Below are 57,671 nucleotides of genomic sequence, written 5' to 3'. Positions count from 1 at the left end.
AAAGTGGGCCATATCATGAATTACGGCGACGGATGGTACGGGGGTGTTTACATCGGCGCGATATACAGCCTGGCTTTCGTTTCAGATGATATCAACTACCTTGTAAATGAGGCGCTGAAGAGCATTCCACAAAAAAGCACGTTTTATCAATGTATTTCTGATGTGATCCAATGGCATAAAAAATATCCGAACGACTGGAAACAGACTTGGTTTGAACTGCAGAAAAAATGGAGTTCCGAAAACGGTTGTCCCGAGGGGATCTTCGCCCCACTTAATATTGACGCAAAGGTAAATTCGGCTTATGTGGTGATAGGTTTACTATATGGAGGCGGAGACTTTGCCAAATCAATGGAGATTGCCACTCGCTGCGGTCAGGATTCGGACTGTAACCCTTCCTCCGTTGGAGGGATCTTAGGAACCATACTGGGTTACAGTAAGATTCCAGAATACTGGAAGAACGGCCTTTTAGGGGCTGAAGATATGAACTTTAAGTACACCAGCATGTCGCTAAACAACGTTTATGAACTGGGTTATCAGCATGCGCTAAAGTCTGTGGTAAAAAATGGAGGCAAGGTAAATGCGCAGGATGTGGTGATCGTCGCACAAAAGATACGCCCGGTAAAGCTAGAGCAAGGGTTTGAAGGTGTATATGCTATAGATAAAGTGGTCCTAAACAAAACAATGGGTGTTACCTACGAATTTGATTTCGAAGGAACGGGCTTTTCTTTGCGCGGTGCGGCGAACAAGAACCAAAGAGAACTTCCCGAATTTAGTTATGATGCAAAAGTGTATGTTGACGGCAAGTTGATAGAAGTCGCACACCTGTCTACATCGTTCAGATACAGGCGGCATGAGCTTACCTGGAAGTATGGATTGTTAGAGGGGAAGCATCATGTTAAAATAGAGCTAACCAATCCGGATAACAATTACCACATCCGTCTTGCAGATTGCTTGGTTTATGGATCGAAAAAGCGCGATGGTATAAAAGCCCACGTGAAATAAAAGGAGGCAATGACGATCGCTGTGCTATATGACTCCCCATTGTAATCTTGTTATTCTTTTGCCTCCCAATTTAAAAAGGCTTGGAAGCAGTTGACTGGGACATAACAGGAGATAGAACGATAAAAGGATCGTCTGGACCCAAAAACAGCATTTATGAAATTAAGGCATTTATGAAATGTTTTGGGTGATGACCGGGCCGCCTTCCGCGCATATAGAAAGGATTCTTGAAGAAAAGAATTTTGGAATTGTGATTGCAGATTTCGCTTCCAAATTGTTAAAGGCTAATAGAATATTGAATCACCGTTCTGCATCCAGATAACCTGTGAAAATAACCTCATCGTCAAATACCGCATGCTCGAAGATACCTATGCAGTCTCACATTCTTTTAAGATTACTATTAAATACCTATGTTTAAAAAATTGAGTCAATACTAATTTGAAAAACGCATGACGGATATAGTTTTTGAAACGAAAAGATTATTGGTTAGAGAAATTGAAAGGAATGATTTTGAACAGCTTAACAGGATATGCAGTGACCCTGAACTGATGAAGTTTGTAGGTGATTCAAATCCTTTACCACCAGAGCAGACATTGAAATGGATAGAGATAACGATCTGTAATTATATGGAGAAGGGATTTGGCAATTATGCCGTTATTGAAAAAGCGGGCAATGCTTTTATCGGTTATTGTGGACTGGTATATTCTGAATCAATTAAACAGATAGAATTAATTTATGCTTTGAAAAAAGAGTATTGGAATAAAGGATTGGCGACTGAAGTAGCAATAGCCATGTTGGACTTTGGACACTCCAGGAAAAAAATTGAAACTATCTATGCTTCAATTGACCCGTTAAATGCAGCCTCGAAAAAGGTTTTAGGGAAAATCGGGTTTAAATATGCTTTTCTAAAAAATGATGAATTTGGTTTGCCCTCAGTTTATTACTCAAGTTATAACCCAAAAAAATAAAATGTAAATTTATCTTAAGCGCAGTCGTATCAATTCATACAGCCTCCTAAGAGTCCATAAAAGATACGCTAAGTTTTTTGACTGGGGATATTATGCACGTTTTAGCCATATTGCACAATTAGAAGACTTCCTTCCTGAGACATTCACCAACCACAGTCCATATCAGGTTGCCCGGACGGTTAAGTGTGTTGTGATATCTGATGGAAGAAAAACCGAACAAAGTATGCTGAAAAGTAAGGTTTTGCTTTAAAGCTGAAGGAGGATGTTAAATACCCGATGTGAATTTTTTTTATGCGGGTAAAACAACAGAGCTGCTCAAAACGTATTAATTACTGAGAGCGTTATTTTACATGACGGGGAACGATCGGTATGATTCTTCTCCGTTTTTTTTGCCTTTACCGGGGCGGGATGTTTTAGGGTTTGATGTCGTCTGGCTTCTGGTCCAGGTACTTTTCTGCTTTTTCCTGCCATTGATGCTGTTGGTCGACTGGATCAGAGGTGTTTTTAACGGGTCTGGATTCCAGGAGTTCGATCAGGGCCTTTGCGGTGGGTCCTGCTGAAAGTGGGTTTTGTCCGGTGACCAGGAGTCCGTCTGTTTCGACATGAGAAAGAAAGGGTACGATGGCTGTTTTTACTTTTGCTCCCAAATCTTCCAGTTTGGTTTGAAGTAGGTAAGGTACGTTGTGGCTGCGTCCCACCAGGGTTTCTTCAGCATTGCTGAAGGCGGAGATAACTTTTCCATTTAAAAAGCCGGGTCTTTGCTGTTCTGCGCTGATCAATGCGGCGGGGCCGTGACATACTGCTGCTACTGGTTTCCCTGAGTCCAGAAAATCATGGATCAGAATCCCGCTGTTGTTGTCGCGTGCCAGATCCCAAATGGGGCCATGTCCGCCGGGATAAAATACAGCATCAAACGCGGTATGTTTGATCTGGTCCAGTACGGTTGTTTGACTGAAATCGGCTTTTGCCTGCTCATCATCTTGAAACCTGCGGTTTGAACCGGTAATGTTTTCAGTGAGTTCGCTCATAGGATCAACTGGTGGTCTGCCGCCTTTGGGGCTGGTCAGGGTTATGGTATATCCTGCATCTATAAATTCATAGTAGGGATCGGTGAATTCGCCGAGCCAAACTCCTGTTTTGCTGTCGGTATTTTCCATCTCGCTGTGTGAGGTCAGTACCATTAGAATGTTTTTCATATTGTTTTATTTGATGTCATCCGGACCGACTTCATTGCCTTCCTCGTCTATTTGCTGGTGTTTGTCCCAGTTGGTATTTTCGGTGTCGTTTGATTGCGGTTTCTTTGTTTCCTCACTGGTACCTTGTGCCTGCTCGTCTTTTTCTTCAGGGTCAATCATAATATTGAAGTTTAATTTCTCATGGATAACAAACCTGAGGGCCAATGGTTCAGGGAAGTTGTCTTTTTAGGCTAGATCCTTGTATAATAATCGCCCCACTATTTAGAAGTCTTTTCGACAGATGATGCTTAGGGGTCTAAACTGTAAAGGGTTAGACTCATGGATTTCTAAAGTTAAGTTCTTCTACTGCTGAACTACGTAGATTTGCAAACGGCCAAAGTTAGATCTGAAATCGATAAAAAATGCTTTCGATCTAGCTTGGAGTAATTGACCAGTGGAGAGGAATGTAAATAAACTTAAAACTTTAAAGCGGTAATGTGTGGGAGATGCTCACTGGGTCTTTTGGGAAAAAACTTCCAATGAGTTATTTGTCCCACATGGGAAGTATCATGGTTTCAGCTTAGGAATTTTGTATCAACAAATTCAAAAGATATGAACAGAGAAACTATGGTACTGGAATTCTTCCCCGTTTTAGAAGCTGGGTACGAACCTAAAAATTATTCTTACTACAAAGAAGATGTGCCATTGGGCAATTACAAAGCAACACTGGATTTTATGCTTTGGTCAAAATCTTATAGGTGATCGTGGGGATTGTCGGTAACATTATCGGCGGACCGGTAACAGGGAGTACAGCGAAAAAGCTAAGTGAGAATTTTGGCAAGATCGTCCAGGATAAGGAAAGCAAGAGCATCAACAGCAGTGATATTTCGATTTCCAGGTCTACCCAGATGGATTATGCGATTCCAGCCAGTAAGATTGCTGCTTTATCTTCTGGTGAGTTTGTGGGCATGGTAGCCGATAATCCTGATCAGAAGATCGCTTTGAAAATGTTTCATTGTGAGATTCAGAATGAACATCAGGCCATTGCGGAGGAAGAATCAACCTCGAAAGATATTTCCGGTGATCACTCCGGTATCTTTCGAGGTTGTCACTGAAAACTACAATATGATCAAAACAGAGATTGAGTCCCTAGTGAAGCAGGAGTGTGAAAGGATTAAATTTAAGATCTACAGATGGGAATAAGGCGATCGATAAGAAAGAACTCGATGCTACGGAACAGACGGTGAAGATGTAACAAACAAAGTGTAAAAAGCTGAGCGATTACCCATTCGTCCTTCTGAAAATGTAAAAACCTACCAATGTCTTTCCATCAAGGGCACCAAACTTCGTCTGGGCTTCCACTTGTTTGGTAATATTGGTAAAAACCACGTCTATAGGTAACTGGCTGTCAGCTATGCTCTCATTAAATTGCAAACTTATCTTTCGCGCTATTTCAGTTAAGACCACAATTTGACGTGCAACCATTTTCCGTATATTTCGTCTTTATAGGAAAGTCAGCATCATGAAACAAAACTTAACGCTCTTATTGCTCTTCATTGCATTTGCCATTAGCGCATCGGCACAAACCATCAACAATCCGAGGCTGAATAAATCGATGAACAGCACCGCATTAAAAAGCGAAGACCTGGACAAATACCTGGGCATTTACAGCAGCACACGACTACAACTCAAAATAACGATCAGTAAAAATGATACGACGCTACTGGGACAGGCTACCGGGCAGAGCACATTTCCATTGGAAGTCTCCGCTAAAGATAGGTTCATTTATCATCAGACAGGTATTGAGTTGGTATTTGATACTTCAAGAAATAAAATGACGCTTAACCAAGGCGGTGAAACCTACTGGTTTACCAGGAATAATTCAACAAATAAGACGCTAAAACAATCTATAATTTATCAGCCTGAAGCCATGCAGGCAGATCTCGAAAAATTTAAAAATGCACTTATCAAAACATTTCCAGGACTTTATACCAATCAATCTCCTGAAGAATTTGAGAAAATGACGGACAATCTGATGTTAGAGACTTCCAAACCCTTGGAAGCAACGTCTTTTTACAAAGTGCTACGCAAAATGCATATTTATGACGATCACGCGGGTTTTTATCCTGTTAACGAGCTCGCGAGTATCCTGTCAAATCAAAAATTACTTCCTTTCGACGTATACATCAAAGATGAGCGCATCTTTATTGTGAAAAACATGAGTAGCCTGCCAGTTCCGGATGGATCTGAGGTCCTGGCGATAGATGATCGCTTAAGCAATGATATTATACTCGAAATTTTTAAGTATTATTCCACCGATGGAAAAAGTCATGCTGGTTTGCAGTATAATTTGGGGCTACCTGGCAGATTTAGTTATTTATATTCACAGATAATTGGAGAAAGGCCATCATATAGCGTTTCTTATCGGGATTATAAGTCAAAACAAATTGTAACTGTTCAGGTAGAACCGGCTTCAAGCGAATTATTTTATACCAACAGAGCTAAAAAATATTCGGATGAAAAAAAAACTGCAGGAGGTGCGTTTAATTTTGAACTGAATAAGCCCGAAAACTATGCTATTATAAAGATCAATAGTTTTGTTAAGGATAGTTTTCAAGACCCTGAAAATACCTATCCCGATTTTTATAAAAAATGCTTCCGGGAAATTTCTGCTAACAACATTAAAAACCTGATCATTGATTTAAGAGATAATGGTGGCGGTGATGCCAAAAACGCCGGTTATCTGCTTCAGTATGTCATAAACAAACCTGTTACCTTGGCTAAAGAAACAACTACATTAGGAGATAATGAATATTTTTTGAAAACAACAGGTGATCGGCTGGAATTAGATGAGAAATACGGCTTGGTCATGCAAGATGATCGAACTTATAAGGTGACAAAATTTGATATTCTGCGTGAATTGGCACCTTTTAACCCGATTGAAGAATATCATTTTAAAGGGAAACTGGTGGTGCTGATTAATGGCAACATGTTTTCTGCAGCAGGTACCGCGGCAGGACTACTAAAAGAATATACAAACGCCATATTGGTGGGAAGTGAAACGTCCGGTTATGCCGGCATGAGCAATGGGGTGCAAAAGATAACGGTAAGAGGCAACTATACTGAAACCGCCCTAACTATACCGCTTTTACATACCGTGTATACAGTAAATCCGGTTATACGGAAAAGGGGGGCTATTCCTGATTATGACGTTTCAAATACTTTACAGGATGTATTGAAAAACAGGGATGCGGTTCTGGAATTTGTGTTTAGAAATCTGTTGCGGAAGAATGCTAAACAAAATTAGCTCTGGTGCGCATTGTTTTTACTTTTGTTTATCTTCCTGGGAGTTTATTTGGTTCAAATCATAAGCCGTGTTGTTTGTGTGCCTGGTGACCTGATGCAGGAGACCAACATCAATAGTCCGCCGGTTTGGGAATAGCTGTTAGAGGAATTTAATAGTTGTATTAATTGCCCTAATGGAGTAAATTTGATAATACCGTCAACAATTACTGACATTAAAAAAAGATGCTCGAATCTATACAGGCAAAACTAGAAGCTTCACGTAAGGAATTATTAGATCTTGGTTTAAAAAATCCATTGCTCAATTATAGAACGCCAAAAGGAAAAGGACTGAAGATTGTACAGGAAAAATCTGAGTTTGTTTTTGACATTCTTGCCAAACAAAATAAGGCCATGACTTTTTTGGGCATTCAGGATAAAAAAGATGATCACAAGCTGAATGAGGATAGTGAAGAAGATACCGATCTACCGGAGTTAGGGCAACCCACAGATGAATCTTATCAGGATACCAAGTTACAGACCAGTGAAGCTGAACAGAAATTACAGACCCGGTTACTGAATACTTACTATTTTGCCCGCACGAGCATTGAAGAGCAAGGCGTTAACATACTCTACCTGGCACTCGGAATGCTCAAATGGTTCGAAACAGGGAATACAGAAACTCCTCGTTATGCCCCGCTCTTACTTATTCCTGTTGAGCTGGAGCGATCCAGTGCTCAGGAACGTTTCAGGTTAAAATACTCGGGAAGCGATATTGGAGCCAACTTATCCTTACAGGCTAAGATGAAGGCTGATTTCAATCTGTCTATTCCGGACCTGCCTGAATCCGAGGACATGAATGTACCTTTATACTTCAATTTAATTCGGGAACACATCGCCAAGCAGGAACTTTGGTCTGTTGAAGGTGATGAGATTGAGCTGGGCTTCTTTTCGTTTGGGAAATTCATGATCTATAATGATCTTGATGCTTCCAAATGGCCCTCTGAAAGTCAACCCGGCTTACATGAAAATATCCTGGCACTGTTTGAGACAGGTTTTCAATCCACTTATCAGGCCGATGACGAGGATCAGAAAGATCTTGATGAAGAAACAAATGCAAATACACTGTTTAAAGTTGTAGATGCGGATAGTTCGCAGATGCAGGCCATCTTAGCAGCTAACGAAGGACATAATCTAGTCATTCAGGGCCCTCCAGGTACAGGGAAATCACAGACTATAACCAATATCATTGCCAATAGTATCGGACAAGGTAAAAAAGTACTGTTTGTTGCCGAGAAAATGGCCGCTCTGGAAGTAGTTAAGCGAAGGTTGGATGCGATCCAGTTAGGCGAATCATGTTTGGAACTACACAGTCATAAAGCCAACAAGCGCGATTTACTTAGCGAGTTAAAGCGGGTAATGGAACTTGGAAGACCTACTGTCAGCCAGCTTGAGCAGGATATCCAGCAACTTGCTTCATCCCGGGATGAATTGAACCGCTATTGCAATGCGGTGAATTCCAGCATAGCTGGAAGTGGGCTGAGTGCCAATCAGGTGATCGGGTTTTTATTACAAATTGATACCGAAGTCGGTCAAGAACGTGTGATAAAGGTAGCGATTCCAGATATTGAACATTGGAACGGAGATAAAATTCGGGAAGCATCCGCTACCTGTGACCGCCTTCAAGCCAGGTTGAGAGACATTGGCGTTCCGGAAAAACAATTGTTTTGGGGTAGCGGCTTAACCGTTTTATTGCCGCATGAAAAGAGCGCAGTTTTAGAACAGATCAATCGTGCCGGATACGCGATCACAGAATTGCTTGACCTGTCCGAAAAAGTAGCGGCTTCAACAGGGCTGGTACAAGTGGAGGACAATCCTTCATTGGATTTTTTAGTATCAGAGCTAGAACTGGCTGCTAAAGCGCCTGATCTGAGTGATCTTGAAATCGACAATGATATCTGGTTGCTGAAAAAACAGGATATCAGTGATCTGATCGCCACAGGTCAGGAATTGGACACCTTGTATAAGGTCTATAAAGAAAAACTCATCCCGGAAGCCTGGGCGCAGGATATATTGGACATACGCCAGAATCTTGTAGCGCACGGCAATAAGTGGTATAAGTTTTTAATCGGTGGTTATCGTCGCGCTAACCAGCGTCTGGCCTCTTTTCTTAAGATTGGCTTACCGGATGAAGTTTCCGAAAGGCTGAAAATTGTGGATGCGATATCTGAAGCCAGGCGCTTAGAAAATGAAATGTCTGCCATAGAACCCTTGGCTGCTTCAATATTTGGAAAGCGATGGTTAAAGCATAGATCTGAATGGGCCGCATTGAGCCGCGCGGCTGAATATCTTGCCGGAGTTCATCAACTTTTTGCTGAAAATCGCGTGAGTAGTCAGTTGTTTGAATATCTGAAACAAAGCAACACAGCAACAACTGCCGCTGGTTTTGCAGCTGAGCTGAAACAAAACGCTGAGCAAGTTAAATCACAGCGCGAGGCTGCGTTTCATGCTTTAAAGCTGGATGCAACTGATCCCAGGCAGTCAGAGATTGCTGCAATGAACTTTCGTGCACAATCCGCTTTCTGGTTGCAACGAGCAGAAAGGTTTGCTGAACTGCAACTGGTAATTGACTGGAACAATCTTGCACAGGCAGCAGACCTGGCCGGTTTTGGCTTTCTGGTTAACTTAGCTGCAAGTTGGGAATCTGCTTCGGAGCTGCTGAAAACTGCATTATTGAAAACCTGGTATGAGTATTTGATCGAACAGGCCTTTAAGTTAAATCCGGCCCTCAGCCATTTTGAGCGTGTAAGCCATGAGACCCTCATTGATCAGTTCAGAAAACTTGATCAGCTGAACCTGGTCTATAACCGCGCAAGAGTTGCGTTAAAACACTGGAAAAATATTCCAAAACAACACGCAGGAGGACAGGTGAACGTTTTAAGGACGGAGTTCAATAAGCGCGCCCGCCACATGGCCATACGCAGGCTTGTAGAGGAGGCCGGCGCAGCAATGCAGGCCATCAAACCTGTATGGATGATGAGTCCGATGTCTATTGCCAACTTCCTTCCACCGGGAAACATACAATTTGATCTTATTATTTTTGATGAAGCCAGTCAGGTCAGACCTGTAGACGCCTTGGGTGCCATCATGCGTGGCCAGCAATTGGTAGTTGTTGGTGACACCAAGCAGTTGCCCCCCACCAGCTTCTTTGACAGATTGAATACAGAGCTGGAAGATGAGGACAACCAAACCGCAGATATGCAAAGCATCCTGGGTATGTGCGATGGACAGGGTGCGCCGAGCAGTATGCTAAAATGGCATTATCGTAGTCGCCATGAGTCACTCATTACCTTATCAAATCATGAGTTTTATGAGGATAAACTTGTCATCTTTCCTAGTCCGGGCTCACTTCAAAGTCTAGGGTTACGTTTTCATCACCTCCCGGATGCCGTTTATGATCGGGGAAAGACGCGCACGAATCCAATTGAAGCAGAAAATGTTGCACAGGCGGTAATATTACACGCCAAGCAATCTCCTGAACTGAGTCTTGGAGTAGTGGCCTTCAGTAACTCCCAGATGCAGGCCATACAGGCCGCGCTTGAATTGCAGCGTCGCCAGCATCCGGAAGTGGAAACCTTTTTTAAGAGCCACCCGCACGAACCCTTTTTCATCAAGAATTTAGAGAACGTCCAGGGTGATGAACGTGATGTTATCTATATAAGTATTGGCTATGGTCGTATTGACAATGGCACAGTACCCATGAGTTTTGGACCACTGAACAATGAGGGAGGTGAGCGCAGGCTGAACGTACTGATCACAAGGGCGAAAATGCGCTGCGAGGTTTTTACCAATATCACTTCGGCAGATCTTCGGGTAGCAGAGAACGCTAAATTTGGCATACGCGCGCTGAAAAGCTTTTTGTATTTCGCACAGCACGCGAAATTTGAACAAAGCACCGAGCCAATAGTGACCGAACTAAGGCCTTTTGAAGAGGAAGTTGCCCGGCAGTTGGGTGCACTAGGCTACATCGTCAGAAACAAAGTGGGGTCGACGGGGTTTTATCTGGATCTTGCGGTGATTGATCAGGAGAATCCGGGGCGCTATATTCTGGGAATAGAATGTGACGGTCAGAATTATGCCAAAGCCCGGTCAGCTACGGACCGGGACCGGTTGCGTGAACAGGTATTGGAAATGTTTGGTTGGAACATATATCACGTATGGAGTACAGACTGGTACCGTAATCCGGACAGGGAACTGAAAAGATTGGTAGAGGCCGTTGAGAAGGCAAAGGCATTAACGGCAAGTATAGATCAGGAAACAAAGGTGTACGAGCAAGAACAGCATTTTGTAGAGCGTGAACAGCGGCAGGAGCAGGCTAGTGAAACGGTATTCTACCAACAGGCGGAATTGCCATCAGCTGTAGGTGCTCAGGAAATGCACTTGCATTCCTTTGGGGATTTAGCGTCCTGGATCGCCGATGTTGTGGAAATTGAGAGCCCGGTACACTTTGATGAAATGGCAAAACGGATGGTGGAAGCAGCTGGAATTTCCAAAGTCGGATCACGGATTAAATATACCCTTACTCAGGCTTCCCGTTTTAGTGAACAGAATGGATTAATTAAAATGAAAGGCGAATTTCTTTGGCACAAAGACATGAGTGACCCAGTAGTACGCGACCGTAGTCAACTTCCGGCAGCTTCCAAACGGTTGCAGATCATTGCTCCTGAAGAAATTAATATGGCCATTAGGCAAGTTGTTTCTGAGTCTATTGCCATCACGGATGAAGCGGCTGCCAATCTTGTGGCTAAGCTGTTCGGCTTCAGCCGTGTTACTGAGGATATGAAACAGCTGTTATTAGAGGCCATGAGAATCGCGGAGAATGACGGAATTGTCAAAAAAGAAAATGGCTTTCTGAAATTAGGCTAAGTTTTATTGAGCTGGACTTTTTATTTATTCTGAAAGGATTTCGATTTTAATGCTTATTTTTCCTTCTCATATATTTATAGTCTAATGTCTCTCATCGCCTATTTTAAGGAAATCACGATTGGCTGGAAATTGTCGCTTTTTATAATCGTGTTTTGTATATGGCCGATTTGTGCCTACTTGATTTTTCACTTTGAACCAGGTTTATTTACAAGCATTGATTTGTTTAAACTGATTTCTCTATCTTCAGCTATAGCATCGCCATTTATGATCCTGAATACGCTGGTAAGTTTCCTGTTAACTTATCCCAAAGATAAGGAATTGATGTCGGCTACCACACCAGACCAGCTTTTTTCAGGAACAGTCCTTGCTGGAGTAGGTTTGACTTTTTGGGTGTTGTTTTTCGGCGCAATCGCCGCATTACTTGAGTTTCCTTTATTGAATGTTAAACTGACTATACTGGGAATTGAACTGGCTGTAATCATTGTGATCGGGTGGTCTAAACTGTTAGAAGACAGGCGATTTAAGCGAAAGCGGTTAAAGGCTGCCAGTAAATAGCACTAGAAGACTAAGTGTGTATTTCGGAGCTAGTGGTTCTTCCCCATTTTTATAGAAATACACGCTATGGACTTTAAACGACAAAACCACTTTCTACGAAGTGGCTTTGCTAATAATATTTGCTACAGTGAGCATTGTGTTACCATTAACCTAATCAACAATCTTAATGCCAAATCTACCACCCCAGGGGTCGCCGACAGTTAACGCAGTCCACTTGTCCATTTCAACATTCTTTGATCCATTTCCCGTCCATTGCATGCCGCCCATAATTTCCATCTGCTCTTGTTTACTCAAAGTAGTTACATCCATGTTTTCTAACTTTTCGAATTTGTTTTCTTTGTTTTTCATAGCGCTAAAGTTTTTTTTCAGTTCATTTCAAATGAAATAGACAATTTTAATGCCAAATAGCTTAATAGGTTTTTTGCACCTTATTCAAAACTAACTATGTAGGGGCTTGCCCATTTTTCTGCTATTCTCTGAACCACCAGATATACCAGCTTTAATATTTGGAAGATTTCGACTATCACAATTTGTCCTCTACGTTTACCGACCGGCATCTGAAGATAGTCTGGTACAATTGTCTTCCTCATGTGTTCAAAGCGCTCGGAGAACTAATAAGTTCCATCAGTTTATTGGAAGACGAAGCGCAATAAGTACAAAGAAATGATTCGCCTTTGTTGCACCATAATCCAGGGTTGCCATCTTGTGAAATTTATAGGCCAGTCGCTGGCGGATATTCTCTAAGCCAGAATGAAATCCGGCATGACTTGGCCTTGGTGCAGCAAGATTATCTGTCTCGATGCGGAATATGCCATCTTTCAAAGAAATGCGTATCGTCGCGGGATGATCGGCTTTGCTTAAATCACCATGTTTTAACATGTTCTCGACAAGGGTAACTAACACAAGCGGTATAAAAGAAATTTCCTCAACCCCATCTTCTGCTATCAGGTTAATATAGGTCGGCTCGCGCTGTTTCAGTCGCCAAAGCTCAATGAGATTATTTGCCTGTTGAATTTCTCCCTCCAGTGGTCGTGTTCCGGAGTGCTCATCCTGTCCCATTGCGTAAGTCATAATTTCGGAAAGTAACACAATCGCTCTGGCAGCGGTGTCGTTGTTCTTGCGTACCTGGTTATAAAGGAAATTGAGTGTATTAAACAACAAATGTGGGTTGATCTAGCAAGTTCATGGACGAACACGAGCCTTTAAAGAAAGAGGCGATTCTTTATTTCAAGGAAATAGAATTAGGTAATCCCTGGTTTTTTGGGAAATTTTTTTTGGAGGTATTGGTGATGGGATTAGCCAGGACTAATCTGGGAAAACATGTATTGGACCTGGAGGGAATGCCCAAGGGATTAATTCACGAGTTCGAACTTAAGATTGGAGATTTGAAAAATAAGGAAAATCTTTCTGTGAATATGGATATCGTTCCAAAACCTTTTTACTGCCATGAAGAAGGCCAGGCCATTATTTTAGATTATAGCTTTTTTCAATATGCAATTGAACATGGCTTTTTTTATTCGTTTTATCAGCATATGCTACGAGCTGACTTAAGGTTTAAAAATTTCAATGTTTTCAAAGGTTACATCGGACTACACTTTTTTGAAAAATACCTGGTGGAAAAATACCTTACGGCGATATTTTACCGTCCCGAGCAAAAAATCATCGCTAATGACAAATATCAGGATTTTATCGTTCGGGCATCTTCGACGGACATTTTCGTCTTCGAAGTGAAAATGACTGATTTGAATCCTCGTACCCTTGAAACTCTGGATTTCGAAAAGTTTAAAACATATTTAAATGACAACTTTATAGCTGAAAAAGGTAAAACGGGTAAAAATAAGGGAGCAACACAGCTTATCAATCAAATTGATCATCTCTCTACCGAAGGGTCGGAACTCAGGACTTTACTGAAAGTCAAGTCGGCCAAAAGACTTAATATTTACCCAGTGATTCTCTGCTCAGATGTCAATGTTAACATTGGTGGTGTGCATGAATATATCAATGCAACATTTAACGATTTACTTAAGGGCCGCAGGACACATTTTGAAAGTGTCAAGCCTTTGATCATGATGCATGTCGATGTACTAATAGAGTATTTTGGGGCTTTAAAAAGAAATCCTTCCGCTCTTAAGGAGTGGATTAATGCTTTTTTGAAGCAAAGCGCAAATCTTCAAAAAAGGTATCAAAAGCACGGTGGCGTACATAATTACCTTGTCTCTAAACGTTCTTTTGGTACCTATCTGGCAGCAAAGAATAGAAACGACGCACTTTCTATAACTCTTACTGAAATGGCGAAGTCGTTCGATCTTAATATTACTGACTTTGGAAAAGGCAAAGATATCCACTAAATGAAAAGAAGCGGGGAATGGTCTATCCAACCTTCCCCGCAATCTAAATTTGCGCTCTTGGTGGATAATACGACCATAAAGCTAATCCAAAAAAGAAGGGAAGCGATACTGTATGGGCTACATGTATCGCTTTCAAAATTTAACGCTCTCATTGAAATTGTAAATGAAATTAACTGAATTGCAAAATACAATACGAAGAACGAGAAGCTAGGTGTATCTGCCCGTTCTTCGTATACTAAACGATATTGGATTGCAAAAATCCTTTCTCTTCAATTCTATCGATATATTTTGGGGATGCTTTTTATATAGCACTTTAATCACTCCAGCGTGATTATGTTTAGACGAGAAGATACAAATAACCATTTACATTCATCTCACGCAGACCAAACTTGCACCGGACGTTGCTCGACTTTTTGCAGTAAGGTTATTCCTTTTTATCGGCTAATCGCTTATAATCTGCCAGTGCGATCCTAATGCAGGATATCACCAGTAAGGGGTCATCTAAATGGACATAATGTCCTGCGCTGGAATTGAAAAATATCTTTCCAAAGGGAGAAGATCCGGTGATTTTAGCGAACCGCTCGAATGCTCGCACCTGGCGGGCGTGAAAATAAGTTTCATGATCAAATTCCTTTATCCGCAACTGAGGCGCTACACTAAATTTACCACCGATGATAAACTGTATCGGTATATTGGGCAATTTGGTATCCGTTATCTCTTTCCAGTCCGTCCAACGCAAATCCGCTAATACCTGTCTCTCTCTCACCGGTGCCGTGTCTGCCGGCAATGTAACCTTAGGGCGCTGTAGTCTGTTTTTCGTAAAACGCTCAATTTGTTCGGATGTTSKWMYWWKATCWTKAARSKYATCATTGTAGGCCGATCTCGTTTCCGTAAAATCTCCGGGGTCTAAAAAGATCAGGCCGGCCAGGTCTTCAGGATAATAGATTGCATACCCTCTTGCGTAAATGCCACCCATAGAATGTCCGATAAATAAATAAGGTGGTGCCACCTTCATGATGGTAAGCAGACGCTTTAACCGCTCCGAATTGTGTTTCAGCGTTGGCAATTGCCCGTCGTTTTCTGATTTGCCTATCCCTGTTCGATCATAAGCAACAAATGGGGTGATTTTTGCAACTTCTTCAAAAATATCATCGAAGTTATTGAGTGTTATACCCATACCATTTTCAAAGATCACAACGGGCTGACCAGGCTTTCGGGCTTCAAGCCCCTGGGTATAAACCGTCATTTTTTTACCATCAACGGTAATGGATTTGGTAGGACCACCTTTCGGTTCAGGCTGTGCAAATGCAGGAGATAGCAACGTGCATATCAAAGAAGCAAGCATTAAAGATTTCATGTTACCTTATGGTTTATATGTTGTTAAAAGCAAAGGTAATAGAAAACTTGAAAATTAACTAAATAATTAGTTGGTTGTATTCAATGATACCACTAAAGGCTGCTATACGATGCATGAGAAGCACGGCCACCGAACCTATTCTCAAAGGCTTTTTCTATTCACAAAAAAATAATATTCCAGGTTGCCAACTTCAGACCAACAACCTGGAATATAAGATATAGATGAGCCAGTTGAAATATTAGAAAACCTTCTTTAGTCTTTTTTATTTAGTATAGGGAAAGTTCCTGGATACTTTTCTCATCATCCGGTCGATAAGTTCGTCACTGGAACTAAAGACACCATCGTTCATGCTTTTAAAGAATCTCCACATAAGATCGCCACTGCCACCATCATTTATTGCCATCGTCAGTGCCCCCGAGCCGGTTTTGCTTCCCAGGCCACCGAACAATACGGTTGTCACAATTGCGCCAGCCTCAGATCTTGATTGCTCATTTTCATATTTTCCAGAGATTACCGCATCCACACCAAGTGCTTTTGCAATTTCATCTTTTGTGAATACATCCAGGGAATCAGTCAGGCCTTTTTTCTTAAGCAGGATATTGGTCTTTTCAACATCCTGAAATTCTACCGTGTAGTTTTGAGCTTTACGAAGAAGGAAGGTGTACATGCTCGATTGAATAGAACCAGCCATCGTTTTTTCTTTCTGCTTGTTTGCATCCGCATCAAAGTTTTTAGGCTGTTTTTTGTAAGATAGGTTAACTTGAAAAGGCAAAATCGCCACTAACTTGTGATTTTATGAAACTTCTCTGGCTAATCAGGGGGCAGAATATGCTTCGGTGGGCAGTGAGGAGGTAAAGAGTGTAGGTGAGGAAACCTATGGTGTAGAACTCTTTGTGCAGCAAAAGCTAGTTCGTAATTTTTTTTATGTGGCCAGTTACTCATATGTGGTCAGTAAATTTTCTGGATTGAATCAGAAACTGATTTCTTCGTCATGGGATAACCGACACTTATTGTCAYWYACKWYRSKCTWYMRRTYKWAGCNTAANTGGSRTWTAGGKYNGAWMNTMCCGCWWWGCGGKAKKNTCRMNCCTAWAYSCCAKTTRMKYTWCARNCNTCWKMGCNAAAACTATTTGACACTGGGCACAGGAATAGCTGATTACAGCCGGTTAAATACGGAAAGGCTATCAGCAGCATTCAGTCAGTTGGATTTTCGTGTGGATAAACGGATAAATTTCAGGAAAACAGCATTGAATTTATATGTTGATATCCAAAATATCCTGAAAAATGAAAATGAGAGTTTTCCAAAATATACTTTTAAAAGAACAGAAGACAATAGCAGTTTTTTAACGACTGACGGGCAGCCTTTACAAACCAATGGTTCAAATGGGATTCCGTTTATCTTAAATACTAAATCAGGAAACCTGATCCCTTCTTTTGGTGTTATACTTGAGTTCTAGTATGGATAGGAAATATGTTGCAGAAATTAAATAAAAAACTATGAAAAAGACGCTTGCTTTAGCCAATGGGATAGCCTTAATCATCACGATTTTCGTTAATTATCTTTCCAATACCGGAGCCTTAAATGGTAATACCATGAAAACGGTGTCAGATAAATATTTCAATTATTTTACTCCTGCCGGTTTTGCTTTTTCAATCTGGGGGCTAATCTATGTTGGACTAATTGTGTTTGTATTTTATAACGGACTTCAGGCTTTTAAAAAGGACGATAAAGATCCGGTACTTATGAAAATTGGTTGGTGGTTTGTGCTTTCATGTTGTGCAAATTCGCTTTGGGTTGTTTCCTGGTTATATGACTATACTGTGTTGTCGGTGTTTATGATGCTTGTTATTCTTTTTTCTTTAGGGAAAATTGTTGTTAACACCAGGATGGAGTTGGATAGCCATCCTTTTAAAAGCTACCTTTTTATTTTTTGGCCATTCGCTATATACTTTGGATGGATCTCTGTCGCACTTATTGCCAATGTAGCTGCTTTGCTGACAAAAGTTGGGTGGAGTGGATGGGGGATTTCTAATGTCGCCTGGACAATTATTATGATTTGCATAGCAGGCCTGGTCAATATTGTCATGGTTAGGATACGAAATCTGCGAGAATACGCAATGGTAGGTATTTGGGCGTTAATAGCTATTTCCGTTTCAAATACGAACAATAATGGACCTAAATCAATCATTTATACCTGTTATGTAGTCGCAGCTATCCTATTTATTTTTATCATAATCAATGCCTCAAAAAATCGTCATCGGTCTTTTGAAAAGATGTAGGATAGCTTTACCACGCGAAAAATGGTTTTTTATGCGGTCCGATACTTTCTTTGGAACTGGATATGTGCTTGGCTTTATTTCGGATGATGAAATGGTCCTAAGTGTTTAATCATTTGGACCGAATAACATGATCAAAAAAATATAAATTATTAGCGGATAACCAAAGAACAATTTTCTTAATTGATGGTCTGGTGGCATTGTTGACGGTATTTTTGTTGTTTGTAATATTGGGTAAATTCAATGAATATTTTGGAATGCCTAAAACAATATTGATCTGCCTTTGAGCATAGCAATTTGTTTTTGTACGTATTCCATTGCTTGTTTTTTATTTTTAAAAGAAGGTTTTCCAACATTTATTAAAACGATTGGCATTGCAAATTTTCTTTATCGTGTGTTAACAACCGGGCTTTTGCTTAGCTATCAGGGGATAAATTCATCAAGAATTTTCTAATAAAATAATCTTTTCATTTTTTATTATAAACCTCTCTAATAATAGCTAAAATCACTTTTAAGTGTTCTAATGGACTCAATGATACCCCGACAAGCGGGAACCTTAAAGAAAAGTCACATGGTTGCTGTACAAAGATCAGTCCTTTTTTATGTGCGCTATGCATGCCATATACCTACAAGGTGCAAGTCCCGTGCGAACCTGCCAACAGGAATCGTTAGCTTAAGGCAAGGTTGTAGGGGGCACCCCTAAATCTAAAGGAATGATAAACTAGATCACTAAGAAATTTTTGCTCATATATTTTGCATATCTGGGAGATCGGTGTTTAAGTTATCGTCATTTTCGTTTGCAATACGCCGATTGCTGACAGAAATGCTGCGAAGCCATCCATTGCTCCCTGCTTGGAGGTCGTGATCACTTCATAGATGCCCGTGTCCGAGGTTAGGGTGTATTGTGAATATGCGCAGATCGGTAGCCTCCGGTTACTGTTGAATCGACGATCGGGACCACCGCTTTTATTAACGTAACGCCAGGTATGATCAACCACTTGCGCGTCCCGAGGTACGATTTGATCTTCTATAAACCGGGTGATGTGACCGCTGATTTTTAAGTTTTTATAAAATACTGCAGCGAAGGTGTTGCCGCGCTTTATCAGCAGTCTTTCGGGCAGAAAGTAAAATGCCAGGTTGTTTAACTTAATGCAGGGTATGGATACATTCGTTTGAAAATAGGGTAGAGGTGCCTGGTTGGAAGAAACCTGTCTGATTGGTGACCTTTTAATGAGTTGACCGGCGCCTGCATTGCGTTTGAAATCGCTGACCTGATGTGTTTGAAGATATTGCCATACTCTTGATGAGCTGGCAAATGCCGCAAAATGTATATTGAATTGGTTGTATACTTCCTGAAACTTTTCATCCATGTTGTAATGTAGTTCCATAGAAAACCGTTCCCTGTCCTTTTTTTTGAGCCAAATGATTAATACAGTAAATCCGGGGATGCATAGCGCAAATATATAGCCTGCATAGGGATTGGCCAGTATGACTTGATCCTGAATAACTGGCTCGTGCGTGACATGCTCGACTGCAGCGAAGCGCCGGCTGATGTAGCCGATATTATCGGCCAACTGGACCTTCAGCCATTTTTGATCGGTAGAATCTACTAAGGGAAAGGTCTGTCCATAATCTGCTGAACGCAATATTGTAGATTTTGCATTCGGAGACTGCCTTACATTCACACCGATGGTTGAGGTGATATTTACTAGCAAACTGTCGGTCGCTGGTTGCAAGGTCACAGGTTTGGAGTCAAATGAGGTAAAAGCCATCACAGCAATAAATGCGATCAATGGATATATTCCAAACCAATTGACATAAGAATACTGGCCCGCTTTTTCCGTAAGCTCGGCAATGAAGGCTGTCGAGTCACTGTCGCTAAGTTGTTCAATCTCGGCAGACATAATGTTGTGGCCTGTGGGTTCGGAGCGTAAAGAGGAATAGGGCAGAGGCTCATTAGCAGGAGCATTGGTATTTATTTTTTTGCGATAACTGATGCCGTTGGCGCTTAAATTAACATAGGTTCCCCGTGGACCAACATTGATGCGTGCTCCTTTAACGCCTACGGAGTAACTGACGCCAGTTTTTGAGAAATTAATCCGGAACGGCCCGGAGCCAAATGATTTACGATATGACCAGCCCATAATAAAAATGTGTTGAGGTTAATTTTTGTTTAGATTTCCTTGTTATCATGGATAACCTGTCGATGTTAACCATGAAGGTTTCAGGCGTATAGAAGTACAGCTACTTTTCCCAGGTACATAAGGTTTTTCCGGCTTTTTCAGCCTCTGCCTGAGTGGTTTTGATTATTTTATAGGTACAGCGACTGAATCCCCGGCAATCTTTGCGGTAATGGTATTTCTTGATATTTGGTGCCTTACAGACGTAGACGGTGGTTGGTTTCGGTTTTTGAATAACCAGTATTAAGAGCAATAGACATATAAATTTCATCGTTTGATTGTTTTATAACTCAAAATTACCACATGAATATCGGTTATTTTTACGGGAAACCGTACAGAGAGCAGTAAGGAGAATATATCCTTACTGCTGGAAAATTTACTGGGTGTGACAGCTTGGCGAACAGGTTAGACATCCATTAGCTGTTGAGTAGCTCTTCCTGGCTTCACTTACCGCATCCCTGCAATTAGAAAAGCTGCCCAGATACATTCGATTTTCGATGGTGGGCAGATACCGGCAGGTTTCCTCATGCACCTCGTGATCTCCGTTGCTTTGAGCAAGTTTGTTGACGTAATAATTCATGATGTATAAATTAATTTATGATTACTTCAAATGTAACTGACCGTCTCAGGAGTTTTTTACGGGAACACGTAGCTGTGGCAAGTGTCAATCGTCAGATAATCTTGCGGTCTTTACAATAGGCAATAAGTTGCGTGTTCGTGGTGAAATCGCAGGCTTCCTTAATTAAATTAAGACGCTTTTCGACACTGCTCAGACTGGATGCTTTTGCACCCCGCTGCTCTAAATATGCCGGGATGTCCTTTAGCTTTGTGCCCAGGGCAAGTTGAGAGATGATCATCGTGTCAAATTCATCGAAATCATAGCTGTTCTTCTTTCGAACCGCATTTCGAAATTCCAGCGGTACATATTTCTTGTGGTCTGCGATCATTAAGATGGCACTGTTTAATTCAATAGCGTCATGACGGCCTTTACACACATAACCATCGATAGTGAACCGGTCAAAAAGCTCCCGGATCACATCGGGATTGGATTCTGCTGAAAAGACAAGGACCTTAAGATCCGGCTGCAGGCTTTTGGCTTCTTTAATTAGTTGGCTGCCATCGGTAATTGCCTGTTGTTGGCCGTCATCGGTAAACGAAAGGTCGGTGATCAGCAGTTCAAAAGGCTTGTTCTCCTGGTTACTGCGTTTTAACCTGGAGACTGCGTCATCACAGTAATATACATATTGAAATTCTGAAATGCCTAAATTCTTCAAGGTTTGTTCGACAGTGAGCTTGATGCTCTGATGGTCTTCGGCGATAAGTACTTTATTAAACATAGATTAGGTGTTTATGCAAGGGGAAAAGTGATGTTGATCTCAAGGCCTTTCCCGGTATTGGTAACAAAGGTAAGCTCGCCGTCAATCGCTTTAATACGGTTTCCCGTATTCACCAGGCCATTGTTAAAAACGGTACTTTTTTGCATGCCAACCCCATCGTCGATATAGCTGATCAAACAACGGTTTGACTGTTTTTCAAACCGGATGACAACATCGGTCGCCTGACTGTGTTTTCGCATATTGACCATGAGTTCCTGGATAATATATTTAATCTCGGTCTTTACTGCGGCAGGCACTTTTAGCCACAGTTCGTGGCTGTTGCCGACAAGGATGACCCTGGTTGTGTCTGTGGCAAATGACTTTATCAGCACGGATAATTTCAACTCAAAATTTTCATTGTCATCAACAATATCGTAGGACAGGTCACGGGCCCGTTGATAGACATCATCCAGATTATCCATCAGCCAGTCAGGATCTTGTTCGGAACCGTATTGAACCGTTTTCATAATCCTGTACAAATCATTGGCCAGCGTGTCATGTACTTTCTTGGAGGCTTTGCGCTGGTTTTCCAGGATAGCTTCCTGTTTTTCCTGTTCAGTTCGCTTTTTTCGTATTTTATACCAACGCACCGCCAGAAAGAGGATCAACAGAAAGAGACCAAGCATGCCATAAAAACGGATGCGTTCCTGGATCAGTTCATATCGCTTTTCTGAATTTTCCTTTTGTAATTTTAAATTATCGGCCTTGCTCTTTTCAGTATGATAGCGGATCAGCGCGAATTGATTTTTTGCTGCATTTCTTGCTGTTTGCAGGCTGTCGTTTAGCTGTTCATACTGGATGAAGTACCCTTTTGCTTTTTCTGCCGGGCTTAACCTGATTAGTTTTTTCAGGGCATCCAATTTCGCATCAGGAAGATTCAGTTGGCGGGCAATCAGATACATTTTGTTTGCAAAATACAGACCCGAGTCAGGCTTGGACTTACTATAATAGTCTGCTAAATGTGTATAACTAGAATTCTGGCCACGAAGGTCTTTTGCGATTTGTCGTATCTGCAAAGCTTTAAATAACTCGGGCCCCGCGTTGTAACTGGGATTTTGTAGCCATTTTGTGCTGGCCATATTGTTGAGCAAACGGGCGTACTCCTTTCCTTCACGTTTCGTTTGCCCGAGTACCTGCTGGTAAAAGCGTAGTGCTTGTTTGTAATCTCCTTTCGAGCGAAAAGCATTCGCCTTATTGTTTAAGAAAATCAACCGGTAGGCTTCCTCGTCAGAAAATTTAATTGCCAGATCAAAATAGTCAACAGCACTGTCAAAATTTTCAAGTTTTGAACTGGTCATTCCGAGCTCATTGTAATCAGAGGCGAGACAATAACGATGTTCTTTTTTTTGTTCGTCCAGATAGGTTAGCGAAGTGGTCAGGCTTTCCTGGGCGCCATAGTAGTCTCCGGCATCCGATTGAATGGACGCCATGTAGTTGTAAGCCATTGCGGCCTCCAGGCTGTCTTTCGAACCGGTCGCCACTCTGTCAAAATAAGAGAATGCTGAATCAATTTTATGCTGGTGTAGAAATGCTTCTGCTTTCTTAAAGTCAGTGGATTCCGATAGCGGAGCAGGAATGTCTGGCTTCTGACAGCCAAACAAGCAGAATAGGGCTATTATCGAAATGAATTCTTTTTTCAACGCTAATTTTTTGACTTAAAGATAATAAATCAAACAGTAGTGGCTGAAATAAAAAAATAAGGCAAGAGTAATCTTGCCTTATAGTTAATGGACATACCTATGGTTTAGGTGGCTTTGGTGGAACGTGTCCATCGTCGCCGTCGGCAGGTGGATCGCCGTATGTGGTCACTGTGCCATTGGTATTGCCGTTGTTATTATTGTTGTTGTGCGCAGGGCATGCGAATGCCAGAAAGAGCGCGAAAAATAGCTCAAACATTTTCTAAAAAATTAAAGTGAATAAATCCTGCAGCTACCCGGAGACTATCTCCGGGCGACACTGCAAACCGCGTAAGAGGCGCCTCTCACATTTTTTTTGGAAAGTGCTGAGCATTGTTCGCGGAAGCCGGTAACCGCTTCCCAGACCAGCTATCAACCGCCGCGTCCTTTGCTCAGGTGAAACCGTTCGAATCGATTTCTGAAGCAAATGTATAGCAGTCTAAAGGCCCTTCTGGCAGCCGATTCCAGTATTTCCAGTCGTTCCACTGGAATTCCAGTACGGTTCCAGTTTTGCCACCGCGATTGCGAAAAATGTGTTAGATTTATCAGTAAATAATTTGAAAAATGTCTGAACGTGTGTACAAAGATTTGGTTCTTCAAGATTTTGACCGCAAGCTGGCGGCCAACCAATTGCGGCCAGAATTAGTCTCGCCAACTCGTCGCAGTCTGAAAGCGCATTGCGTTAAAATTTGCACAGAGCGGTTCGATCCAAAGGATGAATTATTGTTGCAATCCTTTTTTGGTGAGAAGGAGAATCAGGGGGCTTATATTAAAGCGATTGGAAATGGAACAGCAGATAAATTTCGGGCTTTGCATACTTTCTTATACGACAGGACAGTGAAGACTACCTTTAACAACATTTGCCTGCTGGCCTGGATGATTGATTTTGAACCCCGGCCATATCATCATGGTATGCAGCTCCCTGAACCGGAAGAAAGAAATATAGGTAGTTCCGGAAATGGAGAGCCACCAACCGGTGATAAAGAGAAACTCCTGGGGAAGAAAAAAATATCGAAACAGAAAATTGTAGGTTTTGCAATATTATTCGGGGGGATACTATTTGCAATATATTCGATCAATAAATTTAAAGTTGATGGTTTTACAGGAAATGAGCGATGCATGATTTGGAGCAATGATCATTACAGACCGGTCAATTGTGATGAAAAAAATATTAGTGAAACGATCTATCCGATAGACAGGGATTTGATTACTAACTTTAAAAAAATTACGCGCCCGGATACGCTCACTTTATACTCTGTCAAGAAAGTTTGGTATATCAACACGAGTGGCAGGGTTGAATTTTATACCGCTTCTGGTCTTTATCCTCTAGACACTGCCAGACGCTTGCTACCAATGACGGATCATATCCTTAAGAAGTACGTGTATCACATTACGGATTGATGTGTTATGTCATGACGAGTAGTTCGACCTGGAATTGCTCGTCGTTTTTTGGTGATCATACTGAAATGGAGATTTAACTGGTAATATTTGCAGGAAATAAATCTCCTGTCTCATATACCAACAAGTAACAATGTCTACTGCCAGGTCCCAAAACTTTTCTGAATTGAAATGGTTGTCGAATTTTTTAATGTAAGACAAGCAGATATAAAGCCGTTTTTATACCTTCGCGCCATGAGCAAAGGATACCTAACAGCAGAAGATTACGAAGCAGCATTTCACGGGATAGAATTACCACAAGGGCCAATTGAATTAGGTCAAGGTGCAACAGTTCCTGATGTACATGTATTCCTGGATAAACAGATAACAATACTTCGTACTGGAACACATGAACGCGTAAAGGAGCCGGTCCGATGGAGGCTGGATAGGTTGTTGGAAATTATTGAGGAAAGTAAATAGCCTTAAGTCTCATATCCATTCAATCCATCCTGCGTCTCGCAATCTGTCCAATATTGCGTCGCTATCATCACCAACATAACGTTCCTGATGTATACTCTTATCGGTAGGTTTAACCCAATGTACGATCGATTTACCCATCGCATGATGAATGCTTCCAATGAAGTAATAAAGGTTGTTTTCAGGTGTAATGTAAATGTGAATACCATTCAAGCTACCACTGACCTGGCTGATCAGCACCTCTCTTTCCTCATCACCATAAGCCGCTTTAAACTTCATTGATTTCATTCAATAAAATTGCTAATATTTTTAGCAATAATTTGAATTAAGCATATCTCGATCACGAAAAAGCAAAGATTCAATTATAAATTTAATAAATGAATAAATTAGAACAAATGTTCTAATTCTATAATTTTCTTTTATCTTTGATTCATATTGTAACTTATATAATATGAAAACTGAGAAACAAAGCTGGTTAAAACGTACTTGCCATTATCTAAGAAATACGATCGCTCCGTTAGATACGGGGGATTCTAAATTTGTGAGGTTTCAAAAGAATTTAGGTTTTGGGGTTTTTCTGGCACTACTGATATGCGGCACATTGGCAATTTTAGTCGCAGCTTCTTTCATGCACTAGTATTCAACGTTTTTGACCGGCTCTTCATTTGCTACTGGTTATGCTGGTTCTTTATCCGATTTTGTAGGGATGTGAACTACCATACAGGCTGGTTAAATAATTGGTTAACAGACTTTGTTTTTGTTCCTGCTGTGGTACACTTTTCATTAGTTTTAGGGAACATGTTAGTAGGCAGTACTCAGTTGAGGAAATATTCATTGTTGCAAATTTTAGGCTTTTCGCTTTACACGTCGGTGATATTTGAAGGTATTTTGCCACATCTTACGAATTATAATGTTGGGGATTGGGGTGATGTAATCGCTTACTTTTCCGGAGGATTTTTTTATTATTATCTTCATCAGAATTGGTCAATTAAAAATATGGAAATTCGTCACATCGAAATAAAGAATTAGTGCTTTAATGGATACAAAAGAGAAAATATTAGACGCAGCCATTCTATTGTACAATAGTAAAGGGATTAACATGACTACCCGTCATATTGCTGCACATATCGATATAAGTCCAGGAAATCTGCACTATCATTTTAAACATACAGATGATATTGTACTGGAACTTTATAACCGTCTTGCCAGTGAATTTGATCACCTCATAAAAGACTTTGAGCAATCTGGGTTCGTTGACCAGAAAAGCTTAAAGAGTTTTTATTTTCAATCATTTAGCATTGGATATAAGTATCGATTTATTCTGTTGAATTTTGTTGAGATTGGTAAAAGGGTTCCTTCTATTCAGCTTGCTTATCGCGAATTGGTGAAAAGAAGGAAAGCAGAGTTTGGTTTTATCTTTCGAAAATTGGTCTCAACAGGATATTTTCGATCTGATCTTCCTGATGAAATATGGGAGTCACTTGGAACAAGCTTTTTTATACTTGGAGATTTTTGGCTTTCCCATAACGAACTTATTGATAAATTTGACGAGCAGGAAGCTGCTCAGGCATATTCGAAATTAATGGAATATACCATGCTACCTTTTTTGTCTGATCCGAATAGGAATTAAGTTCTAACAAATGAAGAAACGGAATTATTTAAGCTTTAAATTTTTCCAATTTTTTTAAATAAAAATTAGTTTTTAGGCGCCATTTTAGTATCGTCAATGGTACTGTTTGATTAGTGAACAGATAGCTATTAGACTATGATGATAGTATTTCTGAAAAATATTTTGACGTGACTGGGCTAGGTGAACAAACTAGAAACGAAGATTCTCTGTAGGTTTTATCACTTTCTTTTGCAACCTATCTTTTGTATATGCGGTCGTAACCTGCAGTGATGCATGTCGGTTTTCTCCATGATAGAATAAAAACCAGCGCCATCTTCCAAATCGTAATGATTGGAGCTGTGTTTTAATGCATAGAATTTTAGATGTTTAGTCAGTCCATACGTTACTCTAAAATACCTGTACTTTTGCCCTAAACATTGATCGGAAGCTTGATCGTTTGCCAAATATATAATACTCTCCAGGAGCTTCTTTTACCAACATCCTAAATAGGTGGAACATTTCTTCATTTAGTGTGAATACAGCTTTATCTAATTAAAGCGTTTCTAAATTTTGGTTTTCGCCATTGCCAGGGTGGGATAGGGTTGGGGTCTTTCCATAGCCCTATTTTATTTTTCCTTGCTTGCAGCTCTAAACTGGCATAGATAGGATCAGTAGAATATTTTTTGAAATGCCATGCCATCCCTTGTCTGATCATTTCTTGATTGACAATCTGTTTTTTATTATTCCTAACAGTCGCAATCAACCTGTGGTATCGATCGTATTTCTCTCCGTAAACCACTACATCTTGTCCAAAACATAAATCAGATAAGGCCTTTTTTGAATTACTGCCAAAAGGCTGGGAGCCTCTTTTCTCAGGACAATCAATATGTGCCAAACGAACTTTGACTGGAGTATTTTTATACAGTACTTCCATAGTGTCCCCATCTATAATTCGAATAACTTTGGCAGTGAAAGTTTCGTTTTTTAAGTTTACGCTGTCCTGTTGGTTGTTCCATTTCCAAACAGCAAGCATATTTGCATGCAGAATAAACATAACCGCTATCAATCTTCCCGCCCACATCATGATTTTTCTGTTCCTTCCACTGTTGTTCCCATATTTTTTATTGGTAATTGATTTATCCCCGGTAATTCAACCTATAATGAAATTTTTTTGCTCCCACTATGATCTATGTAACCGATTTTGAGGTTGCGAAGTTAATAGTAGTAATTAAGAAAAGCAGAGGTAAAAATAATTTCATCATAAGAGAGGGCAACTTATTGAGTGATATATTTTTGAATAATTGGATCTATGTTGGAAGGCAGATCAGCCGAAATGGGAGGTATGATAGGTCCCTTTACTTTCATGCTTTTAAGCCAGGTGATCCAATATTCATTAATCACATCTCCTTCAAATGGATTTCCTTTTGCCGGATTAATACCCAGTACCACAACCTCTAGATTGTTCAGGTTATCATTTGCTTTTACAAAGCCATACCCTTTGTCTAGGATCAGTCCTTTATATTTGGATGTATTAAGTTGTAAGGATTTTACCAGCTCTGGAGTAAGGTATGAACTCTTGTTTTCTTCCCTGAATTTTGAATCTTGATGAAACATGTAGCCATCTGTTAAAATAAATAGAATATTTCTGTGATTGGGTTTGATGCAGTAGTCGCTGACTTTATTCTTGAAAAACCCCCATATATCTGATCCGATATAACTTTTAGCTTCAATGGCAAGATTGTAAATCTCCTTTGAGGCCGAACTGTATTCCGCTGATATTTTTTGAATATTTTCTTTTGTAGTGTTGTCTTTTGTGAAGGATAATTTTAAATTTTTAGCCAAATCATTGATTTTGGAGTTTAATGGCTCTGGCTCAAAATACACCTGGATCTGATCATTGTCTTGCCTAATGGGCTTTGACCTTAAATGTTTTTCGAACCCCTTACTAATTGATTCAATATATCCTAGATCTCGTTTATAAAACTCCATAGAAGGATTGGCATTCTTCTTCGGGTCTATCCTGTCGGAAAGGTCTAACAAAATGCTAATATTCAAATTTTGATGTTTATTGGGTTCTTGTTTGGTAGCCGAAACGCCTTTAGTCTTGTTATTATCATTTTGACAACCATATCCTGTAACAAGAAACATGGTTGTGAATGAAATTAAAAGGAATATTTTTGTTTTCATGGCTCAGGATATTTTGGAATAAACAACATTTTGCGAATCGGGATTTATCAAATTAAGTCGTCGAAGGTGCTCAGATGAAACATTTTCGCACTGTTCTAAAAGTTCGGTTTGGTTTCGCTGCGCCATTGCGATCTCAGAACTTACCGCCTGAAACCACCCTTCTTTATATTGATTGTGATACAAAAGATATTCTTTGAGATTGATTACAATTCCATCAACTACCGCTTGTAACTCTTCGATTTTTCCGCTTATTTCTACGGTTCTTTTCCTTAAGGTGTTAATTTCTTCGATGATCTCGTTTTTAGTGATTTCAAGTCGTTTTATTTCTTCCAATTGGGTTCTGATATGGCCTTTGATCTTATCCAGGTTTTCATGCTCTTTCATGGTAAGGTCAAATACCAGCCCCCAAATGATATACACCACAAATCCGGCGAAAATAATCATCCAGAATTCGGCTTCCCCTAATGCTATTTTAAGGTTATAGGGCAACGAATCGGGGGTTTTATTGAAATCATAAATTTTCTTTTCAATCTGATAGGCCAAAAGACCGTCAAATAAAAAGGTCACAATGAATAAGGCGATCATCCTGAGAACATTCTTAATGCCTTTGCCTTTTTGTACCATATGAATAATGAAGCCAAGTCCCAAAAAGACCGATGGTATGGTGAAGACTAAAACCCCTTCTAGCCAACCTGCTTCTAATGCATGATTGAAGGCTTGTGCATCGAAAATTGCCGCCGTTAGACTATCGTCGGAAAAACTTTTAAAGAAAGCGGAGTAACTAGCTGAGATATAAAAGACAAATAGGTACAAGGTAATGGGAACCAATAAAAATAGTCCTATATAAAATTGTGCTTTTGGTCGTTTGGTTGAGTCTACACCATATTTCTGTGGGTTATGGTTTACATCTTCTACCTCATGTTTTATTGTATTTATTTTTTCTATAATCTGTTGTTTTTTTTCTTCAAAAATAGAAATGGCCGCGTCAGTATTTTTCAATTCACTCTGCTTCCTGATTTTCTCATCAATATATGGCTGTTTCAATTTTTTTTGCTGGATCTCTTGATCTCTGCACTGTTGCTCAAAGCTCGTGTAAACATTTTCGAGGCAGGCTCTAAAATTTAACGGTGCACCCATAGCTTTTAACGCCGCGCCATAACCACTTTGATAATAAGTGATCCTTACGCTCTGTTCTTCTTGCTCTTCGTATACTGAAACAATGTTTTCAGGTTCTGCCGGCCTCTTAACGGCGAATAATTTTTTAATTTCCATAGCGGTTAATTTATTGAGTCAAGAACTTCCTGAAGCTGTTTTTCCTTTTTTGCACAGTCTATCAGGTAATCACATATCTCGGTGATATTTTCCTTTAAAAATTCGAATGTTCTACAGTATTTCTTGAGCAGGTTATACTCGTCTTCTGTCACTACTTTGTCTACCCAGATCATAATGGCAAGGTCATATAAAAACTCTATTCTCTTTTCAATAGAGCTTGGTACCTCCATCCGCTGTACAGGATTGGTTAGGATATTGTTAAGATGCTCAGTGTCAACGCCTCGTTCTTCTGCAAATTTGTAGAGCTGTTTCATCTCCAGTACATCAAAATTCTCGTCTGAGCAAGCGATTTGATAGAGCCTTAAAAAATGACTTTGCAATTCAGTGCTAATTGTGGCCTCCATATTGTCTTTGGTTTTATTGGTTTAAATGAACTTTAGAAATGATTGATTTTGATTTTTTAAACGTCTGATGTTGTGTTCTTTATCCGCGATGTATTGTCGCCTCATTAATTGCATTTACAGTCTTTTGAATATATCAAATGAGAGATTGCTCAATGCTGGATAATACCCGGCGCGGTAGCAATCCCTTCATTTTTTCGAGAGCTTATGGTGTGTTGTTGACGACGGTTTAGTAATTGTCTAATGTCTGATGCAGGTGGTTTCGATAATCATAGATTTCATCTAAGCTGTTTAGTTGTTTCTTTTCTCCCGCATCTTTACCGTTTTGAAATGTTTCCAGGTATTTATTGGTGGTATTAAAATGGAACCGGCAAATTGGTTTTCTGTTATTGTCGTCGAGCAAGACCCCGAAATAAGATTGTGTATCCCGGGATGCGATTCGATCTGAGGAGATCTTCTCTCGCAGAATCGCCTTTACGATTTGAAACGCTTCAGATTCTTCTTCTGTTGTGATAATTTTATTAGCCTCATTATTTTCATCAACAGAGATGGTCTTGGCATCTGTTTGTTTTTCAGCTTTCTCATTCATGTTCAATGCAGATTTTAGCCTGTCACTGATGGATTCGTTAATGGATACAGTTAATGCTTTTTTAGTATACTCTTTAAAAGCAATCATCCGATTTGCGGTCAGGGGTTTATCGAAGAACCTATTGACCAATAATTTGACCATTTCATCTGAGGGGTGATCTATCTCTTTTTCAAACTCTTTTCTGATGGCCTTAATGTATTTGAGGTCTTCAGCCGAGTCGAGGATGCTTTCTAAATTGTATCCGTTTTTGGTAAAGCTTTCGAGTATTTTTATGGAGCTATCTTTCAGGTCTTCTATATTGATGGTTAAGAAAGGCTTCTCATCCATAATATTGGGCTTTTCCAGATCAGCATAGAAATTGTAAATGGTTCCGTTTGTCAGCACCCCGAATTTCGCTTTGGAAACATGATAGTACCGGTGAAGCTGGGAGTTATGGGCATCGGCATTTTCTTTCCAGTGCTTGCATTCAAAGATGAGTATAGGCGCGTTGTTTTTTCGGATTACATAATCCACTTTTTCCCCCTTTTTTGTGCCGATGTCACAAATGTGCTCAGGAACAACTTCTGTCGGATTAAAAATATCATATCCTAAGATTTGTATAAAGGGCATGACAAATGCATTTTTTGTCGCTTCTTCGGTATTGATCTGATCTTTTAATCCAACTACTCTTTGGTGAAGTTGTTCTAGCTTTAGTTTGAGATCCATTTTGCCTGAAATTTTAATTGAGTTTGTTTCTCAAAAGTAAAGCGGCGTAGTTGCTAATTATTACGGGAAACCGTAAGCCCTGACATATTACAATATCATTGCTTGGGAATATCAAATGCTTCACAAGCTCGTCTTTAGTAACGAGGAGAAAAATGATTTGCATTTACTTATCAGGCATATCTAATCTTTACAACATTTGGCAGCTGATCTGAAGGCACTCAGCCCCAAATGAAAAGGTCACTTTTAGGTTTTTTACCACCTTTTGGCTATAAATCTGACTCTTGAGGAATAAGCCTAATAAAATGGCATTTCTACTAATGTTTAATGAAGAAAGCAAGCTAAAGAAATTACATTAGCAGCACAGCGGGGAAGAAATACCATCTATGAAATATACACTAAATCATTATGTTGCTAAACTGCTGTTGTGCGTAGTTTTAGTTTGTCAAATCTAATATCCATTTTATAAACTCAGTTGGCTCTACAATCGACCATGAATGCGGATGTCTGGTGCCGTCAACCCTAAAGCCTTTACCGATGGCAGGAATAAATTCTGCTTTTGTATTTCCGCTTTGCATTAAAAAATTGGTCATAGCTGAAAGATTGGCAGCATTCATATCATAATAGTCCCTGCTTTTGTTTTTGAGTTGCCAAACTATGTCCGGGTCACAATACAATCTTACGGGAACGTTAATCAGATATTTCGCATTGCCGCCATCGTCGCTGCTTCTTGTAAACGTCGAACCTTCCACATATTTTTCAGGAAACTCTTCTGGCGAACCGCCGTATTGTTTTTTAAATTCATTTACAATAAAATGGTCTTCTTGTAATGCCATTTTTTTACTTTCAGATAATTTATCACCTTCTTTTTCGTACTTAATAATTGCATTTTTTGCTCCGTTAAATAAATCTATCATATCTACCGGTGGATCTACACCAATAACAGCAAATGGTTTCAAATAAGTGAGATATTTTGCATTACGGGACATTTCTGTGTACTGCAGCGCGTTCATCCCCCCAAGTGAAAGTCCACTTAAAATAAATTTATCCTTCGGCGCATTATATTTCATTACAATGTCCTCCAAAACGGTGTCAAAAAAACGCTTTGCTGTTGTATCTGTATCTAACGTATTGTTGTAATTTGCACTTACTACCACCGACAGGATATTTTTATCGTATGCTTGCTGCATCATATTTTTATTGCAGCTAATTACATTTTCTGCCGTTTCGCCAGTAGATGGAAACAATACTAAAACGGCCTGAATTGTTTTCTGTGGAGGAAGTACATAATAAAAAAGGTTATCTTCTTTGCTTATGTTGCCATAAGTCTCCTCAGTGTTTTTAATGGCTACAGTTTGCTTTTTTAGTTTTGTTAAATATTTACCGTCTAAATTTAAAAAGTCACCATTTACAAAATTGCCAACGGTTTTGCCTCCATTATTGAAATAGGCTGCGCCTTTTCCGTTTAAAGCTCCGTCAATAAAAGTTCCTTCGAAACTGGCATATCCAATAATTTCAAATTTTCCGTTCCCATCAAATTTGCCTTGCTTCATTTCACCTTTGTAAGTAGCTGATAATTTATTGTCTCGAAACCATTGCAAAAAGCCTTTTCCTGATGCAAAATTATTTTTGCAATTACCATTCCAAATAAGGCTGTCTGCTGGGGTTGCTTCATCTAACCATATTTTGCAGTTGGCCTTATGCTCGTTCACAAACTGCCCGTTACTTTGGGCGAAGGAATTTGCTGAAAGTAATATTAAAAATCCCAAAAATAGTAATCTCATTCTTTATATCGTGTTAAGCATGTTTTCGTTGTAGTTGCCCTAATTTTAGTCTTTCGTTAGATGCGAACGAAGATTTCACCTCCATTGTCATCCTTGATAAATCCGAATCCCTTTTCACCTTGAAAATTTTACTGTACCGGATTTCATAATTGTTTGCAGCAACAATAGCTTTCAAACAAATAAACAACCACAGGGGCGTAAAAAAAATTGATTGGCTAATGCAAATATCAGGAAAAATATCATAATTTGGATCTGCTCTCTTTAAAGGGCAGACGATCTGTGAACAGTTTGGACCGAAATGGGTTGAATTTTTGGGATTGAATTTTTTTGGCCTAGAGACTTTCCCTCCAGCCGATTCGATCTTACTTGCTGCGTTTTTTACGCTATCTATATTATGGCCTGTAAGAAATACCTGGGCACCTGCAGCGGCAAGCGCGCTGGCAACTGCACCCCCAAGCGATCCACCAGCTCCGTATATGATTGCATTTTTATCTTTTAATAACATAATTCGATTCTTAATATTTCAAATTTAGTTTTAAAAATTCCTGTAAATGCGGTGTGGTTAGGACAATTAAAGGGAAATTTGTGCCATTCCTGAATTAAACCCTATTTGTTGCAACCAGAGTTCTGAGGCTAACCAAAATGGGGAAGAGATAAAATCTTAAAAGGCGAGGCAAATCTTTTGATTCAGGGTAAGGGTTTGGTTGCGGATTTAATTAACTTCGGTGCTCCCAGTGAACATACTATGAAACGATCCACGCTTAAATCTCAACGGAGAATAATCGCTTTAGTCAGAATGGCAATAGTTATTTTCATCGCGTTTATAGCGAGCTCGCCTGATCGGGCCATTTGCCAGGATCTCAGCCAGCAGAATGAAATTTTTTGGCGTACCAATATTTATCATGCAATTACTTGGGATCTTACCGCCGAAAAGCGTTTACCCCATGATGATAATTTAGAAATGTCGGGCTCGCTGGTTTCAGGAATCATCCGCTATAAGGTCAACAAGGCTAAACAGGTAGAGATTACAAGGGATGTGATCTTTCCTCAGCTCAGGAAATACACCAGGTCCAATGAATCAATGTATAGGGCCTATCTGCGATCTGAATATGGCGACGACATTTTACCTGTTATCACACTGGCGGAGAAAAAATATGAATCCGGCGTTTTAGACTCCGTTCGTATCAGTGGAAAGATTAGTTTTTATTTCAAGCCGCGGGACGGCATTCAATTGATCAGGTCTTTTTTCCCGTCAATGGACCAGCGGTGTTTCGTTGAAAAGTGGACGCTGATCAACACCGGCCCGCAAACGCAAACGCTGGCAATTGGAGCAACGCAATTGATTCAGGAGGAAGCGGGTTGGCACGGCCAGTATCACCGAAAGATCGTTTCTGACGCTCAGCCGGTAGTGTCTATCAAACCTGGCGAAAAATATAATTTTGGGATCTACTTCACTGCAAGACAGAATGATGAACCTGAGCCGGGAAGATCCTTGTCGGAAATTGAGCAGGGGCGGGACTTGTTTTTGGACAGCGTTTCTACTAATTTAGTGCTCAAATCGCCGGACCTGACAATTAATACTTTGTTTTCTTTTTCAAAGATCAGGGCGGCAGAGAGCATTTTTCGATCCAAGCTAGGCCTGGTACATTCTCCAGGCGGAGGTAATTACTATGTGGGCATCTGGGCTAATGATCAGGCCGAATACAGTGGTCCCTTCTTTTCTTACCTCGGCTATCAGAAAGGGATACAGGCTGCCATGAACACATATAGAATCTTTCAGGACAGTATTCCCGCCGACGGACGGAAAATGTGGGCATCTTTTGAATTAGATGTTACGTTTCCATTTGGAGCACATGATCGGGGAGATGCGGCAATGATTGCCTATGGAGCTACTCATTTTTTATTGGCTTCTGGTGATAGGGATAGAGCTGAAGAACTTTGGCCGTTGATCAACTGGTGCCTGGAATATAGCCTTAAACGGCTCACTGTTGACGGGATTGTTGCTTCCGAAAGTGATGAACTGGAAGGAAGGTTTCCAACAGGATCGGCAAACCTCTCCACCTCTTCCTTGTATTACGGTGCACTGATCCAGGCCGGCAGATTGGCAAAGGCAATGGGTAAGCCACGCTCGATGGTTAGTGACTATGAGACCCGCGCGCAACGTTTGTCCGGGGCCATCGAAAAATACTTCGGAGCAAAAATGGACGGCCTTGATACCTACAGATATTATAAAGAGAATACAACCTTAAGAAGCTGGATTTGCCTGCCACTTGCAGTTGGCATAAATCAACGTAAAAACGGCACTTTGGATGCGTTGTTTGGTAAACTATGGTCGACAAATGGAGTGTTGACTGAACTGAAGGAGAACGACAGCGCAGCGCCGGTATTCTGGGACAGGGGAACACTGTATGCTTTTCGCGGTGCATTTAAAGCCGGGGCGGCGGACAGGGCTCTTGAACGCCTTCGAGCTTATTCCAAAACGCGTCTGACGGGCTTTCGGGTTCCTTATGTGGTTGAAGCATGGCCGGAAAATGGGATGGCCCAGCTCTCTGCGGAAAGTGCGCTGTACTGCAGGATCTTTACAGAAGGTCTCCTTGGTCTGGAGCCAACGGGTTTCAATACCTTTCTTTTAAGACCAAATCTTCCATCTGAATGGAGTCATCTGGAACTTAATCATATGATGGCCTTTAATACCGCGATTGATATTCAGGTAAAGCGAAAAAATAATAAACTCCAGGTGACTGTTCTAAAACACGGCAAAATTGTTGCTGACCGATTGATAAAGAATAATACGGAAATCCTGGTGTCTGTTAAGTAAAGTCGGTAAGGTCATTATAAGGCGATACGGAATGCTTTCGCTTACAACAAGAGGAGTGGCCTGTAGGTATACAACAGAGATGGACCAAATTAATTAATGGAAATATTTTAGCGTTTTGCCAGGGCCTGGGTAGATCAGGGAAATATAGCAACAAATCAAATTCATCCTTGTTGACTGGTATAAAGGCAGGCCTTTTCCTCCTCCAGGCAGTCCGGTTTTTTTGGAGGGGTACTACCTACCTATACTATGCGTTCAGTCGAAATAAATTAGTTAATTTTTTAAAAATCCCGCCTGAANGYTRRGMTYGRAASANCRTMRKGWMKKRMMWNGARTNTRGRYSWNGRTKTCTTATCGTTACTGAAAATCACCTATGCGAATAGGGTCAGTAATCGTTTCGACGCGACGATGATCAGGATAACGCCGATCAGCACTTGATGGTATTGAACCCCGTGTTCAGTCAGGCAGTACCCTGCCCGACGACACTCACTGATGATCGTTATTGTTGTCGAGTACAAAGGGGGTTAAGAATTGCGGCTAAAGCGTACCCGCATTTCCCGATCAACGGTTCAGAGTTCCCGAAAGATCTATAAACTCATATCGTGTCCCGATATCCGGGATGACCTGATTTGTTCCAGCCCCGCGGGAAAGACCATAGATTCTCGGAGGGTAAGTAAAGTAATGGTGGTAGGTTTTCTTTTTATCGGTAATTGTCTAACCTGATGAAGGTTTTTTATTATTTTAGGTAAATATCTCCTATTTTAATGCATATGAAACATTTTGATGCCATTATCATTGGCTCGGGTCAGGCAGGGACTCCGCTGGCGAAAAAATTAGCGCTGGCAGGAAAAAAAACAGCAATTATTGAAAAACGCCTGGTAGGTGGTACCTGTATCAATGATGGCTGTACCCCAACAAAAGCGATGATCGCTTCTGCACATATGGCCCACAAAGCCAGAACGGCTGCTTTGCTGGGTGTGGAAACAGGCGAAATTAAGGTGGATTTAAAAAAAATTAAAGATCGGAAGGATAAGATTGTGGAATCTTTCCGGTCCTCTTCTCAAAAAGGACTGGAAGGGACTGAAGGCGTAGCGCTGATCTTTGGGGAGGCAAGGTTCTCTGGTAAGAAAGAACTTACGGTTCTCAGTTCAGATGGACGGGAATCCATTTTTACGGCAGACTGGATCTTTATCAATACCGGTGCCCGCGCGACTATTCCTGAGTTGAAGGGTTTGCAGGAGGTGAATTACCTGACTTCAACGACCATTCTTGATCTGGAGCAAATTCCCGAACACCTTATTGTTGTCGGTGGGAATTACATTGGTCTGGAATTGGGGCAGATGTTTCACCGCTTTGGAAGTAAAGTTACCATTTTGGAGAAATCTTCGAGGATTGCCTCACGGGAAGATGAGGACGTTTCTGCTGAACTTACAAAAATATTGCGTGATGAAGGCCTTCAAATCTGGACAGATGCCAGAGTTGATGAAATAGAAAATATAAACGGAAAAATTAGTGTGCGTTTGCGGTCCGGGGATAAAAAAGAGAAAATACTTGCCAGCCACCTGTTGATCGCTGCAGGCAGAACTGCGCAGACAGCATCGCTGGGTTTGGATATTCCGGGTGTAAAAACAGATGAAAAAGGAAATGTTGTGGTGAATGAAAAGCTGGAGACCAATGTTAATGGTATCTACGCCCTGGGAGATGTAAAAGGCGGGCCGGCCTTTACACACATCGCATATAATGACTACATCATTGTCTATGGAAATTTGATCGAAAACGCGAATTGCAGCACTGCCGGCAGACCTGTTCCTTATTGTATGTTCACTGACCCTCAAATGGCCCGCATTGGAATTTCTGAATCAGAGGCTAAGGAAAAAGGGCTTGATTTTTTGGTTGCCAAAATTCCGATGTCCAATGTGGCAAGAGGGGTAGAAACCGGAGAAACCCTGGGTTKTATGAAAGCKGKGGKGGACAGRAAAAGKAAAARAATAYTAGGAGCCTGCATGCTGTCGTCAGAAGGAGGGGAGATAATGTCAGTACTTCAGATGGCTATGGAGGGAGGGATCACCTATGACCGCATCCGGAAATATGTGTTTGCACATCCAACCTATTCTGAGTCCCTTAATAACCTGTTTATGAAAATCAAGGATTAAGCGGAAATGATTACACTAGCAGAGGTCAGCAAGAATTTTGGAAATACACGAGCAGTTAATAACATCTCCTTTACAGTAGCCGATGGAGAAACCCTCGTTTTACTGGGTACCAGCGGATGCGGTAAGACAACCACGCTAAAGATGATTAACCGGCTGATTGAACCTGATGCAGGAACAATCAGCATCAACGGACAGCAGATCAATCGAGACAAACCTGAATTGCTGAGGCGTAAAATTGGCTATGTCATGCAAAATACTGGACTTTTTCCTCATTATACGGTCGCTGAAAACATCGCTGTTGTTCCTAAATTACTGAAATGGGATAAAGAAAAAACCCTGGGACGGACACTGGAACTGATTGAAAAATTTCGCCTCCCGAAGGATTGTATGGAGTTGCTGCCCCATCAGCTAAGCGGAGGCCAGCAACAGCGTGTCGGGCTGGCCAGGGCTCTGGTCGCTGATCCGGATATTGTTTTAATGGACGAACCGTTTGGAGCATTGGATAATGTGACCAGGTCAGGCATCCAGTCTGAATTTAAAGCGCTGGAGGAGCTGAAAAGAAAAACGATCGTGATGGTCACTCATGATGTTCAGGAGGCTTTTGAACTGGCCGACCGCATTTGTCTGATGGATCATGGTAAAATTGTTCAGATCGGCACGCCCAAAGACCTGCTTTATAAGCCCGTTAGTGAGTTCGCCCGGAAGTTCCTGGACAGTCAGCGGCTGGCCCTGGAATTCAAGGTAATAACCATAAAGGACATCTGGGAATTCCTGCCTTTGAAGCTGATAAAAAGTGAAGAGCGTGCGCTTTCTTCTTCCACTGATGTTTGGTCAGCCATGGAAAGACTGAGCTCAGCCGGAGACTATCCGGTTGAATTGTTTTCGGACCTGGAAACAAAACAGGCCAAGCGCATCAATTTTCAGGAACTGAGTACAGCATTCCATTTCTATAAACAGAGGGCAAAGTATGATTGAGCAGCAACAGACTTTATGGAGTTTTATGACCGAGCAGTCCGACAAGTTGCTTACCCAGACTTTGCAGCATCTGGGACTGACGTTTGTCTCGCTGCTGCTGGCGATAGTCGTTGGTCTTCCTCTTGGTATTTTAATTGCCAGGCGAAGGAAACTGGCTGGAAGCGTTTTAGGGATTGCAGGGATATTGCAGACCATTCCAAGTATCGCACTGCTGGGTTTCATGATCCCGTTATTGGGTATTGGTGCAAAACCCGCCATTGTGGCCTTGCTGATCTATGCATTGTTACCGATCATCCGCAACACTTACACGGGAATTGTGGGTATCGACCGGCACATTATCGAGGCAGCAAATGCTTTGGGAATGAGCAGAACACAAGTGCTTTTACAGGTAGAGTTACCGCTTGCCTTGCCTGTGATACTGGCAGGAATCCGAACTGCTACAGTGATTAATGTGGGCGTTGCTACACTCGCTTCATTTATCGCTGCCGGAGGATTAGGCGAATTTATTTTTGGAGGTATTTCCCTGAACAATAGTAATATGATTCTGGCAGGTGCTATTCCGGCTGCGCTATTGGCCGTGATTTTAGATCTGCTGTTATCGGGAATACAAAAACTTGATTTCAGGAAGCTACGGAAAATACGCTTTTTATTTCCTTTGTTCATCCTGTTGGTGGGTGGTTTTTATATGATTCCTGCAACATCTGATACCAGCCTAAGGGCTGGTTTTACGCCGGAATTTATGGGCAGAATGGACGGTGATCTGGGCTTAAGGTCCATTTATGGGCTTAAGATTCATACCACAGTGATCAGCGATGCGGTGATGTATAAAGCCGCTTATGAAAAAGAATTGGATGTGATCAGTGGATACTCAACAGATGGAAGATTGAAGGCTTTCGGTCTGACGATTCTAAAAGATGATAAAGGTATATTTCCGCCCTATTATGCCGCGCCAATTGTCCGGCAGGCATCTCTGGAAAAATTTCCAGGTCTTAAGGCTGTGCTTAATCTGCTTGCTGGAAAAATTAACGATTCGGTAATGACCGATCTGAACTACAGGACGGATTACCTGAAACAGACTCCTGAACGCGTCGCAAAGGATTTTCTGATCAGTAAAGGTTTGTACAAAAGTCCGCGCAACGGACACGCTGGTACCATCCGGATCGGCTCAAAGATTTTTGGTGAACAGTACATTCTGGCCGAAATGTATCGTATGCTGATTAAAGGTAATACCGATTATGAAGTGGCAACCAAAACCGGACTGGGAGGGACTAAGATTTGTTTTGATGCGCTGAGGAATGACCAGATTGACTTTTACCCAGAATATACTGGCACGGGACTGCTGGTTCTGCTTCAGCCTGATCCGGAGCTGGTCAAAAGCATCACCCGCGACAAAGATCGGACATATGAATATGTGAAGCGTGCCTTTCAGAAAAAATATCAAATCCAGTGGCTGACGCCAATAGGATTCAACAATTCCTATGCTTTGATGATGCGGGCCAAACAATCCAAAGTCTTGAATGTTACTACTATCACAGCACTTAAAAATTATATAGATCACAATTGATGTCATTTTTCGAACAATACGCACAAATCAGGAAACATACCGAGCAGATTTGCCTGCCATTGCGGACCGAAGATTATGTAGTTCAACCGATTGTTGATGTCAGTCCTCCAAAATGGCACCTGGGTCATACCACCTGGTTCTTTGAGACCTTTCTGTTACTGCCGTTTGCTGAGAAGTATCAGGTTTACAATGCGGATTATAATTATGTGTTTAATAGTTACTACGAAACCATTGGCAACCGTGTGATTCGTACCGACAGGGGTAATCTGAGCCGACCGGATGTGAATGAAGTTTATCAGTATCGCGCTTATGTGGATGAAGCAATGCTAAAACTTCTGCAGGGTCCGATCTCCTCAGCGCTGGAAGGCCTGTTGCAGATTGGCTTCAATCACGAGCAGCAGCATCAGGAACTTTTGCTGACTGATATCAAGTACATTCTTGGGCATAATCCGCTCTTTCCGGTGTATCATTCTGCTGAAACTAAAGCTAAGNNCGGRANASCSTCSWRTRNNNGGGANAWGANTSTMSWTCWCKGWRGKSGYYNTATSAKWWMRRAMAWANCARKAGAGGAMKWKYKWWNNTCGATAATGAACTGGGAAGGCATAAGGTGTATCTGCATGATTTTTCAATCAGTTCTGAACTGGTGAGCAATGGGGAGTATCTTCAATTTATGGAAGAAGGTGGCTATAGCAATTTTAATTACTGGCATGCTGAGGGCTGGGACTGGGTGAAAAACAACCACATCACCGCACCGATGTATTGKYMYKWTMTNKARMACAGTTGGTATAACTACACACTTGAAGGACTCAAGCCTGTTGATCCGGATGAGCCGGTCGCACATATCAGTTATTATGAAGCATATGCATATGCCTGCTGGGCCGGTTTCCGGCTCCCTACAGAGTTTGAGTGGGAAGTCGCAGCGACGAAGCTTAAGTGGGGGAGTCGATGGGAATGGACCGAAAGCGCTTATTTGCCCTATCCGGGGTTTAGCAAGGCACCAGGGGCAATAGGAGAATATAACGGAAAGTTTATGGTCAATCAAAAGGTGCTTCGTGGTGCTTCAGTGGCAACTCCGGCAGGGCATAGCCGAATTACTTACAGAAATTTTTTTCATCCCCATTTAAGATGGCAGTTTACGGGGATAAGACTAGCCAAATGATTGATATGAATACAACTACTCGTACTACTGAAAAATCATCTCCTGTTGAGTTACAATTCATAGCGGATACGATTGCGGGGCTCAAAGCATCGCCGAAATTCATGCATTCCAAATATTTTTACGACGAGCATGGGGATAGGCTCTTCCAGCAAATTATGGATATGGATGAATATTACCTGACCAATGCGGAAATGGATATTCTGAAGAACTACTCGGGAGAAATTGCAAGGGTTATTTCGGCAGAAAAAACTCCCTTTGACCTGATTGAGCTGGGTGCTGGTGATGCAACCAAATCAATTCATTTACTCAGAGCACTTGTTGCACGGGAATTGGAATTTAGTTATTTGCCAGTGGATATCTCTGCTCATGTGATCGGTGAGCTTGAAGACAAATTGCCGCGGCAGCTGCCCTCACTGGACATTAAAGGACTCAATGGAGACTACCTGGACATGCTTGGTAAGGTTTCATCGTTTTCCGGCCGCAGAAAAGTAGTTTTATTCATGGGGGCAAATATCGGGAACATGCACCCTGACCAGGCGGTGAAGTTCTGCGCAGAATTAAAACAGTCCCTGTCTAAAGGTGACCTGTTGATCATTGGTTTTGACTTGAAGAAAGACCCACGGCAGATATTAGCGGCATATAATGATGCCGCAGGAATTACCCGCGCATTTAACCTTAACTTGCTTGAACGAATTAACCGGGAACTCGATGGTGATTTTAATCTCGGGGATTTTGAGCACTATGCGAGCTATGATCCCGAGACGGGTAGTTGTAAAAGTTACCTGATCAGTTTAACAGATCAGCTGGTTCACATTGGAGAAAATGAAACGATTCAGTTTTCCGAGAATGAACCGGTCTTTATGGAAATTTCACAAAAATATTCAATCGAAGAAATCGAATCGTTGGCCGCAGGTTCGGCATTCCGGTGCCAGCAGCATTTTTTTGATGAAAATAGTTACTTTGTCGATTCCATCTGGGTAGTTGAATGATCAGAGCGCTTGGGCGTGCTCATCCAGAATCTGTAAAAGAAGCTCCAGATCCTTATCTGTATTGTAAAAATGAAACGAGATCCTGGTACCGGTCCCTCGGTTAGAACATATAATCCGGTTAGCAATCAATTTCTGGAATGTGTCCGGCTGTAATGGAAGATTCATAAGTGTTGACTGAATTTTACGGCCAATCAGGGAATCTGAAATCAAGCCTCTTGAATAAAATGCTGCTCTGGCTTTTTCACAAACCGACTGGCTGATTTTTTCGATGTTTTCCAGTCCGATGGATTGGAGGTAAAGCACACTTTGATTTAAGCTTCCAAAGTTCAGGGTATCCAAATGTCCCGGCTCAAAGCATAGTGAGAGGAAGTCTTTTCCCTTCAGGAATGGAGCGGTTGGGAGTGGCGTGCTCGTCCTTTGCTGGTAAATGCGTTCTTTCAAATGGTCTGATAACATGACGAAGCCATTTCCATAGCCTCCTAGCATCCATTTGTAGCCACTGGAAATAACGGCATCCATACCTGAAGAATTAAAGTCGAAAGTCGCAGTGCCACAGAATTGGGTGCCATCGCCTATGATGATCAGTTCGGGGTGGCTGTCCTTGATATCCTTTATAAACTGAGGATCTATTCTGATCCCACTGATATATTGAACGATGCTGAAGGCAAAAACGCTCGGCTTGTATTTTTTGATTGCTGCTAATATTTGATCCTCAGGATTAGGACTTATCGGAACATCGGCATAATCAAATCCCCTGCTGATCACCGGATAGTTGACCGAAGGATAATCTTCTGAAAGCAGCAGGAAACGGTGACTTTTTTCCAGCCCATCCAGTAAGGTATTGAAGCCGATGGAAAAATTAGGAACTAGGTAAGTATTATCTAGTTTAGATTTAAATAGGGTTGATAAGTTCCGGCGAAGCTCCCCCATGATGATACCATGGTTGGCACGCAGATCGCTTCCACTGATGAGGTAGTCAGCATCATGTTTGTTTCTCCATTGCTGCAACGGTCTGGATAGAATTCCCGCGTTGGCGGTGTTTAAATATGCGCAGGTATCGAGGATCGGAAAAAGGGTCGAAAAGCTCATTTTCAAATGTAAACGAAATTTGATTAAGTTCGAAAGTGAAAAACTTTAACCTTACTGAGTTGTATATTATCTGGAGAATGCATGAAATACTCAGGCATATCAACGTATATGGAAATTTTAATCAATGAACTAAAACACCTTTTAGAGGGCGGTGGCGCGCATGTCGGATTAAAAGATGCGACTGCAAATATCCCGTTTATTTTGCTCGGGGAAAGGCCACATCAATTACCTTATAGCATCTGGCAGCTTGTGGAGCACATTAGGATTGCGCAATGGGATATGCTGGAATTCAGCAGGAAGGACAACCACAAATCGCCGAAATGGCCTGAAGAATACTGGCCCAAAGAACTGGCGCCGGCGGATATATCAAGCTGGGATGCCTCCTTGAGGCAGATTGCTGAAGATTTAAATGCATTTCTAATTCTGCTGCAAACAGAAAATCTTTATGACCCGTTTTTACATGGCAGCGGACAGAGCCTCCTGCGGGAAGCGCTTCAGATTGCTGATCATGCAGCCTACCACATTGCTGAGATTGTTGTTGTTAGGCGTTTGCTGGGCATCTGGAAACCGTAGTAGCGAATCATCATTTTAAACCCAAATACTATGTTACAAAATTCAAAAGCATTTAGTTCTTTTTCAGCCAATGATCTGGAAAAGGCGAAAGAATTCTACCAGTCCACCCTGGGCCTTGATGTAAGAATTGGCCAAATGGATACGCTTGAACTTCATATCACAGGTTCCATTCCTGTTCTCATTTATCCAAAACCCGATCATGTGCCGGCGACTTTTACAGTACTCAATTTTCCTGTCGAGAGTGTTGAAGGGGCAGTCGATCATCTGGTTGAAAAAGGAGTTCAGTTCGAACATTATGATTTTGCGGGGCTCAAGACAGATGAGAAAGGGATCTTTCGTGGCGATGGACCGGTCATCGCCTGGTTTAAGGATCCTGCAGGAAATATCCTTTCTGTGTTGGAAACAGGTTAAGCGCTTGCTTTGGAATTAAATGCCAAATACTGAAGATTTTAAGTATCCCAAGGGAAGTATGAAAATTCCCGGTATGCTCGCGTAACCGTGAATCTTAATCTCAGCTCGTCATTTAAATTGCCGGTGCTACCGGGAATTCAACAAGTTGCAGGTGGCTCAGTGATTGTTGCCAAAGGCAACTTTGATGTAAAATATCTTCCGTTATTTTGAGCGAAAGTGCAACAGCCAAATTAAGTCTAGGGTGGGTAGTTTATACACATTGACTACTGAGAATGCAGTGTTAAAGATGAGTGGTAGTTCAAATGAGCATACCTTGATCGAAAGCAGTATGGGGAATGTTAAATTAGATGGTTTCTTATACATATAAAACAGAAGCTCCATGTAGTCGCTTTTATTTGAAATTTTTTTATGTTTAAGAGGAAATCCCTCAAGATAAGTTCAACCATCATGCTACGCCAAAATTCGGGTGTGTACCCACCTTGTCCTGTTTATCGATGTATTTTAATCGATTCTTATGACAGAACGCATTCTCCGATTTACGTTGACCAGGTGGTGCGACAGTTATTGAAGGAAAAAGGATGTCAACGCAATTTAATCTGCTTGCTTATTGAACAAAAAAAATAAACGAACCTGTTAAATGGTCTAAAAAACACTGTAAATGTTCAAAATAGTTTTGTCTGTTGAAGATCATATTATACGCTGAGATGCCCGCAGCTGTCCATACGAATTTTAAACGTTAGGCTTTTTAATCCTGCATATATACGCTTTGCCAGAGGTTTGCTAATTTCGCTTATCTAACTATGAACCCTTAAATAATGATAAATAAGCGATTGCTGAAAATAAAATCGCTGCTAATTCCTATTGGCAGTACAACGATATTCGAGGCCCAACTTAAGTTATTTTATCTGATGCTCGGTGCGAATGTATTTAAAGGGGGGATTTATTTATTTGATGCGTATCAATATCATCAGGGCGACGGCAGCGGAAGGGCATTACGCTTGATTTTGACTTCAATATTGATGATTGTTGCGCTGCGGATCTTCCCCAAAATGCTGAAGGCAGGTATTTTTTACGCAGTTTCAGCAACTGTTCTGCATGTGTACTACCGGGCATTTAATCAGGACGTAGGGGCGGATACCATTACGCTTCAGGCAATTGTGATGGTGATCATTTCCTCCTTTTATGGTCTTAATGCCAGATGGGGGATATTTTATACGATTATCGCCAGCGCGGCACCTATTTTGTGTCATTACGTTCACTTCAGGTGGGATACGTTGGAGCCCTTACCTGAAGCGCTGAACGATATCTATATTGGCATTAATTTTTTTGTTATTCTGATGTCTCATGTATATTTTCATCGTGTACTTTTTGGAAACTTGCACGCAAAAGAAGTGTTGAATAAAGAGCTTAAGAGAACTGCGGCCAGTAAGATGGACTTCCTCTCTACGATGGCACACGAGCTACGCACCCCGTTAAACGCGGTGATCGGTATCGCCAATCTGCTGGTGGAAGAGAATAAAGGCCAACAGGAGCGGGCGCATTTGGACGTATTGAAATTTTCGGCGGCAAACCTGTTGTCTCTGGTTAACGATATATTAGATTTCAACAAACTGGACTCGGGAAAGCTCGAATTGTACAGTGCGCCTTTTAAGGTTGATGTGTTGATCAGTTCAATTTCTTCGAGTATGATGCCTCAGGTTAAAGAAAAATCATTGCTGCTTCACCTGGATTTGGATCCGCGTATCAAGGAGGTAAGTTATGAAGCGGATGCGACAAGGCTAAGTCAGATCCTTTTCAATGTGGTGGGAAATGCGGTCAAGTTCACCGAAAAAGGTTCGGTTTCAATAGATTTGCTGCTGCTCGCCCGCGAAGAAAACGGTGATTTAATCCGTTTCAAAATCGCGGACACGGGAATCGGAATTAAACCCAGTAAACAGCAGCTGATCTTTGATCCCTTCATGCAGGCCTCGACCAATACGACGCGCAAATTTGGCGGCACAGGATTGGGGCTGTCCATTGTGAAGCAGTTAATTGAGATGTTTGGCAGTGAGATTCATTTAGAGAGCAAACCAGGAAAAGGTACAACAATCTATTTCGATTTGTTGTTAAGACATGCTACCAACATTGTGCCCGCTGTAAAAAATCCTGGCGAATCTGACGAGGTTCAGCTTAGCAAGTTGCGGATTCTGCTGGCCGAAGATAACTTGATGAATACCTATTTGATGCAACAGCTGTTTCAACGCTGGAACATTAAAGCGGATGTTGCTGAAAATGGTGAGCAGGCAGTTCAACTGGTTATCGAAAACCAATATGATCTGATCTTAATGGATGTAAATATGCCTGTAATGAATGGCTTGGAGGCTACTTTGCGCATTCGCAAACTAGATGATTCGTCTAAGTCCGGCATTCATATTGTCGCACTCACAGGGGAGGCATCTGAAGAGGTTAGAGCAAAGCTAACGGACCATGGATTGAATGATTACCTTCCCAAGCCATTTAAAATGGAAGCGTTAAAGAAAAAATTAATTGATGTTGCCCTAAAGCTTGAAATCAGGTAAGTTATTTTATCGATATAAATGGGAATAATATATGATCTTCTTTGCTTTCGATGTCATGCAGGCCGTCAAACTTCGTGATCTTGCGCTGTGGTTTTGATCGCAAACTTTTAGATTGAGGCTAAGCGTTTATTTTAGGATTTAATTAACTTCGGGACCCCATTCGGCATGATATGAACCGACAGCAAATTAGGCCTAAAGGGGCAAAAAATGCAGTAATCGCGGTTTAGAAAGTGATATTGTCCATCAAAACCGTTTATTTGTCCATTTATATTGCACATCTTGTACCCTAATTTAGAGCGCCAAATATCAATAACATGACTGCGAACTCATCCTGAACAGATTTTAAAGGATAATATCCAATCAAGATATGTTTCAGAAAAATTTCAGGCTGTAATTCCCGTGTCCCAACCAAATCTTAAAACAAACCTTATGAACAGGAAAATTACTAACCTAATTTACTATAGTTTACCCCAGAAAGAAATCAACAGTAATCGGTTAATTACCCGGAATCCGGCTTCGTAGCTGAGCGTAATCCAATTTCAAATACAGATGGACAAGAATAGCAAACTTTTAAATTATACGCTGGCAGCGCTGTCAGTGGTCATCATCACAGCATGCGGTGCCTTTGCTCAGATAAAAGCGGAGAAGAGTGCCACAATAGATCTGGCAGGCACCTGGCTGTTTCAGACTGACTCCCTGGATCTGGGCATTTCTGAGAAATGGTACAGTACCAAACTCAGGGAAAAAGTAAAGCTTCCGGGATCAATGACAACCAATGGTAAAGGCAACGACATCACTGTGCATACACCTTGGACAGGCGAAATTGTAGACTCATCCTGGTTTTCAAAACCTCAGTATGCTAAGTACAGGAAGCAGGGAAATATAAAGATTCCTTTCTGGCTGCAACCGGAGAAATACTATAAGGGTGCGGCCTGGTATCAGAAAAGCGTTACTATACCCGCATCCTGGAAGGGCGAATGGTCGGAGCTTTTTATTGAGAGAAGCCACTGGGAAACAACAGTTTGGGTAGATGATACCAGAATAGGAATGGAGAATAGTCTGGGTACAGCCCATGTATTCCAGTTGAAAGACCGGCTAACACCTGGTAAACACGTGATCACCGTGAGGATAGATAACCGCGTAAAGGACTTTAATGTGGGAATGAACTCTCATAGCATCACTGATCATACCCAAACAAACTGGAACGGCATGATTGGAACATTACAGCTTAGGGTCAGACCGAAGATATATGTTTCAGACCTGCAATTATACCCAGATATTCACGCCAGACTGGTAAGAGTGAAACTTAAAGTTAACAACCCTACAGGAGCTAAAGGCATCGCGCAGCTGAACTTATCGGCAATTTCTTCTAGGGCAGACGCTCGACGGTTAAAGACTTTAGTAAAGGACGTGGTGCTGAAAGGAAAAAGCGTTGAGCTCAGCCTGGTATATGCAATGGGTAGTCATCCTTTGCTTTGGAATGAATTTCATCCCGATCTCTACCGTTTTACCGTCAATCTAAAAACCGCCCTTAACAATCTGCCGGATCAACAGGAGCTCCTATTTGGTATGCGTGAGTTTAAGACCAGGGGCACACAGTTTATCATGAATGACCAGCTTACATTTTTACGGGGCACCCTCGACTGCGCTTCGTTTCCAAGAACTGGTTATCCGCCTACGGATTTGGCCTCATGGCTCAAAAGTTTTAGTGCCATTAAAAATTATGGTTTAAATCACGTCAGGTTTCATTCCTGGTGTCCGCCTGAAGCAGCTTTTGCGGCAGCTGATCAACTGGGAATGTATCTGCAGATAGAATGTTCCTCTTGGGCTAGCACAGATGCTGTAATAGGTGATGGAAGGTCATTAGATGAATATATCTACAAAGAAAGCGAAAGAATGGTGAAAACTTACGGGAACCATCCTTCATTCGTGATGATGACTTATGGCAACGAGCCTAGCGGTAAAAATCATGTAACTTACCTTACAAAGTTTGTCAACTTCTGGAAAGTCAAAGACACAAGGAGACTGTACACTACCGCTGCAGGCTGGCCTGTAGTTGATCAAAACGATTACAATAACACTCCGGACCCCCGCATCCAGCGCTGGGGTGAGGGATTGAACAGTATACTGAACGGCCGGAAACCTTCGACATCGTATGACTGGAGTGACATCATATCCAAGTGGAAACAGCCGTCGGTAAGCCATGAAATTGGTCAGTGGTGTGTCTATCCGGATTTTAAAGAGATGAAGAAGTACTCCGGCATCCTGAAACCGAAGAACTTCGAGATCTTTCAGGACAGATTGAAAGAAAACGGAATGTATATGTTAGCTGACAGTTTCCTGATAGCTTCTGGGAAATTACAGGTCCTCTGTTACAAAGCTGATATTGAAGCCGCCCTGAGGACTCCTGGCTTTGGCGGTTTCCAACTGCTTGGATTAAATGATTTTCCAGGACAGGGAACTGCCCTGGTAGGAGTACTTGATCCTTTCTGGGAAGAAAAAAATTATGTGACCGCGGCTGAGTACAGACGTTTTTGTAATGCCGTTGTACCATTAGTCAGGCTTCCCAGCATGATTTATACCACCAGTGAGCAGTTGGTGGCACCGGTTGAAGTAGCAAACTTCGGAGGAAAAGCTCTTGCCGGTGCTAAAGTAAGCTGGGCCATCTCTAAAACTGATGGCACCTCCCTCTACCATGGTGAATTTAATCCGGTAGATATTGCATTGGGTAACGGTCAGCATATTGGCACGATCCGCCAAAAATTCAGTGCCGTTCAGTCTGCAGGACAGCTGCTTTTAACGGTAAAAATAGGATCGGCAGAAAATTCGTGGGATATTTTTGTCTATCCCGCCGTTCTGCCTGATGTTTCAAAGGAAGTGCTGGTAACGCAGATATTGAATGATGAAGCTGTCGACAAGCTAAACGGTGGTGGCAAAGTACTGCTGACTTTAAAAAAGGGATCTGTTAAACCGGAGATGGGCGGTAATATCAAGGTCGGTTTTTCAAGTATCTTTTGGAATACAGCTTGGACGAAAAGTCAGCCCCCAACCACACTAGGTATCTTGTGTAACCCTGAACATCCTGCCTTTGCTGCATTCCCAACAGACTACCATAGTAACTGGCAATGGTGGGACGCAATCACCCATTCAAGCGTGGTAAGAATGGATGTTCTCAGTAAACAAATCAAACCTTTAGTGAGGGTAATTGATGATTGGGTTACCGCCCGACCCTTGGGTTTGATATTTGAATGTAAAGTTGGCAAAGGAAGCCTGATAGTTAGCGCTATTGACCTGCTGTCTGATCGTGATCAGCGTCCAGAGGCAAGACAATTATTATTTAGCCTGCAGAAATATATGGAGGGAAATGCTTTTAGACCGGAAGTATCAGTGGATATAGCCGACATCCAAAAGCTCATTAGTGAAAATAGCTTATAAGCATTAGAAGATATCAACTTGGTGATTTACTTCTTTATTGGTGTTGGATGATGCCTGTTGGCAGATTCTTGCGTTAGTAAACTTAATCCTGACTTGGATATAGGATTATTAAATTTCAGACCGGCCGGATTGTCGGTTCACTTTGTAACTGTACAGGTCAAGCTCTTTCCATTGGATGTAGCCAAGATTACCACAGCATTTAGTCACATGATTCTGAATATGAACTGGTACATCGTTGACAGTCTTCCAGCGGACAGCATATTTGCTGTTATAACTCATGTAGATGACAAGGTCTTCACAGCCTTTTTCGTCGGTGAATTCCCGCTCAAGATACTTTTGTAGCTCTCCAGCCATGGTAGTAAGACGGTCATTCATTACCTTGACCAGGGGGGTACCAGGCTTTGGCATTACATCTATCATAGGGAGTACGGTAACGGCTATCATCTGCGATCTTTGTCGCAATATGCCACTTTATAGAGAATCTGCAAATTAAAATTTTAACGCTGCTAATAACCCGTTCAATACAAGCCAGATAAATTAAATAGCCCGGGGACCGACCGGCGCTTTCTACAAACTTTAGGTGTATTTAAGCCCCCTTTGACAAATCATCCCGCTGAGCAATTTGCAGGAGGTAAAACCATAAGACGTGATGGATTTACAAAGTATTTAGTCATGAGGCTAAAATTGAACCGGATGAATGCGGCGGGGCTGTTTTTGATATTAATTGCCGTTTCTGCGGCATTAATATCTCTCGTTCCAGTAGAACAACTACAATTGTTGTTCCTACAATTGTGATACTGCACATGATTGAGAATTATTTAATCACTTTAACCAACTACACACATAATATATGAAGAAAATATTAGTATTTACCCTAGCAATAGAAGAGCTTATCGCTTTTGAATCCATGAGTCCAAATCCTTCAGTACTTCGGTCCTTAAGCATCATCTGACGAAATTATATTAGTTAGTGCCAGGCAAAGATTTCTGATCAATGAAATACCCACCTAATAAAAGGGTAGTTTAAAAATGTTATCCAGCAAGATATGGCATTGCAAAAGAACTATTTAAAATAATTGTAACTTTTGACCGCCCAACATTGTCTCCTACACAAATACATGGATACTGAACGTTATAAATATTTTCTAAATAGTCACAGTAAGCTCTATCGTTTTGCGTTGTCTTTGACAAAGGATATAGATGATGCCAAGGACATTCATCAGGAATCATTAATGAAACTCTGGCAGCTGAGGGATGAATGGACAAACTGGGAAAATTTTGAAGCTTACGCAATGCGGATAGTACGTAATACTTTTCTGAATCATTCTAGAAAAAAAAGCAGTCAGAGGTATACAGCTTTGGAGGATATTACGGAAGATCTTTTGCCTAATGATACGGACAGAGAAATGATATTGACCGATTTAAGAATGCGGTTTAATGCGTTGATCAACAAACTGCCTGAAATGCAGCGGAACATTTTGTATCTGCGTGAAATAGAAGAAATGGAATACAAGGAGATCAGCCAAATACTGCAAATCACGGAGTCGCAGGTTAAGGTTTATCTGTTTAGAGGAAGACAATACTTAAGAAATAAAATGCATGGAAAAAGATAAGATGATGTTGCTGCTTGAAAAATATTGGAGGGCAGAAACTACAATTGAGGAGGAAAGACTAATTAAGCGGCATTTTGCAACGCAGGAATTAAATGATGAGCGCTCAGGAGACGAAAATTGGTTTGAAGCAATCAAAGACTTTAAATCGATAGAAAACAATGAAGTTTATATTACAGAAATAAGGCCCAAGAGCGGTGGTCAGCTGGTCAGCCTCAGTGCGCTATTAAAAGTCGCTGCAACGATAGTGCTGATTGCAGGTATGGCTTTTTTTGGGTTAACCTATAACAATAAATTACAAGCTAAGAGAGATTTGGCTCTTCAGCAGAAGGCAGAGGCCGGGTTATTTTCTATTTCAAAGGCACTTAATCATGGCTACAATGGCCTTAATGAGGCTACAGAATCGATGTCAAATATTAAATCTCTAAAACAATAATATGAAACCTATAATTCTTTCCATATATTTTCTACTAGCCACTACTGCATTTACGTTCGGCCAGGGGAAAACTGCATCTCAAACCAAAACGATGATCGACCTTTATTTTAGCCGTTATTCCGATGAGCCAAAATATGAGGTAAACACAATGGGTGAGGCCATGGTAAAGCGCACCAACGAGATGGGCATGTGGGCACATCCTAGTATTGCACGCATTATGAAACAGGTTAAGGTCTATAAGTATTTAAATTTTAATAGTTCAGCACAACATTCGGAAGAAATAGTTAGCCAAATAGATAAAGCGGTAAACAAAGGCAACTTGTATAAAGAATATTTTAGGTGGGAACTTAATGACAGAACATCTTCGGTCGTTTACACTCGTGGTAAAGAAAACATCGTCACCGAAGTAGTTTATTTTACAATCAGCGCTAAGAAAATACACGTCAGTTGCTATGTAGGCGACAATATCGATTTGGAAAGCATCCGCTCTCTTGTTTCGAATAAATAACCAAACAATCAAATCATCTTAATTCTAAATTATGAAAAGATACTTTTTTATCTTAATGGGACTCTTATTGCCTTTTTTTTCCATTGCTCAGTTACAATCTGGTCTTAGTTTAAATATTCTGGGGAAAGTAGTTGATAACCAAACAAAGCAGCCTTTAGCGCTTGCAACAGTGACAATGTATGATTTAAAAAAGGATTCAAGCGTGGCCGCAACCGGAAGCACGGGTCCGGATGGTAACTTTTCTTTTAAGCTTAAACCAGGCTTATACCTGGCTAAGATCAGTCTTGTTGGTTACATCAGCTCAACGAGCAAACCGTTTGAAATTTCTAACTCAGACGCTAAACAAGACTCATTATTGTTCAGCATGCATAAGTCTCAAAATGAACTTAAAGAAGTGGTTATAAATGGTGCAAATAGAACCATTGAGTTCATCCCTGGCGGTTATAAATTTAATGTAGATAAGGTCATTGGAGTTACAGGTAGTGTTTTTGAGCTGCTCAGGCAGGTTCCCGGAGTAACTATAGATGGCACCAACAGCATAAAACTTCAGGGTAAAGGTCCTACTGTATTTGTTAACGGCCGGAAAGTGAATATGACAGGTGACGATCTGGTGGCTTATTTAAAAAGCATATCCGCAACACAGGTGGCTGATGTTGATGTCAATATCAATCCAAACGCTAAGTTTGATGCCGCAGGTGAAGGTGGAATTCTTGATATTAAACTCAAACAACACCGGGTTCCTGGATTTTATGGAAACATCTCTTCAAATATTTCTACACTGGTCATTACGGACAATAGTACCAGTATCAACTTCAAGCAGCGCAAGTGGGATATTTTAGGCAGCTACAGCTATACGTATAGAGAAGATTTTTATCATAGGGAAAACTATTATGAGAACAGAAGTTTGCCAGATTCGATTTATATTTTCAGACAAAAAAGTGCATCAGACCGCACACAGAAAAGCAGTTACCTTAGAAGCGGGGTTACCTATGAGATTGATTCAAGTAGTTTAGTAACTTTCAATTTCTTTGGCGCAAGGTTTAATTTAGGTAGCACTAACCATTTGACTTCAGAAATATTTAACAGAGCTAATATATTCCAAAATAATTATTTACAAAATGAAAACAACCTTACGCACAATAACTTTTATATCAATGACCTGCTGTATAAAAAAACTTTTAAAAATAAGGATGTCCTGAACTTAGGATTCAATTATTCCAAATACAGTAACCGGTCAGATCGAACATTTAACAGAAGGTTTTACGATATCAATAATCACCCTGTTTCTGACAGGTATGAAGATGACAGGATGATAAACACCCTGCGGCCATACAATCTTACAGCCACTAACATTGACTATACAGCTAATCTCAGTAAATCTATGAAGCTTGAGGTTGGAACTAAATTTACCCATACCAGTACAGGCAGCTATTTTATCAATGCAGTTTACGATACGCTGACCAACATTTACGTTAACGACCCTATTTTGTCAAATAGGGTCCATTACAGTGAAAATATCACTGCCGTCTATGGACTGCTGTCAGGAAAAATAAAAAAGCTTAACTATCAGCTGGGTTTGAGGTATGAGGACTTTAATTATAGTTTAACTTCGCCTTCGTTGACTGCCCCATCAAGCAACCGCTATGCTAATTTTTTCCCAAGTCTTAACTTGTCTTTTGCTTCCAGTGACCGTCGATCCAATTATTCATTAAATTTGGGCAGGCGTATTCAAAGGCCCGGATATTCGATGTTAAATCCCTTCCTGAATGTAATATCGTTAGGGCAATATACCAGTGGAAATCCTTACCTTAAGCCCTACTTGATCAATAAAGGGGAACTTCAATTTTCAAGAAGTTACGGGGATGGGAATTTCTTTATGGCCTCTTTATTTGCATCCAGTTCCAGCAACATCTACAGCGCAGTATTCAAATACGATCCGGTAACAAATATGAATTTTGATACTTACGAGAATTTTAGGAGTACACAACAGTATGGCGGTTATCTAGTTTTCCAAAACACAATAACGAAATGGTTCAATTTAAACGCTTATTTAGCCGGAACTCAGTCAACTTTCTCTACAAATATTTCAGATGATATTTTATTCCCTGGTAACTTTTCCTTTACCGGAAATTTAAGCCTGAATTTTACAGCAAAAAGTACCCAGTTTCAAGTCTACGGATATTGTGTGACCACAAACAATTATTTTCAGCTTAAGAATGCAACAAATGGTAATATAAGTATAGCAGTSCWRMGAAAGCTCTTTAAAGGCCGTATGACAGCCTCCTTGAACTTTGAAGATGTTCTCAATATTAACCAGTTTCCTGTTACAGTTAATACTACCAATGTATATATTCATTCATTGAATAAGCTGCAATCGCAATATGTTCGATTGGGTTTAAACTACGCGTTTGGTAAAAGTTTTAACAGTAAAAGCCTAAAGGATTTGAAAAAAGATGGCCGAATTGATTAGAAATCAGTTAAATGCTTCTCTGGGTATTTCGACAGAAAGGCGATTCCGCTCACCGAAATACAGATTTGAAACGTTGAAACCTACTGGTGCTATTTCGTCCGCCAGCAGCTTTATGGAATAAAAATATTAATGCATAATGGAGCCATAATTAATTATACCACATTTTCTGTCTTGTGTTGATCCGGCCAGCTTCGGGAAAGCTTATTTGGTGCAGTATATTGATTTTGTGAAGTAGTATTTTTGTTTTCTTTCCTGTTGCACTGTTCTTTTAGCACAAGGATTAAACTGGTCTGAATGCAATAAATGGCATCATCGGGGTAAAGACTCAGTTGATTGCTGAAAAAAACAATGTAAAAATTTAATATGTTTGTCCCCGGCTTTTAAAGGCTGGCTAAATGTTAGTTACACAAGCTTAATTATTTTAAAAAATGGAAAAATTCACAAAGGTTAAAGAATTGTTGGCTTCGGTTGAAGCAGATGTTGAAAAATTTTACAATGCAGGCAACAGCGCTGCCGGTACAAGGGTAAGGAAAGCAATGCAGGATCTGAAAAACTTAGCTCAGGAGATCCGTGCTGAAGTGACTGAGAAGAAAAAATCGGCAAAGTAATTTAATCAATGTTTTGGGAATAAAAGGATCTGTATAACGGATCTTTTTTTGTTATGTCCCTTTGCTTTTATTGATTTATCCATGCTTTTCTCAATGCGAGCTGTGCTGTGGAAGGGTGCTTGATTTCGATAACAGTTTTCGCGGATTCATCATAATCAAAGCCCGCTTGCTGCAAGTACGCTTTCAAAAGGATCGTTTGTCCTTCTTCGACATAAGCTTTAAAAAACTGACGGATCTCGGGGAAGGTCAAAGCGCTAATTACATCAAATAAGTCTTCATCGTTAAACGCTTTTTCAGAACCGTATTGCTAACTAGTTTTTGCATTAACTCCTGGGTTCCAAGCTTTGGTAAAAATTCATATACTGATCCTGTCTTTTAATTGCACTGGTGCTCATCTCGGTCATAGACAGTTTATTGTCGAATCCTTCCATGCCCTTTATTTTTTCTTCGATCTTTTTGGCAAACTGCTGAATGAGCCAATGGTATCTAAAAAATAATTACAGCCGTTGGTCGAATTTTTTAGGGAGTTTGTCGTGAGTTACACGATGCTGGTATAATACGCCGAATTTAGCTGAAACGAAAGGGGAGTAGTGACGTCTTATTAATAAAAACAATAAGAAAAATCCTAAAACATAAAGTCATGAAAACCCTAACAAAAGCACTATTCGGAACAGCATTAGCAGCAATCTTTTTAACCTCTTCGGCAATGACAACTTTAGCTGCCAATAACATTGAAATTACTTCAGTAAAAACAACTTCAAAAGGAATCAACAGAATTTGGGTTGCGGGAAATGTGAAGATT

At 41.0% G+C, this 57,671-nt stretch carries 48 protein-coding genes and 2 pseudogenes (1 of these 50 only partly in view); 30 read left to right on the top strand and 20 right to left on the bottom strand.

Going from position 1 to position 57,671, the window contains the following annotated elements; translation table 11 throughout:
- Both N824_RS17815 and N824_RS17810 read left to right on the top strand, forming a co-directional pair.
- Nucleotides 1–1,002, top strand: the 3' portion of a protein-coding gene (locus N824_RS17815) for an ADP-ribosylglycohydrolase family protein (RefSeq protein ID WP_048906510.1). The gene continues 534 nt to the left of window position 1, outside the view; only the last 1,002 of its 1,536 coding nucleotides appear in the window; the start codon falls outside the window, past its left edge; its stop codon occupies nucleotides 1,000–1,002.
- 446 nt (nucleotides 1,003–1,448) lie between these two features.
- A complete protein-coding gene (locus N824_RS17810; protein ID WP_048906509.1) occupies nucleotides 1,449–1,967 on the top strand; it encodes a GNAT family N-acetyltransferase in 519 nt (172 codons plus the stop codon).
- A gap of 413 nt (nucleotides 1,968–2,380) precedes the next feature.
- Here the strand turns inward: N824_RS17810 and N824_RS17805 are convergent, their stop codons facing one another.
- Together N824_RS17805 and N824_RS31375 are read right to left on the bottom strand one after the other, a co-directional pair.
- Entirely contained in the window at nucleotides 2,381–3,163 is a 783-nt protein-coding gene (locus tag N824_RS17805) for a type 1 glutamine amidotransferase domain-containing protein (protein WP_200869905.1), read from the bottom strand.
- Between the two features lie 6 nt (nucleotides 3,164–3,169).
- Nucleotides 3,170–3,322: a hypothetical protein gene (locus tag N824_RS31375; protein WP_161662332.1), complete on the bottom strand. Its 153-nt coding sequence runs from the start codon at nucleotides 3,320–3,322 to the stop codon at nucleotides 3,170–3,172.
- A gap of 432 nt (nucleotides 3,323–3,754) precedes the next feature.
- On the opposite strand from N824_RS31375, the gene N824_RS31370 reads away from it, so the two are divergent.
- Both N824_RS31370 and N824_RS17800 read left to right on the top strand, forming a co-directional pair.
- Nucleotides 3,755–3,904, top strand: coding sequence for a hypothetical protein (locus tag N824_RS31370; RefSeq protein ID WP_161662331.1), 150 nt, complete (start codon nucleotides 3,755–3,757; stop codon nucleotides 3,902–3,904).
- A 2-nt stretch (nucleotides 3,905–3,906) separates the two neighbouring features.
- Entirely contained in the window at nucleotides 3,907–4,257 is a 351-nt protein-coding gene (locus N824_RS17800; RefSeq protein ID WP_048906508.1) for a hypothetical protein, read from the top strand.
- 166 nt (nucleotides 4,258–4,423) lie between these two features.
- On the opposite strand, the gene N824_RS17795 is transcribed toward N824_RS17800, so the two are convergent.
- Nucleotides 4,424–4,627 (bottom strand): hypothetical protein, encoded by a 204-nt coding sequence (locus N824_RS17795; protein WP_048906507.1) that lies wholly within the window; start codon nucleotides 4,625–4,627, stop codon nucleotides 4,424–4,426.
- 37 nt (nucleotides 4,628–4,664) lie between these two features.
- Between N824_RS17795 and N824_RS17790 the strand changes: the two genes are divergently transcribed.
- The 3 genes from N824_RS17790 (at nucleotide 4,665) to N824_RS17780 (ending at nucleotide 11,905) form a co-directional block, all read left to right on the top strand.
- Nucleotides 4,665–6,449, top strand: coding sequence for a S41 family peptidase (locus N824_RS17790; protein WP_048906506.1), 1,785 nt, complete (start codon nucleotides 4,665–4,667; stop codon nucleotides 6,447–6,449).
- Nucleotides 6,450–6,670: 221 nt separating this feature from the next.
- A complete protein-coding gene (locus N824_RS17785; RefSeq protein ID WP_048906505.1) occupies nucleotides 6,671–11,350 on the top strand; it encodes a DUF3320 domain-containing protein in 4,680 nt (1,559 codons plus the stop codon).
- 219 nt (nucleotides 11,351–11,569) lie between these two features.
- Entirely contained in the window at nucleotides 11,570–11,905 is a 336-nt protein-coding gene (locus N824_RS17780) for a hypothetical protein (protein ID WP_152542369.1), read from the top strand.
- A 150-nt stretch (nucleotides 11,906–12,055) separates the two neighbouring features.
- Here N824_RS17780 and N824_RS17775 read toward each other — a convergent pair whose 3' ends face one another.
- The gene (locus N824_RS17775; protein WP_048906503.1) at nucleotides 12,056–12,253 is read right to left on the bottom strand and encodes a hypothetical protein; all 198 of its coding nucleotides are present in this window, start codon (nucleotides 12,251–12,253) and stop codon (nucleotides 12,056–12,058) included.
- Nucleotides 12,254–12,529: 276 nt separating this feature from the next.
- A complete protein-coding gene (locus N824_RS17770; RefSeq protein ID WP_304412538.1) occupies nucleotides 12,530–13,066 on the bottom strand; it encodes a histidine kinase in 537 nt (178 codons plus the stop codon).
- 23 nt (nucleotides 13,067–13,089) lie between these two features.
- On the opposite strand from N824_RS17770, the gene N824_RS17765 reads away from it, so the two are divergent.
- Nucleotides 13,090–14,253 (top strand): hypothetical protein, encoded by a 1,164-nt coding sequence (locus N824_RS17765; protein WP_048906501.1) that lies wholly within the window; start codon nucleotides 13,090–13,092, stop codon nucleotides 14,251–14,253.
- A 424-nt stretch (nucleotides 14,254–14,677) separates the two neighbouring features.
- On the opposite strand, the gene N824_RS17760 is transcribed toward N824_RS17765, so the two are convergent.
- Entirely contained in the window at nucleotides 14,678–15,610 is a 933-nt protein-coding gene (locus tag N824_RS17760; protein ID WP_048906500.1) for an alpha/beta fold hydrolase, read from the bottom strand.
- Between the two features lie 262 nt (nucleotides 15,611–15,872).
- The gene (locus N824_RS17755; RefSeq protein WP_052334200.1) at nucleotides 15,873–16,391 is read right to left on the bottom strand and encodes a hypothetical protein; all 519 of its coding nucleotides are present in this window, start codon (nucleotides 16,389–16,391) and stop codon (nucleotides 15,873–15,875) included.
- A 349-nt stretch (nucleotides 16,392–16,740) separates the two neighbouring features.
- Here N824_RS17755 and N824_RS30335 point away from each other — a divergent pair, with 349 nt between their 5' ends.
- Together N824_RS30335 and N824_RS17745 are read left to right on the top strand one after the other, a co-directional pair.
- The gene (locus N824_RS30335) at nucleotides 16,741–17,067 is read left to right on the top strand and encodes a hypothetical protein (protein ID WP_152542366.1); all 327 of its coding nucleotides are present in this window, start codon (nucleotides 16,741–16,743) and stop codon (nucleotides 17,065–17,067) included.
- Nucleotides 17,068–17,107: 40 nt separating this feature from the next.
- Complete coding sequence (locus N824_RS17745) at nucleotides 17,108–17,890, top strand: hypothetical protein (RefSeq protein WP_048906498.1); 783 nt, start codon at nucleotides 17,108–17,110, stop codon at nucleotides 17,888–17,890.
- A 773-nt stretch (nucleotides 17,891–18,663) separates the two neighbouring features.
- Here the strand turns inward: N824_RS17745 and N824_RS17740 are convergent.
- The 3 genes from N824_RS17740 to N824_RS17730 all read right to left on the bottom strand — a co-directional run bounded on the left by N824_RS17740 (nucleotide 18,664) and on the right by N824_RS17730 (nucleotide 23,083).
- A complete protein-coding gene (locus N824_RS17740) occupies nucleotides 18,664–20,031 on the bottom strand; it encodes a DUF4236 domain-containing protein (protein ID WP_048906497.1) in 1,368 nt (455 codons plus the stop codon).
- Nucleotides 20,032–20,738: 707 nt separating this feature from the next.
- Nucleotides 20,739–21,404, bottom strand: coding sequence for a response regulator (locus N824_RS17735; protein WP_048906496.1), 666 nt, complete (start codon nucleotides 21,402–21,404; stop codon nucleotides 20,739–20,741).
- 11 nt (nucleotides 21,405–21,415) lie between these two features.
- Nucleotides 21,416–23,083, bottom strand: a complete 1,668-nt coding sequence (locus N824_RS17730) for an ATP-binding protein (protein ID WP_235207185.1) — start codon at nucleotides 23,081–23,083, stop codon at nucleotides 21,416–21,418.
- 600 nt (nucleotides 23,084–23,683) lie between these two features.
- On the opposite strand from N824_RS17730, the gene N824_RS17725 reads away from it, so the two are divergent.
- Complete coding sequence (locus tag N824_RS17725; RefSeq protein WP_048906495.1) at nucleotides 23,684–24,520, top strand: hypothetical protein; 837 nt, start codon at nucleotides 23,684–23,686, stop codon at nucleotides 24,518–24,520.
- 231 nt (nucleotides 24,521–24,751) lie between these two features.
- Nucleotides 24,752–24,976 (top strand): hypothetical protein, encoded by a 225-nt coding sequence (locus N824_RS17720; protein WP_152542364.1) that lies wholly within the window; start codon nucleotides 24,752–24,754, stop codon nucleotides 24,974–24,976.
- Nucleotides 24,977–24,985: 9 nt separating this feature from the next.
- On the opposite strand, the gene N824_RS17715 is transcribed toward N824_RS17720, so the two are convergent.
- On the bottom strand, nucleotides 24,986–25,252 hold the full coding sequence (locus N824_RS17715) for a hypothetical protein (protein ID WP_152542362.1): 267 nt from the start codon (nucleotides 25,250–25,252) through the stop codon (nucleotides 24,986–24,988).
- Nucleotides 25,253–25,681: 429 nt separating this feature from the next.
- On the opposite strand from N824_RS17715, the gene N824_RS17705 reads away from it, so the two are divergent.
- Nucleotides 25,682–26,002 carry a hypothetical protein gene (locus tag N824_RS17705; protein WP_048906491.1) on the top strand — a complete coding sequence of 107 codons (321 nt, stop codon included), beginning with the start codon at nucleotides 25,682–25,684 and terminating at the stop codon, nucleotides 26,000–26,002.
- Between the two features lie 7 nt (nucleotides 26,003–26,009).
- The gene (locus tag N824_RS17700; RefSeq protein WP_048906490.1) at nucleotides 26,010–26,603 is read left to right on the top strand and encodes a TetR/AcrR family transcriptional regulator; all 594 of its coding nucleotides are present in this window, start codon (nucleotides 26,010–26,012) and stop codon (nucleotides 26,601–26,603) included.
- A gap of 523 nt (nucleotides 26,604–27,126) precedes the next feature.
- Here the strand turns inward: N824_RS17700 and N824_RS17695 are convergent.
- From N824_RS17695 to N824_RS33180, 7 genes are all read right to left on the bottom strand, one after another.
- Nucleotides 27,127–27,666: a thermonuclease family protein gene (locus N824_RS17695; protein ID WP_235207183.1), complete on the bottom strand. Its 540-nt coding sequence runs from the start codon at nucleotides 27,664–27,666 to the stop codon at nucleotides 27,127–27,129.
- A gap of 191 nt (nucleotides 27,667–27,857) precedes the next feature.
- Nucleotides 27,858–28,769, bottom strand: coding sequence for a hypothetical protein (locus N824_RS17690; protein WP_048906488.1), 912 nt, complete (start codon nucleotides 28,767–28,769; stop codon nucleotides 27,858–27,860).
- A 3-nt stretch (nucleotides 28,770–28,772) separates the two neighbouring features.
- A complete protein-coding gene (locus tag N824_RS17685; protein ID WP_048906487.1) occupies nucleotides 28,773–30,041 on the bottom strand; it encodes an ABC transporter permease in 1,269 nt (422 codons plus the stop codon).
- 5 nt (nucleotides 30,042–30,046) lie between these two features.
- Entirely contained in the window at nucleotides 30,047–30,445 is a 399-nt protein-coding gene (locus N824_RS17680; protein WP_048906486.1) for a hypothetical protein, read from the bottom strand.
- A 226-nt stretch (nucleotides 30,446–30,671) separates the two neighbouring features.
- Entirely contained in the window at nucleotides 30,672–31,736 is a 1,065-nt protein-coding gene (locus N824_RS17675) for a type I restriction endonuclease (RefSeq protein ID WP_048906485.1), read from the bottom strand.
- A gap of 434 nt (nucleotides 31,737–32,170) precedes the next feature.
- A complete protein-coding gene (locus N824_RS17670; protein WP_048906484.1) occupies nucleotides 32,171–33,517 on the bottom strand; it encodes a hypothetical protein in 1,347 nt (448 codons plus the stop codon).
- A 13-nt stretch (nucleotides 33,518–33,530) separates the two neighbouring features.
- Nucleotides 33,531–34,022, bottom strand: coding sequence for a hypothetical protein (locus N824_RS33180; RefSeq protein ID WP_048906483.1), 492 nt, complete (start codon nucleotides 34,020–34,022; stop codon nucleotides 33,531–33,533).
- A gap of 456 nt (nucleotides 34,023–34,478) precedes the next feature.
- Between N824_RS33180 and N824_RS17660 the strand changes: the two genes are divergently transcribed.
- The 7 genes and pseudogenes from N824_RS17660 to egtD all read left to right on the top strand — a co-directional run bounded on the left by N824_RS17660 (nucleotide 34,479) and on the right by egtD (nucleotide 43,172).
- Nucleotides 34,479–36,335: a six-hairpin glycosidase-like protein gene (locus tag N824_RS17660; RefSeq protein ID WP_235207182.1), complete on the top strand. Its 1,857-nt coding sequence runs from the start codon at nucleotides 34,479–34,481 to the stop codon at nucleotides 36,333–36,335.
- Between the two features lie 767 nt (nucleotides 36,336–37,102).
- On the top strand, nucleotides 37,103–38,485 hold the full coding sequence (locus N824_RS17655) for a mercuric reductase (RefSeq protein WP_048906481.1): 1,383 nt from the start codon (nucleotides 37,103–37,105) through the stop codon (nucleotides 38,483–38,485).
- A gap of 6 nt (nucleotides 38,486–38,491) precedes the next feature.
- The gene (locus N824_RS17650; RefSeq protein WP_048906480.1) at nucleotides 38,492–39,460 is read left to right on the top strand and encodes an ABC transporter ATP-binding protein; all 969 of its coding nucleotides are present in this window, start codon (nucleotides 38,492–38,494) and stop codon (nucleotides 39,458–39,460) included.
- A complete protein-coding gene (locus N824_RS17645; RefSeq protein WP_048906479.1) occupies nucleotides 39,453–41,024 on the top strand; it encodes an ABC transporter permease/substrate-binding protein in 1,572 nt (523 codons plus the stop codon). Before N824_RS17650 ends, N824_RS17645 begins: the two co-directional genes overlap by 8 nt.
- Nucleotides 41,024–41,374, top strand: a pseudogene (locus N824_RS34400) (DinB family protein); the annotation flags it as partial. The gene N824_RS17645 and the pseudogene N824_RS34400, both read left to right, overlap by 1 nt.
- 257 nt (nucleotides 41,375–41,631) lie before the next feature.
- Nucleotides 41,632–42,183 (top strand): annotated as a pseudogene (locus N824_RS17635) (SUMF1/EgtB/PvdO family nonheme iron enzyme).
- Nucleotides 42,184–42,188: 5 nt separating this feature from the next.
- Complete coding sequence (egtD, locus tag N824_RS17630; protein ID WP_048906752.1) at nucleotides 42,189–43,172, top strand: L-histidine N(alpha)-methyltransferase; 984 nt, start codon at nucleotides 42,189–42,191, stop codon at nucleotides 43,170–43,172.
- Here egtD and N824_RS17625 read toward each other — a convergent pair whose 3' ends face one another.
- Nucleotides 43,173–44,261, bottom strand: a complete 1,089-nt coding sequence (locus tag N824_RS17625) for an aminotransferase class V-fold PLP-dependent enzyme (protein WP_048906478.1) — start codon at nucleotides 44,259–44,261, stop codon at nucleotides 43,173–43,175. It lies immediately after the preceding gene.
- Nucleotides 44,262–44,369: 108 nt separating this feature from the next.
- On the opposite strand from N824_RS17625, the gene N824_RS17620 reads away from it, so the two are divergent.
- The 4 genes from N824_RS17620 to N824_RS17605 all read left to right on the top strand — a co-directional run bounded on the left by N824_RS17620 (nucleotide 44,370) and on the right by N824_RS17605 (nucleotide 51,238).
- Nucleotides 44,370–44,834 carry a DinB family protein gene (locus tag N824_RS17620; protein ID WP_200869904.1) on the top strand — a complete coding sequence of 155 codons (465 nt, stop codon included), beginning with the start codon at nucleotides 44,370–44,372 and terminating at the stop codon, nucleotides 44,832–44,834.
- 30 nt (nucleotides 44,835–44,864) lie between these two features.
- Nucleotides 44,865–45,245, top strand: a complete 381-nt coding sequence (locus N824_RS17615; RefSeq protein ID WP_048906476.1) for a VOC family protein — start codon at nucleotides 44,865–44,867, stop codon at nucleotides 45,243–45,245.
- Between the two features lie 815 nt (nucleotides 45,246–46,060).
- A complete protein-coding gene (locus N824_RS17610; protein ID WP_048906475.1) occupies nucleotides 46,061–47,803 on the top strand; it encodes an ATP-binding protein in 1,743 nt (580 codons plus the stop codon).
- Nucleotides 47,804–48,352: 549 nt separating this feature from the next.
- Nucleotides 48,353–51,238, top strand: coding sequence for a sugar-binding domain-containing protein (locus N824_RS17605; protein ID WP_084498377.1), 2,886 nt, complete (start codon nucleotides 48,353–48,355; stop codon nucleotides 51,236–51,238).
- A 108-nt stretch (nucleotides 51,239–51,346) separates the two neighbouring features.
- Here the strand turns inward: N824_RS17605 and N824_RS17600 are convergent, their stop codons facing one another.
- Complete coding sequence (locus tag N824_RS17600; protein ID WP_235207180.1) at nucleotides 51,347–51,700, bottom strand: hypothetical protein; 354 nt, start codon at nucleotides 51,698–51,700, stop codon at nucleotides 51,347–51,349.
- 655 nt (nucleotides 51,701–52,355) lie between these two features.
- Here N824_RS17600 and N824_RS17595 point away from each other — a divergent pair.
- From N824_RS17595 to N824_RS17575, 5 genes are all read left to right on the top strand, one after another.
- Nucleotides 52,356–52,850, top strand: a complete 495-nt coding sequence (locus N824_RS17595; protein WP_048906474.1) for an RNA polymerase sigma factor — start codon at nucleotides 52,356–52,358, stop codon at nucleotides 52,848–52,850.
- Entirely contained in the window at nucleotides 52,837–53,283 is a 447-nt protein-coding gene (locus N824_RS17590; RefSeq protein WP_048906473.1) for a hypothetical protein, read from the top strand. Before N824_RS17595 ends, N824_RS17590 begins: the two co-directional genes overlap by 14 nt.
- A 1-nt stretch (nucleotide 53,284) precedes the next feature.
- Entirely contained in the window at nucleotides 53,285–53,791 is a 507-nt protein-coding gene (locus tag N824_RS17585) for a DUF4252 domain-containing protein (protein WP_048906472.1), read from the top strand.
- Between the two features lie 31 nt (nucleotides 53,792–53,822).
- Nucleotides 53,823–56,261, top strand: coding sequence for an outer membrane beta-barrel family protein (locus tag N824_RS17580; protein WP_084498376.1), 2,439 nt, complete (start codon nucleotides 53,823–53,825; stop codon nucleotides 56,259–56,261).
- 428 nt (nucleotides 56,262–56,689) lie between these two features.
- Nucleotides 56,690–56,869 carry a histone H1 gene (locus tag N824_RS17575; protein WP_048906470.1) on the top strand — a complete coding sequence of 60 codons (180 nt, stop codon included), beginning with the start codon at nucleotides 56,690–56,692 and terminating at the stop codon, nucleotides 56,867–56,869.
- The last annotated feature ends 802 nt before the right edge of the window (nucleotides 56,870–57,671 follow it).

The sequence above is a fragment of the Pedobacter sp. V48 genome (assembly GCF_000523515.1).
Taxonomy (GTDB): Bacteria; Bacteroidota; Bacteroidia; order Sphingobacteriales; family Sphingobacteriaceae; genus Pedobacter.
Note: the sequence above shows the minus strand (reverse complement) of the source record. Positions and strands in the feature narration are given on the sequence as shown.

Coding starts and splice junctions, on each gene's coding strand:
- N824_RS17810 (WP_048906509.1), top strand. CDS start 1,449: ATGACGGATATAGTTTTTGAAACGAAAAGATTATTGGTTAGAGAAATT.
- N824_RS17805 (WP_200869905.1), bottom strand. CDS start 3,163: ATGAAAAACATTCTAATGGTACTGACCTCACACAGCGAGATGGAAAAT.
- N824_RS31375 (WP_161662332.1), bottom strand. CDS start 3,322: ATGATTGACCCTGAAGAAAAAGACGAGCAGGCACAAGGTACCAGTGAG.
- N824_RS31370 (WP_161662331.1), top strand. CDS start 3,755: ATGAACAGAGAAACTATGGTACTGGAATTCTTCCCCGTTTTAGAAGCT.
- N824_RS17795 (WP_048906507.1), bottom strand. CDS start 4,627: ATGGTTGCACGTCAAATTGTGGTCTTAACTGAAATAGCGCGAAAGATA.
- N824_RS17790 (WP_048906506.1), top strand. CDS start 4,665: ATGAAACAAAACTTAACGCTCTTATTGCTCTTCATTGCATTTGCCATT.
- N824_RS17785 (WP_048906505.1), top strand. CDS start 6,671: ATGCTCGAATCTATACAGGCAAAACTAGAAGCTTCACGTAAGGAATTA.
- N824_RS17775 (WP_048906503.1), bottom strand. CDS start 12,253: ATGAAAAACAAAGAAAACAAATTCGAAAAGTTAGAAAACATGGATGTA.
- N824_RS17765 (WP_048906501.1), top strand. CDS start 13,090: ATGGACGAACACGAGCCTTTAAAGAAAGAGGCGATTCTTTATTTCAAG.
- N824_RS17745 (WP_048906498.1), top strand. CDS start 17,108: ATGAAAAAGACGCTTGCTTTAGCCAATGGGATAGCCTTAATCATCACG.
- N824_RS17740 (WP_048906497.1), bottom strand. CDS start 20,031: ATGGGCTGGTCATATCGTAAATCATTTGGCTCCGGGCCGTTCCGGATT.
- N824_RS17735 (WP_048906496.1), bottom strand. CDS start 21,404: ATGTTTAATAAAGTACTTATCGCCGAAGACCATCAGAGCATCAAGCTC.
- N824_RS17725 (WP_048906495.1), top strand. CDS start 23,684: ATGTCTGAACGTGTGTACAAAGATTTGGTTCTTCAAGATTTTGACCGC.
- N824_RS17720 (WP_152542364.1), top strand. CDS start 24,752: ATGAGCAAAGGATACCTAACAGCAGAAGATTACGAAGCAGCATTTCAC.
- N824_RS17715 (WP_152542362.1), bottom strand. CDS start 25,252: ATGAAGTTTAAAGCGGCTTATGGTGATGAGGAAAGAGAGGTGCTGATC.
- N824_RS17700 (WP_048906490.1), top strand. CDS start 26,010: ATGGATACAAAAGAGAAAATATTAGACGCAGCCATTCTATTGTACAAT.
- N824_RS17695 (WP_235207183.1), bottom strand. CDS start 27,666: ATGATGTGGGCGGGAAGATTGATAGCGGTTATGTTTATTCTGCATGCA.
- N824_RS17690 (WP_048906488.1), bottom strand. CDS start 28,769: ATGAAAACAAAAATATTCCTTTTAATTTCATTCACAACCATGTTTCTT.
- N824_RS17685 (WP_048906487.1), bottom strand. CDS start 30,041: ATGGAAATTAAAAAATTATTCGCCGTTAAGAGGCCGGCAGAACCTGAA.
- N824_RS17680 (WP_048906486.1), bottom strand. CDS start 30,445: ATGGAGGCCACAATTAGCACTGAATTGCAAAGTCATTTTTTAAGGCTC.
- N824_RS17675 (WP_048906485.1), bottom strand. CDS start 31,736: ATGGATCTCAAACTAAAGCTAGAACAACTTCACCAAAGAGTAGTTGGA.
- N824_RS17670 (WP_048906484.1), bottom strand. CDS start 33,517: ATGAGATTACTATTTTTGGGATTTTTAATATTACTTTCAGCAAATTCC.
- N824_RS33180 (WP_048906483.1), bottom strand. CDS start 34,022: ATGTTATTAAAAGATAAAAATGCAATCATATACGGAGCTGGTGGATCG.
- N824_RS17660 (WP_235207182.1), top strand. CDS start 34,479: ATGTCGGGCTCGCTGGTTTCAGGAATCATCCGCTATAAGGTCAACAAG.
- N824_RS17650 (WP_048906480.1), top strand. CDS start 38,492: ATGATTACACTAGCAGAGGTCAGCAAGAATTTTGGAAATACACGAGCA.
- N824_RS17645 (WP_048906479.1), top strand. CDS start 39,453: ATGATTGAGCAGCAACAGACTTTATGGAGTTTTATGACCGAGCAGTCC.
- egtD (WP_048906752.1), top strand. CDS start 42,189: ATGAATACAACTACTCGTACTACTGAAAAATCATCTCCTGTTGAGTTA.
- N824_RS17625 (WP_048906478.1), bottom strand. CDS start 44,261: ATGAGCTTTTCGACCCTTTTTCCGATCCTCGATACCTGCGCATATTTA.
- N824_RS17620 (WP_200869904.1), top strand. CDS start 44,370: ATGGAAATTTTAATCAATGAACTAAAACACCTTTTAGAGGGCGGTGGC.
- N824_RS17615 (WP_048906476.1), top strand. CDS start 44,865: ATGTTACAAAATTCAAAAGCATTTAGTTCTTTTTCAGCCAATGATCTG.
- N824_RS17610 (WP_048906475.1), top strand. CDS start 46,061: ATGATAAATAAGCGATTGCTGAAAATAAAATCGCTGCTAATTCCTATT.
- N824_RS17605 (WP_084498377.1), top strand. CDS start 48,353: ATGGACAAGAATAGCAAACTTTTAAATTATACGCTGGCAGCGCTGTCA.
- N824_RS17595 (WP_048906474.1), top strand. CDS start 52,356: ATGGATACTGAACGTTATAAATATTTTCTAAATAGTCACAGTAAGCTC.
- N824_RS17590 (WP_048906473.1), top strand. CDS start 52,837: ATGGAAAAAGATAAGATGATGTTGCTGCTTGAAAAATATTGGAGGGCA.
- N824_RS17585 (WP_048906472.1), top strand. CDS start 53,285: ATGAAACCTATAATTCTTTCCATATATTTTCTACTAGCCACTACTGCA.
- N824_RS17575 (WP_048906470.1), top strand. CDS start 56,690: ATGGAAAAATTCACAAAGGTTAAAGAATTGTTGGCTTCGGTTGAAGCA.